A 57671-nucleotide genomic window follows, 5' to 3' on the forward strand; every position below is an offset into this window, starting at 1 on the left:
GTGCGGCCGCCTGGGCCCGGTACCGGCACGGCGAGAACTTCCTCGACGCCCTCACCGGCGGCCGCACCCCCCGCGCGGCCTGGCAGGCGCTGCCGGGGGAGGACTGGCCCCGCCGACTGGCCGAACTCGCCGCGTCGGTCGCCGCCACCGGGCACGCCGCGGTGCTCGTGGTACCCGATCAGCGCGACCTCGACCGGGTCGTGTCGGCCTGCACCGCCCTCGCCGGCGCCGACTGCGTCGTCGGGCTCGCCGCCGGGCTCGGCCCGGCCGTGCGCTACCGGCGCTGGCTCGCCGCGTTGCGCGGCACCGCGCGCATCGTCGTCGGGACCCGGGCCGCGGTGTTCGCCCCCACACCGGGTGTCGGGCTGATCGTGGTGTGGGACGACGGCGACGACCTGCACTCCGAGCCGCGCGCGCCGTACCCGCACGCGCGGGAGGTGGCGCTGCTGCGGGCCCACGCCGCCGGCGCCGCCGTCGTCCTGGCCGGGCACGCCCGCACCGCCGAGACCCAGGCCCTCGTCGACGCCGGGTGGGCTCACGACCTCTCCGCACCCCGCGACGTCGTCCGGGCCTGCGCTCCCAAGATCACCGCGCTCGCCGACAGCGACCAGGCGCTCGCGCGCGATCCCGCCGCCCGCGCGGCCCGCCTGCCGGCCATCGCGTTCGCCGCCGCCCGCGCCGCCCTGAAGGCCGACCGGGGGGTGTTGGTGCAGGTGCCCCGACGCGGCTACGTGCCCGCGCTGGCATGCGCCAAGTGCCGGACCCCGGCCCGCTGCCGGCACTGCAACGGCCCGCTCGCGTTGCCGCAGGCGGCCGGTCCGGACGGCGCTGCGACGCCCGCCTGCCGCTGGTGCGGCATCGCCGACGCCACCCATCGCTGCCATGCGTGCGGCGCCCGCGCCCTGCGCGCCGTCGTCGTCGGCGCCGGGCGCACCGCGGAGGAACTCGGCCGGGCCTTTCCCGGCGTCCCGGTGGTCACCTCCGGCGGGTCGGAGGTCAAGGCCACCGCCCCGGCGGGGGCGTCGCTCGTCGTCGCCACCGTGGGTGCCGAGCCCGTCACCGCCGGCGGGTACGGCGCGGCGCTGCTGCTCGACGGGTGGGCGCTGCTCGGCCGCGCGGACCTGCGGGCCGCCGAGGAGACGATGCGCCGCTGGCTCACCGCGTCGTCGCTGGTGCGGCCCTTCGCCGACGGCGGCCAGGTCGTCGTCGTCGCAGACTCCGGCATCCCGACCGTGCAGGCGCTGGTGCGGTGGGACCCGATCGGGCACGCGCAGTCCCAGCTCGCCGAGCGCGCCGAGGTCGGGTTCCCGCCGGCGGTGCACATGGCCGCCGTCGACGGCACCGCGGCCGCGGTCGCCGACCTGCTGGCCGCCGCGACGCTGCCGCCGGAGGCGGAGGTGCTCGGGCCGGTGCCGTTGCCGCCGGGGGAGCGGTTACCGTTCGGGGCCGACGATCCCGAGCCGGACGAGGTGCAGCGCATGGTGATCCGGGTGCCGCGCGGTCGGGGCCTCGCCCTCGGCCGGGCGTTGCGCGAGGCGCAGGCCGCCCGCAGTGCCCGCCGCGGTGAGGGCGCGCTGCGGGTGCAGATCGATCCGCTGCGCATCGGGTGACGGCCGTCGCCCCTCCCGGCCGGGACGGTGCGCGCCGACTGCGTCCCGCCGGGCCCGCACCGAGTCCGAGTGCCCCGAGAGGGCGATGTCCGCACCGTTCGACAGGACGGCAGAATCGCCCGCCACCTGCAGAAAGACGGCATGCCGCGCGAGGGCAACTGTGTCACGATAAGTCCAGGGGCAGGGGTCGACCCTGGTGACCGAACCGGTGGCGGGCGGTGCGGACCGGCACGGGCGGACCGGAAGGGAGGGGCCGTGAACGGCACACGCAGGATCGTCGCAGCGCTGGCCGGTGCGGCGGCCGCCGCTGCCGTGTCCGTCACCGGCGCGGGCGCCGCGCCCTCGGCGGGGTCGACGGCGTTCGTGCCCGTCACCCCGGGCCCCGTGGCCACCACGCATGCCCAGGCCGCCGGCTACGCCGAGGACCACCCCGGGGCGGCACCGGCGGGGTCGAACGACTTCGGATGCGTGCCCTCCCCGGACCATCCGCGGCCGGTGGTCCTCGCCCACGGCACCGACTCCAACTCCTACTCGGACTGGGCGGCGGTCGCCCCGCTGCTCGCCGACGCCGGCTGGTGCGTCTTCGCCCTCGACTACGGAAAGGCCGACGGCGCCGACGAATACGGCACCGGGGACATCCGGGTCAGCGCCGCGCAGCTCGGCGGGTTCGTCGAGCGTGTGCGCGCCGACACCGGCGCCGACACGGTCGATCTCGTCGGCTACTCGCAGGGCGCCACCGTCGCGCGGTACTACGTCAACCGCCTCGGCGGATCGGCCGTCGTGGACCGCTGGGTGGGGGTGGCCTCGCCGAGCTACGGCGGCACCTTCTACGGGCTCGGCGCCGCGGCCGCGGCCGCTCCCGGCGCCACCGACGCGGTCGAGGACTTCTTCTCGGTGGCCCTCGCGCAGCAACTGCAGGGCTCCGACCTGCTCACCGAACTCAACACCCCGGTCGACACCGTTCCCGGCGTCCGCTACACCACCATCGGATCCCGCGTCGACGAGGTCATCCAGCCGTCCACCAACGTGGCGCTGCGCGGACCCGGGGCGGTCAACCTGATGATCCAGGACCTGTGCCCACCGGATCAGACCGGGCACTTCAACATGGTGTACGACCCGTTCTCGCTCACCGTGATCCGGCACGCCCTCGACCCCGAGCGGTACGCCCCCGGCGAGTGCGTCCCGGTGCGGCTCGGCACGGGCATCCCCGAACTGATCATCGAGAGCAACTCCTGAGCCGTTCCGCCCCCGGGCCGTGTCCGGTGCCCCGATCATGGGTATGCGGGCGGCAGGAGCCCGTGCGGACGACGGTCACCGGCGCCCGGGACGGCGCGCCGAAGGGAGGTAGCGGTGAACGTCCCCTCGCTTCCGGCACGCGCTCTCGCGGTGATCCGGGCGCCGCAGCTCGTGCCGCCGCGGCAGTACCTCCGGGTGGCCGCGCGGTGCGTGTACCTCGCTGCGCTGGTCGGCACCGTCGTCACCATGGGCATCCCCGCCGACCGGGTGTACCAGGCGGCCTGGATCGTCGCCGGGCTGATCGCCTTCGCGATCGACCGGCCGTGGCGCGGGCACGTGCGCGTCGTCGTCGACTGGCTGCCCCTGGTCGCGGCGCTCGTGGTCTACGACCACACCCGTGGCATCGCCGACGAACTCGGCCTGCCCGTTCGGATACACGAACTGGTCGCCGTGGAGAGCTGGCTGTTCGGCGGCACGGTCCCGACGGTGTGGCTGCAGGAACGCCTGCTCGGCGCGGACGGGGAGCGGCCCGCCTGGACGATGATCACCGCCGTCGTCTACACCAGCCATTTCCTCGTGCCGTGGTTGCTCGCGGCCCTGCTGTACCTGTACTCGCGGTCGCGCTGGGCCGGATACATGCGACGGGTGCTGCTCCTGTCGTACTTCGGGCTGATCACCTACATCCTCGTGCCGGCGGCCCCACCGTGGTACGCCTCCGAGGCGGGCGTCCTGCCGGAAGGCGTCGGGCGGGTCACTGGCTTCGGTTTCGGGGCGGTGCCGATCGACGTCGGCACCCGATGGCTGGAGGCGCAGGGCAACCCGGTCGCCGCGCTGCCGTCGCTGCACTCGGCGTTCGCGCTGCTCGTGGCGGTCGCCCTGTGGCCGATCGCGCGGCGAACCTGGATGCGGGCGCTGTTGGTGGCGTTCCCGCTCGCCATGGCCTTCACGCTCGTCTACGGCGGCGAACACTACGTGGTCGACGTGCTGCTCGGCTGGGGCTACGTCGGATTCGCCGCCCTGGCCGCCCGGGCCTGGGAGGCGCGCCGCGGAGAGCGGCGTGCCCCGCAGATCAGTCCACCTGCTCCAGCGGCATCGCCAACGTCACCCAGTCGTGCAGGCCACCGCGGTAGTACGCCAGCGCGGATGCCGGATATCCCGCCTCGAGCAGCTCCCGGATCGCCATCGGGGACTGCGGACACTGCGGGCCGTTGCAGAACAGGATCGACACCCGGGACGGATCGAGCCGGTCCCGCAGCTCCGTGATCCGGCCGTGCGGCAGGTTGACCGCGCCCGGAATGGACCGGCCCTTGCGCGAGTCCGGGACACGGGTGTCGACGAGCACCGCTCCGTTCGCGACCAGCTCCGTCAGTTCCAGCTCGCCGACGGTCACCACCCCGGGCGCGCACTGCAGCGGCTGCAGCTCACCCCACGTGGTGTCCACCAGGACCACGTCCTGCTCCTGCGTCGCCGGCCAGGGCACGCCCGCGGGATCCGCCGAGCGCACCCGGGGGGACCGTTTCATCCGTTCTCGCGTCTCTGCCATCGGCTCAGCCTATCGACGCTGCGCGGCGGTTGCCGGGATTCGTCACGCCCGGCCCGACCCGTCGGGTTCGCGGACGGCTGTCACCGCCCGCAGGCCCGGTCCCTAGACTGAGGGCACCATTCGTCGTCGAGATCCGGGAGCAGCATTCGTGAACAGTTCGGTCGGCCCAGCGCAGTTCGCCTCCCGGGGCGGGGGCCTCGCTCCCCACGCGCGGACGGGTCGCTGACGTGCGGCTGGTGTTCGCCGGGACCCCCGAACCGGCCGTACCGTCGCTGCGCCGCCTGCTCGACTCGCCGCGCCACGAGGTGGTCGCGGTGGTGACCCGGCCCGACACCACCGCCGGCCGCGGGCGGCGTGTCGTCCGCTCGGCCGTGGGGCGGCTCGCCGACGAACACGGCATCGAGGTCCTCACCCCGGAGCGGCCCCGCGACCCCGACTTCGTGGCCCGGCTGACCGAACTCGCCCCCGACTGCTGCCCGGTCGTCGCCTACGGCGCGCTCATCCCGCAGCCGGTGCTCGACATCCCGAAATTCGGCTGGGTGAATCTGCACTTCTCGCTGCTGCCCGCATGGCGCGGCGCCGCGCCCGTGCAGGCCGCGCTCGCCGCGGGGGACGAGGTGACCGGCGCGAGCACGTTCCGGCTCGAGGAGGGCCTGGACACCGGCCCGGTGTACGGGGTGGTCACCGAGACGATCCGGCCCGCCGACACGGCGGGGGATCTGCTCGCCCGGCTCGCCTGTTCCGGTGCCGCGCTCCTCGAATCGACTCTCGACGGTCTCGAGGACGGGGTGCTCACGGCCGTGCCGCAGCCCACGGACGGCGTCTCGCACGCCCCCAAGGTCACGGTCGAGTCGGCCCGCGTGCTCTGGGACCGGCCCGCACACCTCGTGGACCGCCACATCCGTTCGGTCACGCCCGCACCCGGTGCCTGGACGATGATCGGCGACCTGCGCGTCAAGGTCGGGCCCGTGACCGGCACCGAGGAGACCCTCGCGCCCGGGCAGATCCTGGCCCGCAAGGACGGTGTCCTCGTCGGCACCGGCAGCACCGCTGTGCGGCTCGGGCAGGTCCAGCCGCCCGGCAAGAAGACGATGGCGGCCGCGGACTGGGTTCGCGGCGCCCGGCTCGACCCGGAGGTATGTGCCCAGTGACCGAGTCCCGACGCCCCGCCCGCCGCTCGGGCCGCGGACCCGGCGACCGCAACAACAAGCCCCGGCAGGCCCGCCGGCCGTCCCCCGCCGAGGCCGGCCTCGACCAGGCCCGTCTCGCCGCCCGGGACGTGCTGCGCGCGGTCCGGGAGCGCGACGCCTACGCCAACCTGGTGCTGCCGGCGCTGCTGCGCGAGCGGCGCCTCGACGGTCGCGACGCCGCCCTGGCCACCGAGCTGACGTACGGCGCCGCCCGCGCCCAGGGCCTGCTCGACGCCGTGATCGCCGCGTGCGCCAACCGGCCCGTCACCGAGATCGACGGAGCGCTGTTGGACACCCTGCGGCTGGGCACGTACCAGCTGCTGCGCACCCGCATCGCCCCGCACGCGGCCGTCGCGACGAGCGTCGACCTCGTCCGCAGCGAATTCGGCCACGGCAAGTCCGGTTTCGTCAATGCGGTGCTGCGGCGCGTCGCGGAGAAACCCGAGGAACAGTGGATCGTCGAGCTCGCCCCCGACCCGGCTCGTGACCCCGTGGGACACCTGGCATTCCGGTATGCGCATCCGGAGTGGATCGCGAAGGCCTTCGCCGTCGCGCTCGGCCCCGACGCCGGGGAACTCGAGGAGGTGCTCGCGGCGGACGACGCGCGGCCGGTGGTGCACCTGGTGGCTCGTCCTGGGGTGATCACCGCGGAGGAGCTCGCGCTGGCCACCGGCGGGGAGATCGGCCCCTGGTCGCCCTACGCCGTGCATCTGGACGGCGGCGGCGACCCCGGCAAGCTCGACCCCGTGCGCGAGGGCATGGCCGGCGTGCAGGACGAGGGCAGCCAGCTGGTGGCGCGGGCGCTCACGCTCGCCCCGCTCGACGGACCCGACCACGGCCGGTGGCTGGACCTGTGTGCCGGCCCCGGCGGCAAGGCCGCCCTGCTCGGCGCGCTCGCCGACATCGACGGCTTTACCGTCGACGCCGTCGAGCCGGTCGAGCACCGCGCCGAGCTGATCCGCAAGTCCACCCGCGGCCTCCCGGTCACGGTGCACGTCGCCGACGGTCGCGATCCCGGCCTCGGGTCCGGCTACGACCGCATCCTGGTCGACGCGCCGTGCACCGGGCTGGGCGCCCTGCGTCGCCGGCCCGAATCGCGGTGGCGGCGCAACCCCGGCGACGTCGCCGAGCTGGTGCGGCTGCAGAAACAGCTCCTCGCCTCGGCGATCGGCCTGCTGCGGCCCGGCGGCGTGGTGCTGTACGCGACGTGCTCCCCGCACACCTCCGAGACCCTCGCCGTCGTCGCCGACGCCGTCCGGCGGCACAGGGTCGAGCAGCTCGACACGCGCGAGCTCGTGCCCGGCGTGCCGCGTCTCGGCGACGGTCCGTCCGTGCAACTGTGGCCGCACCGGCACGGCACCGACGCGATGTTCATGGCCGCGCTGCGCACCCCGGCGGGCTGATCCGCGATCCTGCGGCGCGAACGCCGGAAGAATCGGTCCGCGCTCGGATACGGTCGGACCCAACCCGACCGCTCCCTGCAGGAGGCACGTCGTGCCCGACATCGTCACCCTGACCATGAACCCGGCGCTCGACGTGACCACCTACACCGCCGAGGTGCGGCCCACCAGCAAACTGCGCTGCGAGGCGCCGCGGCTCGAGGCCGGGGGAGGCGGGATCAACGTCGCGAAGGTCGCCGGGGTGCTCGGGGTCTCGGCCGGGGCGGTGTATCCGGCCGGCGGTCCGACCGGGGACACCCTCTCGGCGTTGCTGGCCGGCGGGGGTGTCGACAGCCGGCGCATCGACATCGACGGATTGACCCGCGAGTCGTTCACGGCGATCGAGCGCAGCACCGGCCACGAGTACCGGTTCGTGCTGCCCGGCCCGGAGCTGAGCGTGGAGGACCAGGAACGGTGCCTGGACCTGCTCGTCGAGACCGCCACCGGCGCACGGTACGTCGTCGCCAGCGGGAGCCTTCCGCCGGGCGTGCCGGGCGAGTTCGTCCAGCGCGTGGCCGACGTCGCCACCGACGCCGGTGCGCGCTTCGTCCTCGACTCGTCGGGGGACGCACTGCGCCGCATCAAGTCGGGCGTGCACCTGGTCAAGCCGAGCCTGCGGGAGCTGCGCGAATGGGTGGGCCGGGAACTGCGCACCCCGCACGAACAGGCCGCGGCCGCCCACGAGCTCGTCGACGCCGGCGTCGCCGAGGTCGTGGTGGTGTCCCTCGGGCCGGAGGGGGCGCTGCTCGTCTCCGCCGACACCACCGCCCGACTGAAGGCGCTGGACGTGCCCGTGCGCAGCGCCGTGGGCGCCGGCGACAGCATGGTCGCCGGGCTGGTCGTGGGCCTGCTGCGGGGCCGCTCGCTGCGCGACGCCCTGGCGCTCGGCATCGCGGCGGGCTCGGCGGCCCTGCTCACCCCGGGCAGCCAGGTCTGCCGGCGCGAGGACGTCGAACGGTTCGACGTCCTCGCCCGCGAGCGGTGACGCCGCGGCTCGCGCGCAGCGGTGGCGCCCGAGCGAACGGATCGTTCACCTCGTCAGGCCGACAGCATGGTCCATTCGCTCGAGGTGCACGGGGCCCTCAGTGCTCGTGCCGGGCGCGGTCCAGAACGATCCGTTGCTCGGCCTGCGCCACCGTGCGCCGGGTCTGCGCCGCCGCGTCCGGCGTCACCGACACCGACGTGATGCCCCGCCGCACGAGATGCTCGGCCAGCTCCGTGCTGGTGGAGACGGCCTGCCCGCACAGCGACGTGGTCAGGCCGGCCGCCGACGCCCGTTCGATGATGTGGTCGATCGCGTCCAGCACCGCCGGGTCGAGCGTGTCGAACAGGTCCTTGCACACCTCGGAGTCGCGGTCGACGCCGAGCACGAGCTGGGTCAGGTCGTTGCTGCCGATCGACACGCCGTGGATGCCGAGCTTCGCGTACTCGGGCAGCCAGTACACCACCGACGGTACCTCGGCCATGATCCAGCGCAGCATCCTGCGATCCGTGCCGAGCGGATGCGCGTCGAGCTGGGCCAGGCACTCCTTCAGCTCCCAGCGGGTGCGCACGAACGGGATCATCAGGTGCACGTTGGGGTGCTGCGCGCGCACGCGGTGCAGGACGTCGAGGTCGAGCGAGAACAGCTCGGGATCGCGCACGTAGCGGAAGCAGCCGCGGTACCCGATCATCGGGTTCTCCTCGTCCGGCTCCACCTCACCCCCCTTCAGGTTCGCGAACTCGTTGCTGCGCAAGTCGATTGCGCGGTACACCACCGGCCGCGGGGCGAAGGCCGCCGCGATCCGCGTGACGCCCTCGGCCATCTTCGACACGTACTCCTCGCGCCGGCCCTGCGCGATCATGTAGGCGGGATGCTCCCCGGCGAGCGCCTCGGTGATCATGAACTCCGCCCGCAGCAGCCCCACCCCGTCGACGTCGGTCTCGGCGACGGCCTGCGCGGCGTCGGGGGTGGCGAGATTGACGTACACGGCCGTCGCGGTGACGGTCGGGGCGGGGGCCGCGGCCGCCGGGGCGGCGGTCTGCGCCGCGGCCGGCCGGTCGGCGCGGACCTCCCCGTCGAACACGACGCCGGCATCGCCGTCCACGGTGATCACCTGGCCGTCCCGCAGGTCCTGCGTCGCGGTGCGGGCGCCGACGACGACGGGCTTGCCGAGTTCGCGGCCGACGATCGCGGCGTGGCAGGTGATGCCGCCACCGTCGGTGACGATGCCGCCGGCGCGGCGCAGGATCGGCAGCCAGTCGGGCCGCGTCATCGGGGCCACGAGGATCTCCCCGTCGGTCAGGCGCTTGCCGTCGACCAGTTCCTGCAGCACCCGGACCCGTCCGGTCGCCCGGCCGGGGCCGGCGCCGAGCCCGGTCAGCAGCGGCGTCGCCTGCCCGTCGCCGGACGCCGCGGCGGCCCCGGGCATGCCCAGGGTGGTGATCGGGCGGGTCTGCACGATCCACAGCTCGCCCTCGGCGAACGCGAACTCGAGGTCCTGCGGCCGGCCGTAGTGCTGCTCGACGCCCGCGGCGAGCCGCGCCACCTTCTCGAGCTGCTCCTCGTCGAGCACCCGCGTCTGCCGCGACGAATCGACCGCGACGCGGCTGTCGCCGGTGTCGGTGGAGGCGATCTGGAACTCCTGATGCCCGAGATGCACGTCGAGCACGGCGAAGCCGTCCTTGGCGACGACGTAGGTGTCGGGCTCGACCTGGCCGCCCACGACGACCTCGCCGAGGCCGAGGGCGGCCTCGACGACGATGCGGTCGAGCTCGCCGGTGCGCGGATCGGCCGTGAACGCCACCCCCGAGGCTTCCGAGCGCACCATCACCTGCACCACGACGGCGATGGACGGTTCGTCGGTCACCCCGCGCAGGCCGCGGTAGGTCCGGGCCCGCTCCGACCACAACGACGCCCAGCACGCCTGCACCGCGCGCACCACCGCGTCGGCGCCGGCGATGTTGGTGTACGACTCGTGGATCCCGGCGAACGAGGTGTCCGCGGCGTCCTCGGCGGGCGCGGAGGACCGCACCGCCACCGGCACGTCCACCCCCAGCTTCTCGTAGGCGGCGACGATGGCGGCGCGGATCTCGTCGGGCACCGCAGCCCCGGTCACCAGCGCGGCCAGTTCCGCGGAGGTGCGGATCAGCGTCGTGTCGTCGATGTCGGAGGCCGGGACGGCCTCCGCGCGCAGCTGTTCGCGCACCCCCGCGGCGGCCATCGAATCGAGATAGGCGGCGGTGGTGATCGCGAACGCGGGCGGCACGGGGAACCCGGCCCGGGTCATCTCCCCGAGGTTGGCGGACTTGCCGCCCACGGTCGGCGCATCCTCCGCGCCCACCTCGCCGATAGGTCGAACCCACACCGTGTGCGTGGCCATCGTCGCTCCCCACTGCCGCATCGGGCCCAGCGGATCCGGGCCGCCACCGTCCACTCAAGCATCGCCCAGAGGGTCGAACCAGGGGTCGAAAGTCATGAAAACCCACGCCGGGCGCGCGGACACCGCGACGCGCGACGGGGGCCCGCCGACGGGACCGTTAAACTCGGTGGACGTGGCCCACCCGATGATCGCCCCCTCCATCCTCTCCGCGGATTTCGCGCGGCTGGCCGACGAGGCCGCCGCGGTCGCCGACGCGCATTGGCTGCACGTCGACGTCATGGATGCGCACTTCGTGCCGAACCTGACCCTGGGGCTGCCGGTGGTGCAGTCGCTGCTGAAGGCGACCGACATCCCGCTCGACTGTCATCTGATGATCGAGGACCCGGGCCGCTGGGCGCCGCCCTACGCCGAGGCCGGCGCGCACAATGTCACCTTCCACGTCGAGGCCACCGAGAACCCCGTCGCCGTCGCCCGCGACATCCGGGCCGCCGGCGCCAAGGCCGGCCTGAGCGTCAAGCCCGGCACCCCGCTCGAGCCCTACCTCGAGATCCTGAAGGAGTTCGACACCCTGCTGGTGATGAGCGTCGAGCCCGGCTTCGGCGGCCAGTCGTTCATCCCGGACGTGCTCGACAAGGTCCGCGCGATCCGCCGTCTCGTCGACGCCGGTGAGCTGACCCTGCTCGTCGAGATCGACGGCGGCATCAACGCCGACACCATCGAGGCGGCCGCCGAGGCCGGGGTGGACTGTTTCGTCGCCGGGTCGGCCGTGTACGGGGCCGACGACCCGGGCGAGGCGGTGCGCAGGCTGCGCGAGCGGGCCGCCCATGCCTCCCCGCACCTGACCCTGGCCCCGTGACCGGTGTGCCGCTCGAGGCGGCCCTGAGCGGTGCACCGCTCGAGGCGGCACTGTGCCTCGCGCTCGACGCCGGGGAGTCGGTGCGCGGCACCACCAGCCCCAACCCGCCCGTCGGCGCGGTGATCCTCGACGCCGCGGGGCAGGTCGCCGGGGTCGGGGCGACCCGGCCGCCGGGCGGCGCGCACGCCGAGGTCGTCGCACTCGAGGCGGCCGGGGAGCGGGCCCGCGGCGGCACCGCCGTCGTGACCCTGGAGCCGTGCAATCACACCGGCCGTACCGGCCCGTGCGCGCAGGCGCTGCTGCGTGCCGGTGTCGCCGCCGTCTACTACGCGGTGGCCGATCCCCACCCGGCGGCGGCCGGGGGTGCGCGGACGCTGCGGGACGGCGGCGTGCGCGTCCACGGCGGGTTCGGCGCCGAGCCCGCCGAGGCGGGCGCGCTGCGTGCCTGGCTGCATCGGCAGCGCACGGGACGGCCCCACGTGACGTGGAAGTACGCCGCGAGCCTGGACGGGCGCAGCGCCGCCGCCGACGGCACCAGCCGCTGGATCTCCGGCCCGCAGTCACGGGCCCGCGTGCACGCCGAGCGCTCGCGGCTCGACGCGATCGTCGTCGGCACCGGCACCGTCCTGACCGACGACCCGTGGTTGACCGCCCGGCTGCCGGACGGCTCGCTGGCCCCGCGCCAGCCCCTGCGCGTGGTCGTCGGAAGGAGCGAGATCCCTAAGACCGCAAGGGTTCTCGACGATGCCGCGCCCACCCTGGTGCTGCGCACCCACGATCCCGACGAGGTGCTCGGCGCGCTCGCGGACCGGGTGGACGTGCTGCTCGAGGGCGGCCCGCGCCTGGCCGGTGCGTTCCTCGCCGCGGGCCGGGTCGACCGCATCCAGGCCTATCTCGCGCCGGTGCTGCTCGGGTCCGGACCGTCCGCAGTGCGGGACGCGGGCGTGCACACGATCGCCGAGGCGCTACGGTTTCGTCGGGAGCGCGTCGAAACCGTCGGCGCCGACGTGTTGCTGACCCTGGTCCCCGACCGGGAGTGAAGGAGCGGGCTGTGTTCACCGGGATCGTGGAGGAACTGGGCGAGATCGTCGCGCGGGAGGACCTGGCCGACGCGGCGCGGTTCACCGTCCGCGGACCCGTCGTGACCTCCGACGCCGGTCACGGCGACTCCATCGCCGTCAACGGCGTGTGCCTGACCGTCGTCGACGTCCCGGGCGGCGACTCCTTCACCGCCGATGTGATGAAGGAGACCCTCGACCGTTCGAGCCTGTCGCAGCTCGGTCCCGGCAGCCGCGTCAACCTCGAACGGGCCGCGGCGCTGAACAGCCGCCTCGGCGGGCACCTCGTTCAGGGCCACGTCGACGGCACCGGCACCGTGCTCTCGCGCACCCCGTCGGAGAACTGGACCGTGGTGCGGATCTCGTTGCCCGCCGACGTGTCCCGGTACGTGGTGCACAAGGGCTCGATCACGGTGGACGGGGTCTCGCTGACCGTCTCCGCGCTCGGCGGCGAGCCCGGCGACGAGTGGTTCGAGATCTCCCTGATCCCGACCACGCTGTCGCTGACCACCCTGGGCGGCGCCGCCCCCGGCACGCTCGTCAACCTCGAGGTGGACGTCATCGCCAAGTATGTAGAGCGGCTGCAGGCCGCCGGCCGCTGAGTCGTACTGTTGAACTCGGCAATCAGTCTGTCCGTACACGAGATTTTGGAGCCCACGCCAGTGACGAGGTTCGACACCATCGAGCGCGCGATCGCCGATATCGCAGCCGGCAAGGCGGTCGTCGTGGTCGACGACGAGGACCGCGAGAACGAGGGCGACCTCATCTTCGCAGCCGAGAAGGCCACTCCCGAACTGGTGGCGTTCATGGTGCGCTACACCTCCGGGTACCTGTGCGTGCCGCTGGCCGGGGAGGACTGCGACCGGCTGGGCCTGCCCCCCATGTACTCGACCAACCAGGACAAGCACGGCACCGCCTACACCGTGACCGTCGACGCGCGGGAAGGCATCGGCACCGGCATCTCCGCCTCGGACCGGGCCACCACGATGCGGCTGCTCGCCGATCCGAACAGCACCGCACAGGACTTCACCCGCCCCGGGCACGTGGTGCCGCTGCGCGCCAAGGAGGGCGGCGTGCTGCGCCGGCCCGGCCACACCGAGGCCGCCGTCGACCTCGCCCGCATGGCCGACCTGCGCCCGGCCGGCGTGATCTGCGAGATCGTCTCGCAGAAGGACGAGGGCCACATGGCCCAGACCGAGGAACTGCGGGTCTTCGCCGACGAGCACAAGCTCGCCCTGATCTCCATCGCCGACCTGATCGCCTGGCGCCGCAAGCACGAAAAGCACGTCGTGCGCATCGCCGAGGCCCGCATCCCCACCCGGCACGGCGACTTCACCGCCGTCGGCTACCAGAGCGTCTACGACGAGGTCGAGCACGTCGCGCTGGTGCTCGGCGACATCCCCGGCCCGGACGGCGAGGGGGCCGACGTGCTCGTGCGGGTGCACTCGGAGTGCCTGACCGGCGACGTGTTCGGCTCGCTGCGGTGCGACTGCGGCCCGCAACTCGACGCCGCACTCGAGATGGTGGCCATGGAGGGCCGCGGTGTGGTGCTGTACATGCGCGGGCACGAGGGCCGCGGCATCGGCCTGATGCACAAGCTGCAGGCCTACCAGCTGCAGGACTCCGGCTCGGACACCGTGGACGCGAACCTGCAGCTCGGTCTGCCCGCCGACGCCCGCGACTACGGCATCGGCGCGCAGATTCTCGTGGACCTGGGCATCTCGTCGATGCGGTTGCTGACCAACAACCCCGCCAAGCGGGTCGGCCTCGACGGCTACGGGCTGCAGATCACCGAGCGGGTGGCGATGCCGCTGCGCGCGAACTCCGAGAACATCACCTACCTGCGCACCAAGCGGGACCGCATGGGTCACGACCTGATCGGCCTGGACGACTACGAGGCGGGGGACGCGTAGATGAGCGGCGAAGGACTGCCCGAGCTGCAGCTGTCCGAGGCGGCCGGGCTGAAGCTGGCCATCGTCGCCGGCCGCTGGCACACCGAGATCTCCGAGGCGCTCGTCGCCGGGGCGCAGCGCGTCGCCGAGCGGGCCGGCGTCACCGATGTCACCCTCGAACGCGTCGCCGGCGCGATCGAGCTGCCGGTCGTCGCCCAGCAGCTGGCCCGCACCCACGACGCGGTCGTCGCCCTCGGCGTCGTGATCCGCGGCGGCACCCCCCATTTCGAGTACGTGTGCGACGCCGTCACCTACGGGCTGACCCGCATCGCGCTGGACGAGGGCACCCCCGTCGGCAACGGGGTCCTCACCACGAACGACGAGCAACAGGCGATCGACCGGGCCGGGCTGCCCGGCTCCGTCGAGGACAAGGGCGGGCAGGCGTGCGCTGCCGCCCTCGACACCGCCGTGACCCTGCGGCGGCTGCGCGGGGCCGCGCGGTGACCTCGGCCGCCGACACCCGCTGGGACCTCGACGTCCGCAGCCGCAAGATGTCCCGGTGGGCGATCGTCGCGGCGATCGTGCTCATGCTCGGCCACATCGGGGCCGCGCTCGTGCTGCGCGCCGGCGGCGACACCGGCGTGAACCTGCGCGTCGCCGACCAGATCGCCGTCGTCTGCGTCGGCGTCGTCGTCTCCGGCGGTGTGCTGCTGCTGACCCGGCCCCGGCTGCGGGCCGGGGCGTCCGGCGTGGCGGTGCGCAACGTCCTCGGTGAGAAGTCGTTCGGCTGGGATCAGGTGCGGGGCATGACCTTCCCCCAGGGCAAGCCGTGGCCCCGGCTCGAGCTGCCGCAGGACGAGTACGTGCCCGTCGTCGCCGTGCAGGCCCGCGACGGGGAGCGCGCCGTCGCGGCGCTGGCCGCGTTCCGCGAGCTCGAACAGCGGTACGGCGGGGGTGTCGGCGCGGCCGACTAGCCTGGACCCGTGCCCGACCCCTCGACCTACCGCCCTGCCCCCGGCACCGTCCCGGTGGAGCCGGGGGTGTACAAGTTCCGCGATCCGCACGGCCGCGTCGTCTACGTCGGCAAGGCCAAGAGCCTGCGATCGCGGCTGAACTCGTACTTCGCCGACGTCGCGTCGCTGCACCCGCGGACCCGGCAGATGGTGACCACCGCCGGGTCCGTCGAGTGGACGGTCGTCGGCACCGAGGTCGAGGCGCTGCAACTCGAGTACAACTGGATCAAGGAGTTCGATCCCCGGTTCAACGTCCGCTACCGCGACGACAAGACCTACCCCATGCTCGCGGTGACGTTGAACGAGGAGTACCCACGGCTGTTCGTCTACCGCGGGCCGCGCCGCAAGGGCGTGCGGTACTTCGGTCCGTACTCCCACGCCTGGGCCATCCGTGAGACCCTCGACCTGCTGCTGCGGGTGTTCCCGGCCCGCACCTGCTCGACCGGGGTGCTCAAGCGGCACGCCCAGATCGGCCGCCCGTGCCTGCTCGGCTACATCGACAAATGCTCGGCTCCGTGTGTGGGCCGTGTCGACGCGGCCGGACACCGGCGCATCGTCGAGGACTTCTGCGACTTCCTCGCCGGCCGCACCGACAAGCTGGTCCGCGACCTCGAGCAGCGCATGCAGGCCGCCGCCGGGGACCTCGACTTCGAGACCGCCGCGCGGCTGCGCGACGACCTCGGCGCGCTGCGCCGCGCCCTGGAGAAGCAGGCGGTGGTGCTCGGCGACGGCACCGACGCCGACCTCGTCGCCTTCGCCGGCGACGACCTCGAGGTGGCCGTGCAGGTGTTCCACGTGCGCGGCGGCCGCGTGCGCGGCCAGCGGGGCTGGGTGGTGGAGAAGTCCGGCGACGTGGTGGACCGGCCCGAGGACGGGGCAGGTGCCTCCGGCACCGCCGAGACGGAGCTGTCGCTGCTGGTCGAGCAGTTCCTCACCCAGTTCTACGGCGAGGAGGCCGCGCTGTCGGCGGCCGGCGCCGAACCGGCGGGCAGCGCCGTGCCCCGCGAGGTGCTCGTGCCCGCCCTGCCGCCCGAGCCGGAGGAGATGAGCCGCTGGCTCGGCACCCTGCGCGGCGGCCCGGTGCGGCTGCGGGTGCCGCAGCGCGGCGACAAGAAGGCCCTCGCCGAGACCGTCCAACGCAACGCGCACGAGGCGCTGACCCAGCACAAGCTGCGCCGCGCCGGCGACTTCACCGCCCGCTCGGCCGCCCTCCAGGGCATCCAGGAGGCCCTCGACCTGGACTCGGCGCCGCTGCGCATCGAGTGTGTCGACATCAGCCACGTGCAGGGCACCGACGTCGTCGCGTCGCTGGTGGTGTTCGAGGACGGCCTGCCCCGCAAGGCGGACTACCGGCACTACGCCATCCGCGAGGCCGCCGGCGACGGCCGCTCCGATGACGTCGCCTCCATCGCCGAGGTGACCCGGCGCCGGTTCCTGCGGCACAACCGGGACGTCGCCGCGGCCGGCGGTGACCCGGCCGCGGCCCGCCGCGGTGACCCGGCCGCGCCCGGCGGCGGTGACGGCGGCGACCTCGCCCCGGAGGCCGCGCTCGACCCGGCCACCGGGCGGCCGCGCCGCTTCGCGTACCCGCCGAATCTGTACGTCGTCGACGGTGGTGCCCCGCAGGTCGCCGCCGCGGCGGAGGTGCTCGACGAACTCGGCATCACCGACGTCGCGGTGATCGGACTGGCCAAGCGGCTCGAGGAGGTGTGGGTGCCGGGGGAGGAGGACCCGGTCATCCTGCCCCGCACCAGCGAATCGCTGTACCTGTTGCAGCGGGTCCGGGACGAGGCACACCGCTTCGCCATCACCTACCACCGCAGCAAGCGGTCCCGGCGCATGACCGCTTCCGCGCTCGACGGGGTTCGCGGGCTCGGGCAGGCGCGCCGCAACGCGCTCGTCGCGCACTTCGGGTCCGTGGCCCGGCTGCGCGAGGCGACCGTGGAGGAGATCACCGCGGTCCCCGGCATCGGCGTCGCCACCGCCCGCGCCGTGCTCGACGCCCTGCGCGGCGACGTCCCGGACGCCGAGCCGGCCCCGGCCGGTGAGGCTGCGCCGGACACGCCGGTGGGTGATGATGGCACCGTCGGCGTGTCGGGCGGACGAACGGAGTCGGAACTGTGACGCACGAGGCGGAGACGGCGCAGCCTCGGCCCCGGCCCCGGGACGACCACCGCCCGCGGGCGGAGGTCGCCCTGGTCACGGGCCTGTCCGGGGCCGGTCTGAGCACCGCCGCGACGGCCCTCGAGGATCTCGGCTGGTTCGTCGCGGAGAACCTGCCCCCGCAGCTGGTCACCTCGATGGTCGATCTCGCGGTGCGGGCCGACCCGCCGCTGCAGCGCCTCGCCGTGGTCATGGACGTACGCAGCCGCCTGTTCACCGGCGACCTCGGCTGGGTCGTCACCGAACTGGCCGCCCGGCCCGTGCGCACCCGCGTGCTGTTCCTCGAGGCCACCGACGAGGTCCTCGTGCGTCGTTTCGAGCAGGTCCGCCGCAGCCACCCGCTGCAGGCCGACGCCGCCGACCGCACCCTCACCGACGGCATCGCCACCGAACGCGGCCAGCTCGCCGCGGTCAAGGCCGCCGCCGATCTGGTGGTCGACACGTCGTCGCTGTCCGGCCCGGAACTGCGCCGCAAGATCGAGTCCGCGTTCGGCGACGGCGACGCCGACTCGATCCGGGTCACCGTGGAATCGTTCGGGTTCAAGTACGGTCTGCCGATGGACGCGGACGTGGTGTGCGACGTGCGGTTCCTGCCCAACCCGCACTGGGTGCCCGAGCTGCGCCCGCACACCGGCCAGGACGTCGACGTCCGCGACTACGTGCTGAGCCGGGACGGGGCGCAGGAATACCTGCAGACCTATCATCGGCTGCTCGAACTGACCACGGCCGGTTACCGCCGGGAGGGGAAGCGTTACATGACGATCGCGGTGGGATGTACCGGTGGCAAGCACCGCAGCGTGGCGATGAGCGAGGCGCTCGCCGCGCGGCTCGAGGCCGACCCGACGCTGTCGGTGCACGTCGCGCACCGGGATCTGGGGCGCGAATGACGGGGCCCGGTGCCGCGGCCCCGGCGCCCGGGACCGACGGCCCGGCGGGCGGGCAGGGCCCCGCGCCGGATCCGTCGATCGTGGCCCTGGGCGGCGGTCACGGCCTGTACGCCACGCTCAGCGCCGTCCGCCGGCTCAGCGACCGCGTCACCGCCGTCGTCACCGTCGCCGACGACGGCGGTTCCTCCGGCCGGCTGCGCGCCGAACTCGGCGTCATCCCGCCCGGCGACCTGCGCATGGCGCTGGCCGCGCTGGCCGCGGACACCCCCGAGATACACACCTGGACCGAGACGGTGCAGCACCGGTTCGGCGGCACCGGCGCGCTGGCGGGCCACTCGGTGGGCAATCTCATCCTGGCCGGGCTGACCGAGGTCCTCGGCGATCCCGTGGCCGCCCTCGACCGCGTCGCCGCACTGCTCGAGGTTCGCGGCCGGGTCCTGCCGATGTCGCCGATCGCCCTCGACATCGAGGCGGACGTGTCCGGCCTCGAATCGGATCCGCGGGCGAGCCGTATCATCCGCGGCCAGGTCGCCGTCGCCACCACCCCCGGCAAGGTCCGGCGCGTGCGGCTGATCCCGGCCGACCCCCCGGCGTGTCCCGACGCGCTCGACGCGGTGAGCGCCGCCGACCTCGTCGTGCTCGGGCCCGGCTCGTGGTTCTCGAGCGTCATCCCGCACGTGCTCGTCCCCGACCTGCTCGAGGCGCTGGTGACGGCGCCGGCCCGCAAGGTGCTGGTACTCAATCTGGCCGCCGAACCGGGGGAGACCGCCGGGTTCTCCTCCGAGCGGCACCTGCACGTGCTGGCCCAGCACGCCCCGGAGTTCCAGGTCGATCACGTGGTGGTCGACTCCGCATCGGTGCCCGAGGGCCGGGAACGCGAACACCTGTGCCGGGCCGCCGCCGGATTCGGCGCCCAGGTGGTCTACGCCGACGTGGCGGAGACCGGCACCCACCGCCACGACCCCGCCAAGCTGGCGGCGGTCCTGGCTCGACACCTGCCCGACGCGGCCCGCCCCCGGGACCTCGCGCAGCGGGACGGAAGGGAGATCCCCACGTGGCAATGACAGCGGAGGTCAAGGACGAGCTGAGCCGGCTGGCGATCACCCGCACCAGCAGCCGCAAGGCCGAGGTGTCCGCCCTCCTGCGCTTCGCCGGCGGGCTGCACATCGTCGGCGGCCGCGTCGTCGTGGAGGCCGAAGTGGACCTCGGGTCGATCGCACGCCGGTTGCGCCGCGAGATCTTCGAGCTCTACGGCTACTCCGCGGAGGTGCACGTCCTCGGCGCCGGCGGGCTGCGCAAGAGCTCGCGCTACGTGGTGCGCGTCGCCAAGGAAGGCGAGGCCCTGGCCCGGCAGACCGGTCTGCTCGACGTGCGCGGCCGCCCGGTGCGGGGCCTGCCCGCGCAGGTCGTCGGCGGCAGCATCGCCGACGCCGAGGCGGCGTGGCGCGGCGCATTCCTCGCCCACGGCTCGCTCACCGAGCCGGGCCGCTCGTCCGCCCTCGAGATCAGCTGCCCGGGCCCGGAGGCCGCGCTCGCGCTCGTCGGCGCCGCCCGCCGCCTCGGCATCGCCGCCAAGGCCCGCGAGGTGCGCGGCGCCGACCGGGTCGTCGTCCGCGACGGCGACGCCATCGGCGCGCTGCTCACCCACATGGGCGCCCAGGACACCCGGCTGACCTGGGAGGAGCGCCGGATGCGGCGGGAGGTCCGCGCCACCGCCAACCGGCTCGCCAACTTCGACGACGCCAACCTGCGCCGCTCCGCGCGCGCCGCGGTGGCCGCGGCCGCCCGCGTCGAACGGGCCCTGGCGATCCTCGGTGACGACGTGCCCGACCACCTCGCCGCGGCCGGTGCCCTGCGCGTGCAGCACCGGCAGGCGTCGCTCGAGGAACTGGGCCAGCTCGCCGACCCGCCGATGACGAAGGACGCCGTCGCCGGACGCATCCGCCGGCTGCTGTCCATGGCGGACCGCCGGGCCAAGGATCTCGGCATCCCCGACACCGAATCCGCGGTGACCCCGGAGTTGCTCGACGAGGCCTAGGCGGCCGGCCCCGGGCGGCGGCCGCGCCGCCCCGGGCCTCCTGCCGCGCCCCGCCGGCCCCGCAGATAGGGTAGGGGTCACATCGACCGATGAGTCCTGCCGAGCGGCGCCGATGTCTCCGGCACCGCGGTGGGCACCACTGGCACAACCAGCAGAAATGGGCAAAGGAGCGTAATTGTGACTGTCCGGGTAGGCGTGAACGGCTTCGGTCGTATCGGACGTAACTTCTTCCGGGCTGTCGAGGCGCAGAAGGCGCTCGGCACCACCGACATCGAGATCGTCGCGGTCAACGACCTCACCGACAACGCGACTCTGGCCCACCTGCTCAAGTACGACTCGATCCTCGGCCGCCTGCCGCAGGACGTCAGCCTCGACGGCGAGGACACCATCGTCGTCGGCGACCACCGCATCAAGGCGCTCGAGGTCAAGGAAGGCCCGGCCGCGCTGCCGTGGGGCGACCTGGGCGTGGACGTCGTCGTCGAGTCGACCGGCATCTTCACCGACGCGTCGAAGGCCAAGGGCCACCTCGACGCCGGCGCCAAGAAGGTGATCATCTCGGCGCCCGCCAAGGGCGAGGACCTCACCGTGGTGATGGGCGTCAACGACGACAAGTACGACGGCAGCCAGAACATCATCTCCAACGCCTCGTGCACCACCAACTGCCTCGGCCCGATCGCCAAGGTCCTCGACGACAGCTTCGGCATCGTCAAGGGCCTGATGACCACGGTCCACGCCTACACCCAGGACCAGAACCTGCAGGACGGCCCGCACAAGGACCTGCGCCGCGCCCGCGCCGCCGCCCTGAACGTCGTGCCCACCGGCACCGGCGCCGCCAAGGCCATCGGCCTCGTCCTGCCGCAGCTGGTCGGCAAGCTCGACGGCTACGCCCTGCGCGTGCCGATCCCGACCGGCTCGGTCACCGACCTGACCGCCAACCTCGCCACCCCGGCCTCCGTCGAGGAGATCAACGCGGCGATGAAGGCGGCCGCCGAGGGCCCGCTCAAGGGCATCCTCAAGTACACCGAGGACGAGATCGTCTCCTCCGACATCGTCACCGACCCGCACTCGTCGATCTACGACGCCGGCCTGACCAAGGTCATCGACGACCAGGTCAAGATCGTCTCCTGGTACGACAACGAGTGGGGCTACTCCAACCGCCTGGTCGACCTCATCGGCCTGGTCTCGAAGTCCCTCTGACCGAACAGGACAGTCGAACAGTGGCAGTTCAGACCCTGAAGGATCTGCTCGACGCCGGCGTCGAGGGTCGTGGCGTGCTGGTGCGCTCGGACCTCAACGTCCCGTTGGACGGCGCGACGATCACCGACCCCGGCCGCATCGTCGCGTCCGCCCCGACGATCGCCGCGCTCGCCGAGGCGGGCGCGAAGGTCGTCGTCACCGCTCACCTGGGCCGGCCCAAGGGCGAGCCCGATCCGAAGTTCTCCCTCGCCCCGGTCGCGGCGAAGCTCGGTGAGGTGCTCGGCCGCAACGTCCAGCTCGCCGGCGACGTCGTCGGACAGGACGCGCTGGCCCGCTCGGAGGGCCTGACCGACGGCGACATCCTCCTGCTCGAGAACATCCGCTTCGATCCGCGCGAGACCAGCAAGGACGAGGCGGAGCGGCAGGCGCTGGCGCGCGAGCTCGTCGAGCTCGTCGGCGAGGACGGTGCGTTCGTCTCCGACGGATTCGGTGTGGTGCACCGCAAGCAGGCGTCGGTGTACGACGTGGCGAACCTGCTGCCGCACTACGCGGGCACCCTCGTCGCCGCCGAGGTCGAGGTGCTGGCCAAGCTCACGGCCGATCCGGAGCGGCCCTACGCGGTGGTGCTCGGCGGCTCGAAGGTCTCCGACAAGCTCGCCGTGATCGAGGCCCTCGCCCCCAAGGTCGACACCCTCGTCATCGGCGGCGGTATGTGCTTCACCTTCCTTGCGGCGCAAGGTATCCCGGTGGGCAACTCGCTGCTCGAGGAATCGATGACCGAGACCTGCAAGGGCCTGCTCGAGCGGTTCGGCGACGTCATCCACATCCCGCAGGACGTGGTCGTCGCCGACGCGTTCTCCGCCGACGCCGAGGCGAAGACGGTGCCCGTCACCGAGATCCCCGACGGCTGGATGGGCCTGGACATCGGTCCCGAGTCGGTGGCCCGGTTCGCCCAGTACCTCACCGGTGCCAAGACCGTGTTCTGGAACGGCCCGATGGGCGTGTTCGAGTTCGAGAAGTTCGCGGCCGGCACCAAGGGGGTCGCCGAAGCGATCGTCGAGGCCACCCGCTCCGGCGCGTTCAGCGTCGTCGGCGGCGGCGACTCGGCCGCGGCGGTGCGCCTGCTCGGCCTGCCCGAGGACGGGTTCTCGCACATCTCCACCGGCGGCGGCGCCTCCCTCGAGTACCTCGAGGGCAAGGAACTGCCCGGCATCGCTGCACTGGAGGCCTGAGATGACCCGCAAGCCGCTCATCGCCGGCAACTGGAAGATGAACCTCAACCACCTCGAGGCCATCGCCCTGGTGCAGAAGATCGCCTTCGCGCTGCCGGAGAAGTACCTCGAGAAGGTGGACGTGACGGTGCTGCCGCCGTTCACGGACATCCGCAGCGTCCAGACGCTGATCGAGGGCGACAAGCTGCTGCTCACCTATGGTGCCCAGGACGTGTCCGCCCACGACTCCGGCGCCTACACCGGCGAGATCAGCGGTGCGATGCTGGCCAAGCTGGGCTGCGCCTACGTCGTCGTCGGCCACTCCGAGCGGCGCACGCTGCACGGCGAGACCGACGAGATCGTGCTCGGCAAGACCAAGGCGGCCCTGCGGCACGGGCTGACCCCGATCGTCTGCATCGGCGAGGGCCTCGACATCCGCGAGGCCGGCCGGCACGTGTCCCACAACGTCGCCCAGCTGCGCGGGTCCCTCGCCGGGCTCTCGGCCGACGAGATCGCGAAGATCGTCGTCGCGTACGAGCCGGTATGGGCCATCGGCACCGGCAAGGTGGCCTCGGCCGCCGACGCCCAGGAGGTGTGCGCCGCGGTGCGTGCCACCCTCGCCGAGCTCGCCTCCCCGGAGGTCGCCGACGCCGTGCGCGTGCTCTACGGTGGCTCGGTCAACGCCAAGAACGTCGGCGAGCTCGTCGCCCAGCCCGACATCGACGGCGGTCTCGTCGGCGGCGCCTCGCTCAAGGCCGACGAGTTCGCACAGCTCTCCGCGATCGCCGCGGGCGGGCCGCTGTAAGCACCCGCGGCGTCCTTCCGGATCCCCCGAGGTCCGGAAGGACGCCGCGGCGGCGCCCTGTAGTCTGACGCCATGGCACTGTTCCTCGACATCCTGCTGATCACCACCAGCCTGCTGCTGATCCTGCTCGTGCTGCTGCATCGCGGTAAGGGCGGCGGTCTGTCCACCCTGTTCGGTGGCGGTGTCCAGTCCAGCCTGTCCGGCTCGAGTGTCGCCGAGAAGAACCTCGACCGGCTGACCGTCTTCACCGGCATCGTCTGGCTGATCGCGATCCTCGGCATCGGTCTGCAGATCAAGTTCAGCTGATCTCTCCGCGCGACGGCGCGACCCGGAATCCCGGGTCGCGCCGTCGTGCGTCGGCCGCGATACTGACCGGATGACGGATACCGCCCGGCCGGCCGACCCCTCCGGGTCCCGCTCCGCCACCGAACCCCTGCGCCAGGACATCCGGCTGCTCGGCGGGATGCTGGGCCGCATCGTCCGCGAACAGGCCGGGGAGCACCTCTTCGCCCTCGTCGAACGCGCCCGCGTCGAGAGCTTCCGGGTGCGCCGCTCCGAGATCGACCGGGCCGAGGTCGCGGCGATGTTCGCCGACGTCCCCACCGACGACACCCTCCCCGTCATCCGCGCCTTCAGCCACTTCGCGCTGCTGGCGAACCTCGCCGAGGACCTGCACCGCGAACGCCGCCGCGCCGTGCACGTGCGCGCCGGGGAACCGTCCCAGGACAGCTCGCTGGCCGCCACCTACCGCAAACTCGACGCCGCCGAACTCGACCCCGCCGAGGTCGCCGCCGCGCTCGACGGCGCCCTCGTCTCCCCGGTGATCACCGCTCACCCCACCGAGACCCGCCGCCGCACCGTCTTCGACGTGCAGAGCCGCATCACCGACCTCATGCGCCGCCGCGAACGCGCCGAGCCCGACGAGCATTCCGACATCGACCTGCAGCTGTGGCGGCAGATCCTCACCCTGTGGCAGACCGCCCTCATCCGGCTCGCCCGCCTCCGCATCCAGGACGAGATCGAGGTGGGCCTGCGGTACTACGACGCCTCCCTGTTCCGCGTCGTCCCGGCCCTCAACGCCGAGGTCCGGCGCGCCCTGCGCGAACGCTGGCCCGGCGTCCCCCTGCTGCCGGACCCGTTGGTGCGCACCGGATCCTGGATCGGCGGCGACCGCGACGGCAATCCCAACGTCACCGCCGAGGTCGTCCACCGCGCCACCGACCGGGCCGCCGCGACCGCCCTCGGCCACCACCTCGCCGAGCTCGAACAGCTCGAGCGGGAACTGTCGATGTCCGCGCGCCTGGTCCGCATCACCGACGACCTCGGCCGGCTCGCCGACGCCTCCGGTGACGACGCCCCGTCGCGCGCCGACGAACCGTACCGCCGCGCGCTGCGCGGCATCCGCGGCCGCCTGACCGCCACCGCGGCACGACTGCTCGACGAACCACCGCCGCACGCGTTGCCGAGCCCGCTGACCGCCTACGACACGCCCGCCGAACTGCTCGCCGACCTCGACATCCTCGACGTCGCCCTGCGCGCCGGCGGGGGCGCCGCCCTCGCCGACGACCGGCTCGCGCACGTCCGCGGCGCAGTCGAGGCCTTCGGCTTCCACCTCGCCTCCCTCGACCTGCGGCAGAACTCCGACGTGCACGGCAGGGTGGTCGCCGAACTGCTCGCCTGGGCAGGCGTCACCGACGATTACCCGACCCTGTCCGAGGACGAGAAGGTCGCCCTGCTCGCCGCGGAGCTGCGCACCCGCCGTCCCCTCAGCGCGCCCGGCGCGCGGCTCGGCGCCGACACCATCCGCGAACTCGGCGTGCTGCGCGCCGCCGCCGACGCCGTCGCGCGCCTCGGACCCCAGGCGGTGCCGCACTACATCGTCAGCATGTGCGGGTCGGTGTCGGACCTGCTCGAGGCCGTGCTCCTGCTCGACGAGGTCGGTCTCGTGGAGCACGACGTCGCGGGACCGCGCTGCCCGGTCGCGGTGATCCCGCTGTTCGAGACCATCGACGACCTCAGGCACGGCGCCGAGATCCTCACCGCCGCCCTTGCCGTCCCCGAGTTCCGCAACCTCGTCGACGCCGCCGGCGGCGTCCAGGAGGTCATGCTGGGCTACTCGGACTCGAACAAGGACGGCGGGTACCTCGCCGCGAACTGGGCGCTGTACCGGGCCGAACTCGACCTGGTGGAGGCCGCGCGCGCCGCCGGGATCCGGCTGCGCCTGTTCCACGGCCGCGGCGGCACCGTCGGCCGCGGCGGTGGCCCGAGCTACGACGCGATCCTCGCGCAGCCGCCCGGGGCCGTCGCCGGTTCGCTGCGCCTGACCGAGCAGGGCGAGGTGATCGCGGCGAAGTACGCCGAGCCGAAGCTGGCGCGCCGCAATCTCGAATCCCTCGTCGCCGCGACCCTCGAATCCACCCTCCTCGACGTCGAGGGACTCGGCAGCGACGCCGCCCCGGCGTACGCGGTGCTCGACGAGGTCGCCGACCTCGCCCGCGCCGCCTACAGCGACCTGGTACACGAGACCCCCGGCTTCGTCGAGTACTTCCGGACCGCCACGCCGGTGGCGGAAATCGGGGCCCTGAACATCGGCAGCCGGCCCACCTCCCGCAAGCCGACGTCGTCGATCGCCGACCTGCGGGCGATCCCCTGGGTGCTGGCGTGGACCCAGTCGCGGGTCATGCTGCCCGGCTGGTACGGCACCGGCACCGCCGTCGAAACCTGGATCGGCGGCGACGACGAGCGACTCGCCACCCTCACCGGCCTGTACCGCCGCTGGCCGTTCTTCCGCACCGTGCTGTCCAACATGGCGATGGTGCTGGCCAAGTCCGACCTCGGTCTCGCGGCGCGCTACGCCGAGCTGGTGCCCGATCCCGATCTGCGGCACCGGGTGTTCGACAAGATCACCGCCGAACACGAACGCACCGTGCGCACCTACCTGGCGATCACCGGGCACCCCGATCTGACCGCGGACAACCCGGCGCTGGCCCGATCGGTGCACAACCGCTTCCCGTACCTCGAGCCGCTGAACCACCTGCAGGTCGAGCTGCTGCGCCGGTTCCGGGCGGGGGAGGACACCGACCGGGTCCGCCGCGGCATCCAGCTGACGATGAACGGGCTCGCGACCGCGTTGCGTAACAGCGGCTGAACGCTGCGTAACAGCGGCTGGCTCGCCGGGGTATCAGCGGCCGAATGCCGGTGCCGTGCCCGCTCAGCGGGAAGACGGCGCCCGAACGGCCGTGAGCCCGCTACAACGGGACAGGTGACACACGACCGCGAACAGATCGTCGAACGGCTCGCCGAGCTCGCCGCCGCCCTCGACCGCCGGGACTGGGACGCCCTCGGTGCCGCCTTCACCGACTCTGCCACCGGCTACGGTGCCTCGGGTCGCGACGGCATCGTCGCCGTGGTCCGCGCGCATCTCGGCGGCTGCGGACCGTCGCAGCACCTGCTGGGCAACCACCGCGTCGAGATCGACGGCGACCGGGCCCGGTCGCGGACGTACGCCCGCGTCCACCATCAGGGCGCGGGCCCGGCCGCCGGGGCGAGCTACGAATGTTTCGGCGAGTACGACGATCGGTGGATCCGCACCCGGGACGGCTGGCGTCTGACTGCACGTACCTTCACCGTCTCGCACGACCTCGGCGACGTCGGCGTCCTCCGGCCCGGCTGACCCGGGGCCGCTGGCACGGTCCCGGCAGCGGCGGACGTCAGGGCGTGACGATCGCGAAGTCCGGATCCACCGGTGCGAGCACCTCGAAGAGCCGGCCCGCCACGGTCGGGTCGCCCGTCACCGCGATCGTCCCGTCCGCGAGGGCCGTCGCCGGATCCAGCTGCCCGGTGAGGGCGCCGACCAGCGTGCGGCGGGTGAGGGTGAACACCGTGCCGTCCGGCAGCGGCTCGTCGACGGTCCGGTGGTTGAGCACGCCGTGCCGCAGCTCCGTGAGATACGTGATCCCGAGGTCGGTGAGGATCCACGAGATCACGAGGCGCACGTCCCATGCGCGCGGCCCGTCCACCCGCACGGCCAGGCTGTCGAAGAGCTGCGGGACGGTCAGCGCATCGAGGAAGTCTCCCGAGGACTGCACGGGCGAGCCGAAGATCCCGTCGCGGAGCTCCTTCGCGCCGGCCAGGTAGATGCAGCGCCAGGTGCCGTTCTCGGCGCCGTACGCGAGTTGCTCCATCGCGTCGGCCTGCAGGGCCCGGGCGGCCTGGTCGGTGTCGTCGGTGAACAGCAGATGCTTGCAGACCTCGAGCACCCAGCGGTGGTCGCCCTCGTCGAAGGCCCTCCGTGCGACGGCGAGGGCTGCGTCGGCGCCGCCCATGGCGTCGACGTACCGGCGGGCTGCCTCGACAGGGGGATGGGCCCACAGGTTGGCGGGGTTACCGTCGTACCACCCCATGTACCGCTGGTAGATCGCCTTGACGTTGTGGCTCACCGAGCCGTAGTAGCCGTGAGTGTGCCACGCGGCCGCCAGGGCCGGGGGCATCTCGAACCGCTCGGCGATCTCCGCGCCCACGAGTCCCTGGTTCATCATCCGCAGCGTCTGATCATGCAGGTACAGGTACATGTCACGTTGCACGGACAGGAACTCGAGCGCACGCTCGCGGCCCCACGTCGGCCAGTGGTGCGAGGCGAACACGACGTCGAGCGCGTCGCCCCACAGGCCGATCGTCTCGTTGAGGTAGTGGCCCCAGGCGTGCGCGTCGCGCACCACCGCGCCGCGCAGGGTGAGGATGTTGTGCATGGTGTGGGTGGCGTTCTCCGCCGCGCACAGCGCCCGCCGGTCGGGGAACCAGATGTTCATCTCGGCCGGGGCCTCGGTGCCGGGGGTGAGCTGGAAGACCATCCGCACCCCGTCGACGGTGAGCTCCTGCCCGGTCGCGGTGATGTCGACGGTCGGCGCGATGAGCGTGACGGTGCCGGCCGAGGTGGTCTGGCCCAACCCGGCCCCGATCTGACCGGCCGGACCCTTCTCGAGCGCCGCGCCGTACATGTAGCCCGAGCGGCGCGACATCGCCGTACCGGCGAAGAGGTTCTCCGACACCGCGTGTTCGAGGAATCCGGACGGCGCGACGACGGGGACCGTCCCGGCCTCGACGAGTTCCGGGTCGAGCACGCCCTTGACGCCGCCGAAGTGGTCGACGTGGGAGTGGGTGTAGATCATCCCGGAGACGGGCCGGTCGCCGCGGTACCCGCGGTACAGGGCCAGGGCGGCCGCAGCGGTCTCCGCGCTGATCAGGGGGTCGATCACGATCACCCCGGTATCACCCTCGACGACGGTCATCACCGACAGGTCGAAGCCGCGCAACTGGTAGATCCCCGGCACCACCTCGTACAGGCCGTCCTCGGCGAGCAGCCGCCCCTGCCGCCACAGGCTCGGATGGGCCGTCTCCGGCGCGGACCCGTCGAGGAACGCGTAGGCGTCGAGGTCCCACACCAGCCGCCCGTCCGCGCCGGTGATCCGCCGCTGCTCGCTGCGGCCGACGAACCCGCGCGTCACATCGTCGAAGTCCTGCCTGTCGTCCGCGGGTAGTGCAGCCGTCGTGGCCTGCAGGTTCTGCCGGGTCGTCTCGCTGGCACCGCCTGCGCTCATGATGCCACCCTCCCTCGGAATCTCGGCTGTGTCGAGGGTACGGTCGGCCCGTCGCGGCGGGTGCACGGAATGGGGGAATCCGTCGCCGGCGAGGCGGCCGAACCCGTGCAGGCGGAGCGTTCGGCTCCGGTGGTGCACGGGCGCGGTCACCGAGCCCGCCCGTCGGCCCGGTCCAGGTCGGCGCGGGCCGCGGTGATCGCCGCCTCGAGGTCGGATGCGCGTGAGCGGCCACGGCCTCGTCCCCGGCCGCGACGAGCAGGTCGCGGACCGCTCCGGTGTCAGCGGGCCAGGTACGGACGGATTCCGCGGTGGCCCAGGTCGTCGGCGAGCCGGCCCAGCACCCGCGCGGTGTTCAGCGGTACTCGTCGGCGAGGTCGAGGTAGCCGTCCCAGCGGGGCAGGGAGCGGCCGGCGAGCACGGCGTCGAGCCGGTCGAGATAGTACTGCCAGCCGGGACCGACCTCCGAGGTCTCCGACCGCGGTACGTGCCGGTGGGAGAACTCGAGCGTGGTGACGACACCCACCTGCGTCAAGGTGGCCTCGAGATGCCACCCGTCCTGGTCGACGCCGAGGTCATGGGGCGGGTCGCAGCGCAGGATCCGCACGTCCGTCGTCGCCGTGTCGTGCTCGTCGGTCATCGTCAGCCGCACCCGTCCGGAGGCGGGGTCGCCCGTCCACCGTCCGTACCAGCGTTCGAGCCGGTCGGACTCGGTCAACGCCGCCCACACCTCGCCCACCGGCAGTGCGAAGCTGCGCACGTAGTGCAGGGTCACGAGCGAGGACCCGTCCGGACAGCCGTGCTCCGGACGGATCTCGCCGAGGACGGTGGTCGGGGTGCTCATCGAACGCTCCTCTCACGCAGTGCTGTCCCCATTGTGATCTGCCGGGCGTCACCCTGCCGGGTTTGCGTCGGACCGACTCGGCGGGAACCGCCGGGGTGGCCGCGGCGTCGAACGAGGCAGGGAACACCACAGGGGAGGAGCCCACAATGGACCGTAGGACGGTGCGATGCAGCCGTGCCCGCCTCACCGGGCTGCGCGCGACCCGCAACCCGAGCTGGGCCGCGCGCCTGCGCTGCGGCGTGACCGACGGCTGCCTGCCCCCGGATCCACGGGCGGGCGAGCCCGACCGCGACGGACCGCGGCGGTGACGGTCAGTCGGCGGGCAGTGCCGCGGCGGCCTCCGCGTCGAGGAACCACACGGTCTGCTCGCGGCCCCGCGCCCCGGCCGCCGGGACGTCCACCGCGGCCGCGCCGCCCACCGCGGCCGCGACGGCCTCGGCCTTGGCAGCACCGGTGACGAGCAGCCACACCTGCCGGGCGCGACGGACCGCCGGGAGGGTGAGCGTGACCCGCGCGGCCGGCGGCTTGGGGGAGTCCGCGACGCCGACGACGAAGCGGTCCTGCTCGCGCACCGCGTCGGTGTGCGGGAACAGGGAGTTGACATGGCCCTCGCCGCCCATGCCCAGCAGGTGCACGTCGAACGCGGGGGTGGTGCCGTCGGGGGAGTTCGCGGCGAGCACCTCCGCGTACGTGCGCGCCGCCGAGTCGGGGGAACCGGCCCCCGCCTCGTCGAGGGTGGGCATCGCGTGCACCCGCGCCGGATCGAGGGGCACGTGATCGAGCAGCGCCGCGCGGGCCTGGACCTCGTTGCGCTCCGGGTCGCCCGGCGGCAGATATCGCTCGTCGCCGAAGTACACGTCGAGCGCGGACCAGTCGATCCCTCCGGGGGCGCGCAGGACCGCATCGAGCACGGCGATCCCGGTGCCGCCGCCGGTGAGCACCACCGAGGCGCGGCCGCGGGCGTGCTGCGCGGCGACGACGGCCTCGACGAAGGCTGCGGCAGCCGCTCGCGCGACGTCGTCGCCCGTCTCGAAGCGCCGCACGTGGACGTTCTGGGAAGTGTCGTGCACGTCAGACATACTCCACCTTGGACAGTGCGGTCAGGGCCGAGTGGTACACCTCGTCGGGGTCGAGCCGCCGCAGTTCCTCGGCGAGGCATTCCGAGGAGTCGCGGCGTGCGAGCGTGATCAGCGAATCGGGTTTGCCGGTGCGCCGCAACGTCGCGACACGCCCGTCCTGGGGTCGCTCGAGCGAGATCGTCTGGGTGCGGGTGCGCAATTCGACCCGCAGATCGCCCACCGCGCGCTGGACCGGGCCGTCGATCCGGCTCGCGAGCCAGCCCGCGAGCAGATCCACGGCCGGTTCGCTGCCGAGCCCGGATACCAGCGCCGACTCGATCGGCTCGAACGGCGGCTGGTCGAGCGCGGAGACGAGCAACGCCCGCCAGTACGTGATCCGGCCCCATGCGAGGTCGGTGTCGCCGGGGGTGTAGCCGGGCAGCCGGGAGACGATCTCGGGCATGGGGCGCGACGAGTTCGTCGCGTCCGTCAGGCGACGCACGGCGAGCCGGCCCACCGGATCCGCCGCGGGCACCGCCGGGGGTGTGTTCGGCCACCACACCACCACCGGGGTGTCCGGCAGCAGGAACGGCACGATCACCGATTCCTGGTGGTCGGCGAGCGGGCCGTGCAACGCGAGGATCAGCACCTCCGAGGCCCCGGCGTCGCCGCCGATTCGGATCTCCGCATCCATGCGCGGTTCGTCGCCCGCGCGGCCGCGGCCGACGACGATCACGCGGCACGGATGCTCCCGGGACGCCCCGATGGCCGCGGTGATCGCGGCCTCGAGGCCACGCGGACCGTCGGTGCACACCACCAGCGTGAGCACGCGCCCCTGCGTGACGATGCCACCGGTCTGCCGCAGCTGGACCAGCTGCTTGCTGATGTCGATCGCGGTCGCGTTGCGCAACTGCATTCTCACGGGCGTCTCCATTCGCGGCCCGAGCGACGGAGCATCTCGTCGGCCGCCGACGGTCCCCAGGTGCCGGCCTCGTACGGTTCGGGCTTGCCGTGTGCCGCCCAGTGCTCGAGCACCGGGTCGAGGATCTTCCACGACAGCTCGACCTCGTCGTCGACGGGGAAGAGGGACGGCACGCCGAGCAGCACATCGAGGATGAGCCGCTCGTACGCCTCGGGGGAGGACTCGGTGAACGCCTGGCCGTAGCTGAAGTCCATGTTGACGTCGCGGACCTCCATGCTCGACCCGGGCACCTTGGAGCCGAAGCGGAGGGTGACACCCTCGTCCGGCTGCACGCGGATCACGAGGGCGTTCTGGCCGAGCTCGGTGGTCATCGTCTGATCGAACGGCAGGTGCGGGGCACGCTTGAACACGATCGCGATCTCGGTGACGCGCCGGCCCAGGCGCTTGCCGGTGCGCAGGTAGAACGGCACTCCAGCCCAGCGGCGGGTGTCGATCTCGCACGTGATCGCCGCGTACGTCTCGGTGGTCGAGTCGGCCGCAAAGCCCTGCTCCTCGTGCAGACCGACGACCTGGCCGCCGTTCTGCCAGCCCGCGATGTACTGGCCACGGGCGGTGGTCTCGTCGAGAGGCTCGGCGAGCCTGGTCGCGGAGAGCACCTTGATCTTCTCCGCCCGCAACTCCGCCGGGTCGAAGCTGATCGGTTCCTCCATGGCGATGAACGCGAGCAGCTGCAGCAGGTGGTTCTGGATCACGTCCCGGGCGGCGCCGATGCCGTCGTAGTAGCCGGCGCGGCCGCCGAGACCGATGTCCTCGGCCATCGTGATCTGCACGTGGTCGACGTAATGCGCGTTCCACAGCGGGTCGAACAGCTGGTTCGCGAACCGCAACGCCAGGATGTTCTGCACCGTCTCCTTGCCGAGGTAGTGATCGATGCGGAACACCGCCTCCTCGGGGAACACCTCGGCGACCAACCGGTTCAGCTCGCGGGCGCTCGTCAGATCGTGGCCGAACGGCTTCTCGATGATCACGCGGCTCCACGTCCCCTCCCGCGCGATCGCGAGCCCGGACTGCTTCAGCTGCGCCGAGACCACCGGGAACGCATTCGGCGGGATGGACAGGTAGAAGGCGTGGTTGCCGCCCGTGCCGCGGGCCTTGTCCAGTTCGGCGAGCGTCGACGCGAGCTCGGCGAACGCGGCGTCGTCGTCGAAGCTGCCCTGCACGAAGCGAATGCCCTCGGCCAGGCGGTTCCACACCTCCTCACGAAACTTGGTGCGCGAGTTGGCCTTCACCGCGTCGTGGACGACCCGGCCGAAGTCCTCGTCGACCCAGTCCCGCCGGGCGAAGCCGACGAGCGCGAACCCGGGCGGCAGCAGACCGCGGTTGGCCAGGTCGTACACCGCCGGCATCAGCTTGCGGCGGGCCAGGTCGCCGGTGACCCCGAAGATCACCAGGGCGCACGGCCCGGCGATACGGGGCAGCCGCCGATCTCGCTCGTCCCGGAGTGGGTTGACCCACGCCGCCGTCTCGGGTTCGCGCACCGCGTCAGCTCTTCGCGCCGTGCGCGATCAGCTGCTCGGAGGTGGCGGCGAGCAGCTCGTTCCAGGACACCTCGAACTTCTCGACGCCCTCGTCCTCGAGCTTGCGGAACACCTCGGGCAGGTTCACCCCGATCGTCGACAGCGCGGAGAACACGTTCTCGGCGCCCTTCTCGGTGCCGGTGACCGTGTCGCCGGTGACCTCGCCGTGGTCGGCGACGGCCTCGAGGGTCTTCTCCGGCATGGTGTTGACCGTGTGCGGGGCGACCAGCTCGGTGACGTACAGGGTGTCCGAGTAGTCCGGGTTCTTCACCCCGGTCGACGCCCACAGAGCGCGCTGCGGCCGCGCCCCGGCGGCGGCGAGCTGCTCGAACCGGGCACCCGACTCGAACGCCCGGCGGTACGCCGCGTACGCCAGGCGAGCGTTGGCGACGCCGGCCTTGCCGCGCAGCGCAAGGGCCTCGGGGGTGCCGATGGCCTCGAGCCGCGCGTCGATCTCGGTGTCGACGCGGGAGACGAAGAACGAGGCCACCGAGTGGATCGTCGACAGGTCGTGTCCGGCCGACTTGGCGGCGGTCAGGCCGTCGAGGTAGGCCTCGATGACCCGCTCGTAGCGCTCGACCGAGAAGATCAGCGTCACGTTCACGCTGATGCCCTCGCCGATCACGCGGGCGATGGCGGGCAGGCCGGCCACCGTCGCGGGGATCTTGATGAGCAGGTTGGGGCGGTCCACGATGCGCCACAGCTCGATCGCCTGCTGCACGGTCGCGTCGGTGGAGTGCGCCAGCCGCGGGTCGACCTCGATGGAGACGCGGCCGTCGACGCCGCCGCTGGCCTCGAACACCGGGGCCAGGACGTCGCACGCGGCGCGCACGTCGTCGGTGGTGACGGTGCGGATGGTGGTGTCCACGTCGGCACCGGCCAAAGCGAGCTCACGGACCTGGGCGTCGTAGACGTGACCCTTGCTGAGCGCGGCCTGGAAGATCGACGGGTTGGTGGTCACGCCCACGACGCTGCGGGTGGCGATCAGCTCGGCAAGGTTGCCGGACTCGATGCGGTCCCGGGAGAGGTCGTCGAGCCACACGGACACACCGGCGGCCGAGAGCTGGGCGAGGTTCGCGTTCTGGGTTACCTGCTGGGTCATCGGGATCATCCCTTCACTCGGGTCAGCGAGCGGCGGGCGGCGTCGACGACGGCCTCGGCGGTGATGCCGAACTCGCGGAACAGGGTCTTGTGGTCGGCGGAGGCGCCGAAGTGCTCGAGCGAAACGGCCTCGCCGGCGTCGCCGAGCAGGCGGTACCACGGCATCGCCAGGCCGGCCTCGACGGAGACGCGGGCACGCACCGCCGGCGGCAGCACCTCGTCGCGGTACGCCTGGTCCTGCTCGAGGAACCAGTCGAGGATCGGCACCGACACCACACGGGTGGGGACGCCGTCGGCCTCGAGGACGTCGCGGGCCGCGACGGCGAGCTGCAGCTCCGAGCCGGTGCCGAGCAGCACCACCTCCGGGGTGCCGGTGGACGCCTCGGCCAGCACGTACGCGCCGCGGGCCAGGCCCTCGGCGGCCTTCTCGCGGGTGCCCTCGAGCACCGGCACGTCCTGGCGGGTCAGGGCCAGGGCGGTCGGGCCGGTCTTGTTCTCCAGCGCGGCGGCCCACGCGAACGAGGTCTCGTTCGCGTCGCCGGGGCGGATCACGGCCAGGTTGGGAATGGCGCGCAGCGCCGTGAGGTGCTCGACCGGCTGGTGGGTCGGGCCGTCCTCGCCGAGGCCGATCGAGTCGTGGGTCCACACGTAGATCGCCGGGGTCTGCATGAGCGCGGCGAGCCGCACCGCGGGACGCATGTAGTCGCTGAACACCAGGAAGGTGCCACCGTAGGGGCGGGTCGGGCCGTGCAGGGCGATGCCGTTGAGGATCGAGCCCATCGCGTGCTCGCGCACGCCGAAGTGCAGCGTCCGGCCGTAGGGCTGGGCGTTCCAGTCCTTCGTGGAGATCGACACCGGGCCGAACGAATCCGAGCCGGGGATCGTGGTGTTGTTCGAGCCCGCCAGGTCCGCCGAACCTCCCCACAGCTCGGGCAGCACCGGGCCGAGCGCGGCGAGGGCGCTGCCGGACGCCTTGCGGGTGGCCGGGCCCTTGGCGGCCGGCTCGTAGGTGGGCAGCACCTCGGTCCAGCCGGCGGGGAACTCCCCGGACTGCAACCGGTCGAACAGCTCCTTGCGCTGCGGCTCCCGGCCGGCCCACGCGTCGAACTCGGCCTGCCATGCGGTGCGGGCCGCCGCGCCGCGCTCGACGACGCCGCGGGTGTGCTCGATCACGGCCGGGTCGACGTCGAAGTGCCGGGCGGGGTCGAAGCCGAGGGCGGTCTTGACCGCGGCGACCTCGTCGGCGCCGAGGGCGGCGCCGTGCACGTCGCCGGTGTTCATCTTGGTCGGCGCCGGGTAGCCGATGATGGTGCGCAGCACCACGAGCGACGGCTTGTCGGTGACGGCCTTGGCGGCCTCGACGGCCTCGAGGATCGCGGTGACGTTCTCGCCGCCCTCGACGGTCTGCACGTGCCAGCCGTACGCCTCGTAGCGCTTGGCGACGTCCTCACCGAGGGCGATCGCCGTGTCGTGCTCGATGGAGATCTTGTTGTCGTCGTAGAAGACGATCAGGTTGCCGAGCTGCTGCACGCCCGCGAGGGACGAGGCCTCCGACGTCACGCCCTCCTCGATGTCGCCGTCGGAGGCGAGGACGTAGACGTGGTGGTCGAACGGGCTCGCGCCGGTCGCCGTGTCCGGATCGAACAGGCCGCGCTCACGGCGCGCCGCCATCGCCATGCCCACGGCGGAGGCCAGGCCCTGCCCGAGCGGGCCGGTGGTCATCTCCACCCCCGCGGTGTGCCCGAACTCGGGGTGGCCGGGGGTCTTCGAACCCCACGTGCGCAGCGCCTCGAGGTCGGCGAGCTCGAGACCGTAGCCCGACAGGTACAGCTGGATGTAGAGGGTCAGGCTCGAGTGCCCGCACGAGAGCACGAACCGGTCCCGCCCCACCCAGTGCGGGTCGGTCGGGTCGTGCCGCATCACCTTCTGGAACAGCGTGTAGGCCACCGGGGCGAGGCTCATCGCCGTGCCGGGATGACCGTTACCCACCTTCTGGACCGCGTCGGCGGCGAGCACGCGGGCGGTGTCGACGGCCTTGGTGTCGAGGTCGGTCCAGTCGGCGGGGTGCACTGCCTGGGTGAGGGAGCGGATCTCGTCTGTGATCGACACGAGCAGAAGTCTCCTGACATGGGTATACGGGGAGCGTGCGGGCGCGAAAGCCTCGAGCGCCCCTCCAGAGTAATGTGCTGCGCTTTGCGGGTCGATTCGGTCCGGGCCTGCGCGACGTCTACCATCGTTCGTAGTAGGGCGACGGCGAGCGAAGGTGCGTAATCGCGTGGTGCAAGGAGACAGGGTGCGGGCAGGGCAACGGCCGGGCGGTCACGGCTTCGGCGCCCCCGAGGCACCCCGGGCGCCTCGCCCCGACACGGTGTGGGGACGCGTTTCGGGCACGGTGCTCGCCTATATCGCGCTGACCAAGCCGCGCGTGATCGAGCTGCTGCTGGTGGCGACCATCCCGGCGATGCTCTTCGCCGACCGCGGCGAGGTCGACCTGGTGCTCATCCTGAGCACCCTGTTCGGCGGGTGGATGGGCGCGGCCAGCGCGAACGCGCTGAACTGTGTCGTCGACGCCGACATCGACAAGGTGATGAAACGGACGGCGCTGCGACCGCTGGCCCGGCAGGCCGTCCCGACCCGGCACGCGTTCGTGTTCGGCATGGTGCTCGGCGTCGTGTCGTTCCTGTGGCTGTGGTGGCGGGCGAACCTGCTCGCCGGCCTGCTCGTCGTCGCCACGATCGCCTTCTACGTCCTGGTGTACACGATGGTTCTCAAGCGCAGGACCTGGCAGAACGTGGTGTGGGGCGGGGCCGCCGGGTGCATGCCGGTGATGGTCGGCTGGGCCGCGGTCACCGGCTCGCTGAGTTGGGAACCGATCGTGCTGTTCCTGGTGATCTTCTTCTGGACGCCGCCGCACACGTGGGCCCTGGCGATGCGCTACAAGGAGGACTACAAGGCCGCCGGCGTGCCCATGCTGCCCGTGATCGCGAGCGAGCAGCACGTCACCAAGCAGATCCTGTTCTACACGTGGGCGACCGTCCTGGCGACGCTGGTGCTCGTGCCGGCCGCCGGCCTGGTGTACGCGGTGGTGACCGTCGCCGCGGGCGCGTGGTTCCTGCTCGTCGCGCACCAGCTGTACCGCAGCGTCCGGGGCGGGGCGGCGGTCAAGCCGCTCAAGCTGTTCCTGCAGTCCAACAACTACCTCGCCCTGGTGTGCCTGGGCCTGGCCGTGGACTCGGTGCTCGACCTGCGCACCATCGCCTCGTTCTTCTGATCCGCTTCCGCGCGGCGCCGGGGCCGAGCGAATGTATCGTCCGCTGCCGCTGAGAGACGGAACGATACATTCGCTCGGGGCGGACCTCAGGGGATCAGGACGATCGAGCCGGTCGTGCGGCGGGCCTCGAGGTCCCGGTGTGCCTGCTCCGCCTGCGCCAGCGGGTATCGGGCGCCGACCCGGAGGGTCAGGGCGCCGTCGACGACGGCGGCGAACACGTCGCCGGCCCGCCACATCAGCTCCTCGCGCGTCCGCACGTGGTGCGCGAGCGTGGGGCGGGTGACATACAGCGAGCCGGCCGGGTTGAGCCGCTGCAGGTCGAACGGCGGCACCGGGCCGCTGGCGGCGCCGAACAGCGCCAGCGTGCCGCGGATGCGCAGCGATGCGAGCGACGACTCGAACGTGGCGGCGCCGACCCCGTCGTAGACGGCCGCGACGCCCTCCCCGCCGGTGAGGTCACGGACCCGCTCGGCGAGGTCGTCGGTGTAGCGGAGCACTTCGGCGGCGCCCGCCTCCCGCGACAGGGCCTCCTTCTCGTCGGTGGAGACGGTCGTGATCACCCGCACCTCCTTCGCGGCGGCGAGCTGGGTGAGCAGCAGGCCTACGCCGCCGGCACCCGCGTGCACCAGCACCGTCTCGCCGGGCTGCGCCGGATACGTCGAATTCAGCAGGTAGTGCGCGGTCATGCCCTGGAGCAGCGCCGACGCGGCCTGCTCGGCGGGGACGGGGTCGGGCACCGGCACGGCCACCGCCGCCGGCACGAGCACCTGCTCGGCGTAGGAACCGTCGGCCGACGCCCAGCTCACCCGGTCGCCGACCCCGACGTCGGCCACGCCCTCGCCGACCGCGACGACGCGGCCGGTGCCCTCGGTCCCGGGGATGTACGGCAGCTCCCGCGGGTAGAGCCCGGTGCGGAAGTAGGTGTCGATGAAGTTGATGCCCACGGCGTCGGTCCGTACCAGCAGCTGACCCGGGCCGGGCTCGGGAGCCGGGACGTCGACGAGGGTGAGGACCTCGGGGCCGCCGAACCGTGCCACTTCGATTGCGCGCATGCGTTCACAGTATTCTGCAGGCATGAGCGCCGATACCCAGGTCGTGGCCGCACCGGCCGACATCGTGAAGTCCTTCCGCAGCTTCGTCGCCGCGCACGGCGGCTCCGCCAAGGCGGTGCTGCAGCCGGTCGCGCGGGGCGCGGTGCGCATCACCCTCGTCGCCGAGGACGGGGTGCTCGGCGACCGGGTGGTGCGGGATCTCGCCACCGCGCACGCCGTGGTCGAGGCGTTGCCGGACGTCACCGTCTCGGAGTGGGACCGGGAGGTGACAAGCGTCGCGACCCCGCAGCAGGGCCACTGGAAGAAGATGGCCGGCTGGGTGGCCCACCAGACCCGGTTCCCGCGGGCGCGCAACGAGCGCTGACCGGTCCTCGAACGGCTCCGGGGGCCGCCCACCACGGGCGGCCCCCGGAGCTGTTTCTCCGTATCGCGTGCGCCGGCGTCAGACGGTGACCGGTTCGCGGGCCGGTTCGGTGGTGCGGACCCGCCCGGCCGCCCACACCGCCGCCGTGGCGGCCGTGCACAGCCCGGCACCGGCGACGTGCACGGCGACGAGTGCGGCGGGCACGTCGGTGAAGTACTGCACGACCCCGACGAGGGCCTGGGCGACGACGAGGGCGAGCAGCACGTGCAGGCGCTTCTTTACCGGGTGGGGGGCGGCGACGGCGTACAACGCGAAGGCCAGGCCGACGAGCAGACCGAGATATCCGACGAGCAGCTCGGCATGCAGGTGCACCAGCGACTCGATGTCCATCTCGAGGCGCGGCACCGGCCTGTCGGCGCTCTTGTCACCGGCGTGCGGGCCGGCGCCGGTGACCATCGTGCCGGCGACGAGCACCCCGGCGAGCAGCGCGGCGGACAGGGCGGTGAGGGTCCGCAGCGGGCCGGGGATCGTCTCCACGACCACCCCGTCGTCGGGCTCGCCGACCTTCGCGTACAGCAGCACCGCGAGCCACACCATCAGCATCGAGGCCAGCAGGTGCACCGCCACGGTCCACCAGGCCAGACCGGCGAGCACGGTGATGCCGCCGATGACGGCCTGCAGGACGGTGCCGGCGGGCATCAGCCAGGCATAGGCGAGGACCTCGCGGCGGCGCCGGGCGCGGGTCACGGCCAGCACGACCGCCGCGGCCGAGGCGACAACGACGAAGGTCAGCAGCCGGTTGCCGAACTCGACGACCTGGTGCAGGGTGGCGACCTCCTCGGAGACGCCGACGGGCACGAAGCTGCCCGGGAAGCACTGCGGCCAGGTGGGGCACCCCAGGCCGGACGCGGTCACGCGGACGATCGACCCGGTCACGGCGATGCCGCCCTGGGTGAGGATCGCGATCAGCGCGAGCAGCCGCTGGGTCCGCAGGGACGGCAGGGGCAGACGGTCGACAAGGCTCAGAAAGCCGCGATACAGCACATGACGATGGTACGGGCCGATCCACTACAGGCTGTAGTGGGGTGGTGTGACGGGTCAGACGAAGCGGAACAGCCGGCTCGCCAGGAAACCGCCGACGGCCGCCCACGCGCCGAGGATCGCCACGGCCAGCCAGTCGATGCCGCCGCGCAGCGCGTCGTCGAGGGCGAGGGCGAGCGCCCCCGACGGGACCAGGCGGGCCACGTGCACCACCGCATCGGGCAGGCCGTCGCCGGCGAGGACGACGCTGCCGATGCCGAGCAGCACGAACCAGATGATGTTGGCCAGGGCCAGCACGATCTCGGCGCGCAGCGTGCCACCGAGCAGCAGGCCCAGGGTCGCGAACGTCACGGTGCCCAGCGCGATGACCACGGCCCCGAGGAGCAGCCCGACCGGCTCGGGGCGCCAGCCGAGGGCGAGGCCGATGCCGCCCAGCAGAATCGATTGCAGCGCGACGACGAGCGCGACCGCGCCGCTCTTGCCTGCGATGATGCCCCACTTCGGCAGGGCGGTGGCGCCGAGTCTTTTCAATGCACCGTATCTGCGGTCGAATCCGACCGCGATGGCCTGTCCGGTGAATGCCGTGGACATCACCGCGACCGTCATGACGGCCGGCAGGACCCGGTCGACCCGGGTGGCGCCCAGGTCGCCGATCGGAAGCAGGGTGAGCCCGATGAGCAGGGTGATCGGGATGAACATCGTCAGCAGCAGCTGCTCGCCGTTGCGCAGCAGCAGCAGCAGTTCCATGCGGGTCTGCGCGGCGAGCATCGCCGCCGGGGCGTTCGGCCGGGGCCGCGGGCTGAACGTGCCGGGGGCGAACCGGTTGGCCGCCAGCCGCTCGTGCGACATGCTCATCCTCGGATCTCCCGTCCGGTCAGGTCCAGGAACACGTCCTCGAGGCTGCGCTGGTCCACCCGGATCTCGCTGGCCAGGACGCCCTGGTCCGCGCACCACGACGCGGCCACCGCGACGACCTGCGGATCGATGGGGCCCTCCACCAGGTACCGGCCGGGACCGGCCTCGCGCACCCGGAACGTGTCCGGCAGGGCGGCGCGCAGGGCAGCGAGATCCAGACCCGCGGCGGCGGTGAGCCACAACTGACCCTCCGCACCGGTGCGGGCGACCTCGGCGGGGGTGCCGGCGGCCACGATCCGGCCGTGATCGATGATGACGACCTCGTCGGCGAGCTCCTCCGCCTCGTCCATCAGGTGCGTGGTGAGCAGCACCGCGACCCCGTCGCGCCGCAGAGCGTCGATCAGCTCCCAGACCAGCAACCGCGCCTGCGCGTCCAGACCCGCGGTGGGCTCGTCGAGGAAGACGAGTTCCGGCCGGCCGACGAGCGCGCACGCCAGCGCGAGCCGCTGCTGCTGCCCGCCGGACAGCCGCCGGTACGGGGTGCGGCGGGCCTCCTCGAGCCCGAGGCTGCGCAGCAACCAGGCCGGATCCAGCGGATCCGCGGAATAGGCAGCCACCAGATCGAGCATCTCCCCGGCCTTGGACCCCGGGTAGGCGCCGCCGCCCTGCAGCATGACCCCGATCCGGGGGCGCAGGGCCTCGGAGTCGGCGATCGGGTCGAGCCCGAGGACGCGCACCGTGCCGGACTGGGGTGCGACGAAGCCCTCGCACATCTCCACGGTGGTGGTCTTGCCGGCACCGTTGGGGCCGAGCAGCGCGAGTACCTGGGCGCGTTCGACGGTCAGGTCGAGGCCGTCGACCGCGGTGAGGTCGCCGAATCGCTTGACGACGCCCTCCAGGCGTACGGCGGGTGGCGCAGCGCCGGGGGATCTCGAGGTCACGAGGTTCCAGCGTAGGCGCCGGGCGAATCCGCGGGACGCGGTGGTGCGTCCTCCTCGTCGCGCCAGGGCAGTCGGTTGCGGGTGGCGAAGATGGCCAGGCCCACGACGACGACCGTCGCGATGGCCGCCTGGACGATGATGAACGGCTGGTACTCGCCGCCGTTGGGCATCAGGATCACGCTCACCAGCGACGAGAACGCCACCGTGGGGAGCCGGAAGATCGGCCGGGTGGCCCACGCCGCGAGGGGGATCACCGCCCACAGCAGGTACCACGGCTGCACCACCGGGAACAGCAGCACGATCGCGCCGAGGGACACCCCGAGCGCGCCGACGGGATGCAGCCGGCCGGTGAGCACCGCCAACATCATCCGCACCGTCACCAGCGCCGCGATCAGCGCGGCGACGGGCCGGGTGAGCGACAGGATCGCGGTCGTGTGGTCGCCGAGCCCGAGCAGCACCCCGGCCAGGCCGGTGCCCAGGCCGAGCAGCGTCGGGATGGACATCCAGCTGCGCACCTCGGTCGCGGTGCCGAGCGTCTGGGTCCAGCCGAAGCCGAGGCCGCTGCCCCAGCTGACCGCGCCCACGACGACGGCGGCGACCACGGCGAGCAGCGCGGCGGCGGCGGCCACGGCGCGCAGGGTGCCGCCCCAGCGGTGCGCGAGCGCCATTCCGACGAAGCCGAGGGCGAGCAGCGACGGAACCTTCACCATCGACGACAACGCGATCACGGCGGAACCGGCCAGCAGCCAGGCGAGCGCCCGGCCGCGCAGCGGCCCCGCCGGATCGGGGGTGTGGATGCCGCGCAGCGCCAGCTCGAGGCCGGCGAGCATGAGACCGAGCATCAGGGCCTCGTTGTGGATGCCGGCGACGAGGTGGAACAGCAGCAGCGGGTTGGCCGCGCCGAGCCACAGGGCGCTGACGGAGGCGACACCGCAGCGGCGCGCGAGCCGCGGCAGCGCCCACACGATCAGCGCCACCCCGGCGAGCGCGGAGACACGGTGCAGGAAGACCCCGGCGACGATGTTCTCGCCGGTCAGGTCGGTGATGCGCTGCCCCAGCCACAGGATCGCCGGCCCGTACGGCGCGGGGGTGTCACGCCAGATGTTGGGCACGGTACGGGTCAGGACGTGGTCGACGCCCAGGGCGCCGGCCGGGCCGATCCCGTACGGGTCGAGTCCGCGGGCGGCGATCTCGCTCTGCGCGAGATACGAGTACACATCCTTGCTGAACATCGGGGGTGCCACGATCAACGGCAGGATCCACAGCAGCAGCGTGCGGTCGAGCTGGGAGCGGGTGAGCCGGCGGGGCACCCCGTCCGGGTCGCGGCGGCCGATCGCGAAGCGGCCGAGCAGCAGCCACGCGAGGACCACCAGCACGGTGCCGGTCATGGTGAGGGTCAGTGCGGCGCTCGGCATGCGTGCGGGCAGCCCGAGCAGGCGCAGGCCCTGGACGGGATTCTGCAGCACCGGCTGCGCACCGGCGCCGAGCGCGCCGACCGCCATGAGCACGGTGCCCGTCGCGCCGAACAACCGTATCCGGTGCAGCTGGGTGGTCTCGGTGGCGTCGAGGCCGCGGCCCTCGAGTTCGTCGCCGTGCAGGATCGCGGCCACGGCCGGGTCGCCGCCGCGACCGTCGAGTCCGAGGGCGCGGCGGCCGAGTTCCACGGCACGGGCTCCGAGGTCCGCGGCGCGGCGGCTCGGCGCCGGGCCGGTGGGGTCGGGTTCCACGGTGGACGACGGCACCCGAGCAGCGTAGCGGGGCCGGGAACCGGCGCCCCGCCGCCAGTTAGATAGGGCACCCTTTGTAGACCGGCCCGGGGAATTCCGTCACACTGGTGTTGTGAAAACGACGTCCGCTGCCCCGGTGCATGAGGAACGCGCAGGTCACACGCCTGTCGCCGCGTTCCCGGTCACCCAGGCGCCGGGCACGCACGAGGGTCAGACCCGGGCGGCGGTGGTGCAGCTGCTGCTCGAGGAGGGGCCGATCACGGCCACCGAGATCGGTGCCCGGCTCGGCCTGAGCGCCGCCGGGGTGCGCCGCCACCTCGACGCCCTCATCGACACCGGCGAGGCCCAGGCTGCTCCGCCGCCGCGGCGGGAACGCCGGGGACGGGGACGGCCGGCGCGCCGATTCCAGCTCACCGCGGTGGGCCGGGCCCGGCTGGGACACTCCTACGACGACCTCGCCAGCGCTGCGATGCGGCACCTGCGGGAGGTCGGCGGCGAGGCCGCCGTCGAGGACTTCGCCCGGCGGCGCGTGCAGTCCATCCTCGGCGGGGTCACGCCCGCGGAGTCCGGGAGCGCCACCGAGATCGAAGCCACCGCCGAGGACATCGCGGCGGCGTTCACCGACGCGGGGTTCGCGGCGTCGACCCGGCGGGTGGGCACCGGCGTGCAGATCTGCCAGCACCACTGCCCCGTCTCGCACGTGGCCGAGCAGTTCCCGGAGCTGTGCGAGGCCGAACGGGAGGCGTTCACCGAGCTCCTGGGCACCCACGTGCAGCGGCTGGCGACCATCGCCAACGGTGACAGCTTCTGCACCACGCACGTCCCGGTGCTGCCGCCGGACATCGGAAAAACCTGAGCACGACCCGCTTCCCCCGACAGAGCAACACGTTGTCCGCCGGCGATCAGCCCTCGCCGGCACCGAACAAGACTCCGGAAGGAGCTCACATGACCGTCACATCGGATCAGGCGTCGGCCGGCGCGCCGCTGACACAGGAGGAGACCATCGCGTCCCTCGGTCACTACGGCTACGGCTGGTCGGATTCCGACGCCGCTGGCGCCACGGCCCAGCGAGGGCTGTCCGAGGCGGTCGTGCGCGACATCTCCGCGAAGAAGGACGAACCCGAGTGGATGCTCGACATCCGCCTCAAGGCGCTGCGCACCTTCGAGAAGAAGCCGATGCCGGTGTGGGGCTCGAACCTGGAGGGCATCGACTTCGACAACATCAAGTACTTCGTGCGCTCCACCGAGAAGCAGGCCGCGAGCTGGGAAGAGCTGCCCGAGGACATCAAGAACACCTACGACCGGCTCGGCATCCCCGAGGCGGAGAAGCAGCGCCTCGTCGCCGGTGTCGCCGCGCAGTACGAGTCGGAGGTGGTCTACCACCAGATCCGTGAGGATCTCGAGTCCCAGGGCGTGATCTTCCTCGACACCGACACCGGCCTGCGCGAGCACCCGGAGATCTTCAAGGAGTACTTCGGGTCGGTCATCCCGGCCGGCGACAACAAGTTCTCCGCGCTGAACACCGCCGTGTGGTCGGGCGGCTCGTTCATCTACGTCCCGCCCGGCGTGCACGTCGACATCCCGCTCCAGGCCTACTTCCGGATCAACACCGAGAACATGGGCCAGTTCGAGCGGACCCTGATCATCGTCGACGAGGGCGCCTCCGTGCACTACGTCGAGGGCTGCACCGCACCGATCTACAAGTCGGACTCGCTGCACTCGGCGGTGGTGGAGATCATCGTCAAGAAGGGCGGGCACTGCCGCTACACGACCATCCAGAACTGGTCGAACAACGTCTACAACCTCGTCACCAAGCGCACCAAGGTCGAGGCCGGCGGCTCGATGGAGTGGATCGACGGCAACATCGGCTCCAAGGTCACCATGAAATACCCGGCCGTGTGGATGATGGGTGAGCACGCCCGTGGCGAGGTGCTGTCCGTGGCGTTCGCCGGCGAGGGCCAGCACCAGGACACCGGCGCGAAGATGCTGCACCTGGCGCCGCACACCTCCTCGACCATCGTGTCGAAGTCGGTGGCCCGCGGCGGCGGTCGCGCCTCCTACCGCGGCCTGGTCCAGGTCAACAAGGGCGCCCACGGGTCGAAGTCGACCGTCAAGTGTGATGCGCTGCTCGTCGACCAGATCTCCCGCTCGGACACCTACCCGTACGTCGACATCCGTGAGGACGACGTGACGATGGGCCACGAGGCGACCGTCTCCAAGGTCTCCGACGACCAGCTGTTCTACCTGATGAGCCGCGGACTGACCGAGGACGAGGCGATGGCGATGGTGGTGCGCGGCTTCGTCGAGCCCATCGCCAAGGAACTGCCGATGGAGTACGCGCTCGAGCTCAACCGCCTGATCGAACTGCAGATGGAAGGGGCAGTCGGCTAAATGACTGCGGAAGCGAAGAACACCCCCACCGCCACCGGGGTGCAGGGAGCCGCGCGCTCGGAGAACGCCGCCGGGCCCGCGATCAAGACCGCCCGCGGGCCGGCCGTCAACAAGGGGGAGGTCTTCACGTCGTTCGACGTGAACGCCTTCGAGATCCCCTCCGGTCGCGACGAGGCCTGGCGGTTCACCCCGCTGCGCCGGCTGCGGGGCCTGCACGACGGCACCGCGGTCGCCGACGGCGCCACCACCGTCGAGGTCACCCCCGTCGAGGGGGTGCAGGTCGAGACCGTGGGCCGCGACGACGCCCGCCTCGGCCGGGGCGGCGTGCCGGCCGACCGTGTCGCCGCCCAGGCCTACTCGGGCTTCACCACCGCCACCGTCGTCACCGTCGGCCGCGAGGTCGAGGTCACCGAGCCGGTCACGATCACCGTCACCGGCCCCGGGGAGGGCAAGGTCGCGTTCGGGCACCTGCAGGTGCGGCTCGAGCCGTTCGCGTCGGTCACCGTCGTCCTCGACCAGCGCGGATCCGGCACCTACGCCGAGAACGTCGAGTTCGTCCTCGGCGACAGCTCGCGCCTGAATATCGTCGCCATCCAGGACTGGGCCGACGACGCGGTACATGTGACGGCCCACCACGCCCGCCTCGGCCGCGACGCCGTGCTGCGGCACTTCACCGTCGGCCTCGGCGGTGACCTCGTGCGCGTGTCGCCGACCGTCCGGTACGACGCGCCCGGTGGCGACGCCGAAATGCTCGGTCTGTACTTCGCCGACGCCGGGCAGCACCTCGAGCAGCGCCTGCTCGTGGACCACGCGCAGCCGCACTGCAAGTCCAATGTGGTGTACAAGGGTGCGCTGCAGGGCGACCCGGGCTCCGGCAAGCCGGACGCGCACACCGTGTGGATCGGGGACGTGCTCATCCGCGCCGAGGCCGAGGGCACCGACACCTTCGAGCTGAACCGCAACCTGGTGCTCACCGACGGTGCCCGCGCCGACTCGGTGCCCAACCTCGAGATCGAGACCGGCGAGATCGTCGGCGCCGGTCACGCCAGCGCCACCGGCCGGTTCGACGACGAGCAGCTGTTCTACCTGCGGGCCCGCGGCATCTCCGAGGAGCAGGCGCGCCGCCTGGTGGTCCGCGGGTTCTTCCACGAACTCGTCGAGAAGATCACCGTGCCCGCCGTCCGAGAGCGGCTCGAGGCCGCCATCGAGGCCGAGCTCGCCGCCGTCGGCGCCTGACCCCCACCCGTTCTCCCATATTCGCGAAGGAACCGTTACCGACATGTCCCCCGAGCAGAACGTCCTCGAGATCAAGGACCTGCACGTCCGCGTCGCCCAGACCGACGACAACGCCGAGCCGATCAACATCCTCAAGGGCGTGAACCTCACCGTCCGGTCCGGGGAGACGCACGCCATCATGGGCCCCAACGGGTCGGGCAAGTCCACCCTGTCGTACGCCATCGCCGGCCACCCCAAGTACGAGGTGACCTCCGGGTCGATCACCCTCAACGGCGAGGACGTGCTCGCGATGAGCGTGGACGAGCGGGCCCGTGCCGGCCTGTTCCTGGCCATGCAGTACCCCGTCGAGGTTCCGGGCGTGTCCATGTCGAACTTCCTGCGCACCGCCGCGACCGCGGTCCGCGGCGAGGCGCCGAAGCTGCGGCACTGGGTCAAGGAGGTCAAGTCGGCGATGACCGAACTCGACATCGACCCGGCGTTCGGCGACCGCTCCGTCAACGAGGGCTTCTCCGGCGGCGAGAAGAAGCGCCACGAGATCCTGCAGCTGGGCCTGCTCGCGCCGAAGATCGCCATCCTCGACGAGACCGACTCCGGCCTCGACGTCGATGCCCTGCGCGTGGTGTCCGAGGGCGTCAACCGCTACCAGGAACGCGAGCACGGCGGCGTGCTGCTGATCACCCACTACACCCGCATCCTGCGCTACATCAAGCCGCAGTTCGTGCACGTGTTCGTCGGCGGCCGCGTCGTCGAGTCCGGTGGCCCGGAGCTGGCCGAGGAACTCGAGACCCACGGTTACGTGCGCTTCACCCAGGCCGCCGCCGCGGCCGCGGGTGCCGACAAGTAAGGAGCAGTGAGCCGATGACGGTGCAGGTGCCCACGGTGGACGTCGCCCGGATCCGGGCCGACTTCCCGATCCTCGGGCGCACGGTGCGCGACGGAAAGCCCCTGGTCTACCTCGACTCCGGGGCCACCTCGCAGCGCCCGACGCAGGTCCTCGACGCCGAACGCGCGTTCCTGACCACCTGCAACGCGGCCGTGCACCGGGGAGCGCACGAGCTGTCCGAGGAGGCCACCGACGCCTACGAGGGCGCCCGCGCCGTGATCGCCGACTTCGTCGGCGCGGACTCCGACGAGCTGGTGTTCACCAAGAACGCCACCGAATCGCTCAACCTCGTCGCCTACGCCTTCGCCGACGCCCGGTTCCCGCGGCGCCTCGGGCCCGGCGACGAGATCGTCGTCACCGAACTCGAGCACCACGCCAACCTGGTGCCCTGGCAGGAACTCGCCCGCCGCACCGGCGCGACGCTGCGCTGGTTCGGCGTGACCGACGAGGGCCGCATCGACGTCGACTCCCTCGAACTCACCGACCGGGTCAAGGTCGTCGCCTTCACCCACCAGTCCAACGTCACCGGGGCCGTGGCGCCGGTCGAGGAGCTGGTACGGCGCGCGAAGGCCGTCGACGCGATCGTCGTGCTCGACGCCTGCCAGTCCGTGCCGCACATGAGCGTGGACTTCCACGCGCTCGGTGTCGACTTCGCCGCGTTCTCCGGCCACAAGATGCTCGGCCCCTCCGGCGTCGGCGTCCTCTACGGCCGCCGTGAGCTGCTCGCCGACGTGCCGCCGTTCATCACCGGCGGCTCGATGATCGAGACCGTCACCATGGAGGCATCGACGTTCGCGCCGCCGCCGCAGCGCTTCGAGGCCGGCTCGCCGATGTCGTCGCAGGCCGTCGGTCTCGGGGCCGCGGTGCGGTACCTGCAGCAGATCGGGATGGACGCCGTCGCCGCGCACGAGCACGAGCTCACCGCGGCGGCCCTCGCCGAACTCGCCGGCATCGACGGTGTGCGGATCGTCGGCCCCACCACGGCCGAGCAGCGCGGCGGGGCCGTGTCGTTCGTCGTCGACGGCATCCATGCGCACGATCTCGGACAGATCCTCGACGACGAGGGCGTCGAGATCCGCGTCGGCCACCACTGCGCGTGGCCGCTGCACCGCCGCTTCGGGGTCGCGGCGACCGCCCGCGCCTCCTTCGCCGTGTACAACACGCTCGACGAGGTGGCCGCGCTCGGCGCGGCGATCCGCCGGGCCCAGGACTTCTTCGGAGCGCGCTGATGCGGATGGAGCAGATGTACCAGGAGGTCATCCTGGACCACTACAAGCACCCGCACCACCGGGGTCTGCGCGAGCCCTACGGCGCGGAGGTGCACCACGTGAACCCCACGTGCGGCGACGAGGTGACGCTGCGGGTGCATCTCGCCGACGACGGCACCGTCGCGGACGTCTCCTACGACGGGCAGGGCTGCTCGATCAGCCAGGCGTCCACCTCGGTGCTCACCGACCAGGTGATCGGGGAGCCGCTGGACCGCGCCCTGGCCACCGTCGACGCGTTCGCGGAGATGGTCGGCAGCCGCGGAGCCGTCGAGGGCGACGAGGACGTACTCGGGGACGGCATCGCCTTCGTCGGCGTCTCGAAGTACCCGGCGCGCGTGAAGTGCGCGCTGCTGGGCTGGATGGCCTTCAAGGACGCCGTCGTGCAGATCGCCGACGGCACCGCCGTCGGAGACGGCACCCTTAGCACCGCTGTCGGAGACGGCACTCCCAGCACCCCCAGCACCGCTGTCGGAGACAGCATCCCCAGGACCGCACCCGTAGCCAGCGGAGGACAGAACTGATGACCGAACCCGTGACCCCGGCGGACGAGACCACCGCCGCAGCCCCGGACGCGGCCCCCGCCCTCGACCCCGAGCGGTTCGAGGAGCTCGAGGAGGCGATGCGTGACGTCGTCGATCCCGAGCTCGGAATCAACGTCGTCGACCTGGGCCTGGTCTACGGCATCACCGAGGACGACGAGGCCGTCACCATCGACATGACGCTCACGTCGGCGGCCTGCCCGCTCACCGATGTGATCGAGGACCAGTCCCGCAACGCTCTCGTCCGCAGCGGCCTGTGCGACGAGCTGCGCATCAACTGGGTGTGGATGCCGCCGTGGGGACCGGACAAGATCACCGAGGACGGTCGCGAGCAGCTGCGCGCGCTCGGCTTCACCGTCTGACCCGGCAAGTGCCCCGGCACGGCTCCCCGGCGCCTCCGGATCCGGAGGCCGGCAGCTCCCCGGATCCGATCACCGCCCTCGAACACGAGTTCATGGCGCTGATGCGCCGCGGCCGGGAACAGATGGGGGAGCGGGCCCGCGCCGTCCACCCCCGGCTGGATCCGGCGTGCTACCCGCTGCTGGTGCTGCTCGGTCGCGCCGACGCGGTGGCGATGTCGGAGCTGCTCGCCGATCTCGCCATCGAGAAGTCGACGTTGACGCGGCGTATCGACGCCGCCGCTCGGCTCGGCCTGGTCGAGCGGACGACGGACCCGCAGGACGCGCGGGCGCGGCTCGTCGCGCTCACCCCGGAAGGCCGGGAGCGGTTGACCGCGCTGCAGCGCGAGCAGACGGCGCGGTGGCGTAGCCGGCTGTCCGCATGGGACCCGGCCGACGTCGAGCAGCTCACGGCGCTCCTGCGCCGCCTCGGCGACGGACTGGACTGAGATGCGGTGCCGGCCGCGGCCGGCACCCACCCGACACCTGAGGCCCCGGCCGGTGCCGAGGCCTCAGGCCCGCTTGCGCGCGGTAGACTTCTTCGCGGGGGCCTTCTCGGTGGTCTTCTTCGCCGCCGACTTCTTCGCGGCGGACTTCTCGGCCGCGCCCTTCCTCGCCGGCGCCTTCTTCGCGGCACTCTTCCTGGCGGGCGTCTTCTTCGCCGCCGAGCCCCGGGGGGGCGCGGCGGCGCCCGACTCGTCGCCGCCCGCGGCGGCGTCCACGCTGCGCTGCAGCGCAGCAACCAGGTCCAGCACCTCGGCGTCCTCGGCGGCGGGTTCCCCCGCCGGGGTCACCGGCAGCACCTTCTCGCCACCCCGGGCGATGATGTCGTCGATCAGCGACCGCAGCTCGACCTGATACTCGTCGGTGAACTCGTCCGGGCGGAAGTCGTCGGCCATCGACTCGACGAGCATCTCCGCCATCGCCAGTTCCTTCTGCTTCGGCGGCTCCGCGTCGTCGAGCACCGGGAACGACACCGCCCGCACCTCGTCCGGCCACAGCAGGGTCTGCAGCACGAGCACGCCGTCGCGGTTGCGCAGCGCCGCCAGCCGGGTGCGCTGCCGCAGCGTGAAGTGCACCAGTGCGGTGCGATCGGTCTGCGTGAGCGTCTCGGCCAGCAGCGTGTACGCCTTCGGCGACGACGAGTCCGGTTCGAGGTAGTACGACTTCTCGAACAGGATCGGGTCGATCTGCTCGGTCGGGACGAACTGCAGCACCGGGATCTCGTGTTTCTCCGCGACGGGCAGCTTGTCGAAGTCCTCTTCGGTGAGGACGACGCGCACGCCCTCGTCGGAGTCGTAGGCCTTGTCGATCTCGGCGTAGGGCACCGACTCGCCGCACTCGGTGCAGATCCGGTCGTACTTGATCCGCCCGCCGTCCTTCGCATGCACCTGGTGGAACCGGATGTCGTGGCTCTCCGTGGCCGAATACACCTTCACCGGCACGTTCACCAGCCCGAACGCGATGGAACCCTTCCAGATCGAACGCATGGTTCCATCATGATCGAGATCGGCGCCCGCCGCGCGGAACCGGGCGAACTCGTCACCACAGGGCGCGCAGCATCGCCCCGCGCAGGGCCGGCGAACCCGTCGCGAACATCCGGGTCATCGCCGCCACCGTCCCGCCGAGGTCGGTGCGGCCCGACAGGTAGGAACGCTGGCGTTCCGGTGGCAGCGTGAAGAACCCCGCGAAGAACGCCGGGGTCTGATCCGGGCGTAGTCCCAGCAGCACCCGCAGCCCCGAGGCACGCAACTGCGCGACCGCCCGCGCGGACGGGGACCACAATGCCGCCGTGGGGCTGCGGCCCCCGGCGAGCGCGTGCGCCACCGGATCGGCTGCCGCCAGCGACGCCGCCACCGCGTAGCCGGTGCCCGGGTGCATCAGCCCGCCGCGGGCGCCGAACCGGGCCACCCCGCGCGCCGACCCCGGCGGGGGTTGCACGGCGAACCGCACCCGCTCCACCGGCTCCGTCCCGGTCAGCGTGACCCCGCGTGCGGCGAGCCGTGCCTCGAGGCGGCGCCGCAGCTCGGCGAGCGGGATGGCGGGCCGCCCCACCAGGCAGGTCTCCTCCAGCAGCACCCGGCCGCCGCCGAGCGGCACCGCGTACAGGAACGACGGCGCATCCCCGGAACGGGTGCGGTTGTCGCGCCGCCAGTCCATGAACCATGCGGCGCGGCCCTCCAGCACGGGTGCGGCGGTAGCGGTGTCGACCGTCACGCCGAAGGCGGTCTGCTGGGCGCGGGAGCGGTCGGCGGGCACGCCGCGCGCGTCGATCACACTCCGGGTCCGCAGCACCGTGCCGTCCGCGAGGGTGACGCGATCCGGGGCCACGGCGTCCACGCGGGCGGCGCGTACCCGCGCCGGCTCCAGCCCCAGGCTTCGCTGCAGCGCAGATGCATCGAACACGCCGTAGGGGCGCTCGATCCGGTGTGGCCGCACCGTCCACGCCGCCGGCTCGTCCACCCGCGTCGCGAGCACCGAGGCGGGCAGCCACGCCGGCAGCTCGTCGAGCCACGCCGCATACGTCGCAGTCCACGGCCGATCCGGCTGCGGATCCACGGCCAGCACGTCGAGACCCGCGGCGGCCGCCCGGTGCGCCACCGCACGCCCCGCCGGCCCGAGCCCGACGACCACCACCTCCGCGTCGATCACTCGCTACATCGCTCCCGTCGCCAGCAGTCCACCGTCCACCCGCACAGTCTCCCCGGTGATCCACCCGGCCGCATCGGAGACCAGGAACGCGACCAGCGCGGCGACGTCCTCGGGTGTGCCGAGGCGGCCCATCGGGTATCGGGCGGCGGCGGTGTCCTCACCGCCGGCGACGAGCGCGGCCGCGAACCTCGTCTTCACCACCCCGGGCGCGACGGCGTTGACGCGCACGCCCGGCCCCAGCTGCCAGGCCAGTTCCTCGGTCAGCCGGATCAGCGCCGCCTTCGACGCCCCGTACGCGGCGATCACGCCGGTCGAGCGCAGGCCCGCCACGCTCGCGACGTTGACCACGGAGCCGCCGTGCTCGGCCATCCATGCGCGGTAGGCCTGCTGCACGAATCCCAGCGCGGCGACGACGTTGACGTCGAAGATCTTGCGGACGGCGTCCAGGTCGGCGTCCATCAGCGCCCCGTAGACGGGGTTGATGCCGGTGTTGTTGATCAGGATGTCGAGCCCGCCGAGTTCGGCGACGGTGCGGCGCACCGCCGCGGCGCGGGCGTCGGCGTCCCCGGCGTTCCCGGGCAGCTCGAGCACCTGCCCGCCGTGCCCGAGGGCACGCAGCTCGCCGGCGGCCTCGGCGAGCGGCTCGGCCTTGCGGGCCGTGAGGGCCACGTGCGCGCCGCGGGCGAGCAACGCCGCGGCGATCGCCTTGCCGATTCCGCGGCTCGCTCCGGTGACCAGCGCCGCGCGGCCCGTGAGGTCGGAACCGGGGGCGGTGTCGGGGGAAGTCGTCATGCCGGCGAACGTAGCGCATCTCACCCCGGCATTCCCGGGTGAACACGGTAAAATGAATGGTTCGTGCGCCTGCCCCTGCGGCATCATGGGCAGCCAATCCGAGTCGTCCCCGAGGAGCCTCACGCGTGATCACCGCCACCGATCTGGAAGTCCGCGCCGGCGTGCGGACGCTGCTCTCGGCGCCGGGGCCGGCGCTGCGGGTGCAGCCCGGCGACCGGATCGGGCTGGTCGGGCGCAACGGTGCCGGCAAGACCACCACCCTGCGCATCCTCGCGGGGGAGGGCGAGCCGTACGCGGGCGCGGTCGTCCGCTCCGGTGACCTCGGCTACCTGCCGCAGGATCCGCGCGAGGGCAACCTGGACGTCCTGGCCAAGGACCGCGTGCTCTCCGCCCGCGGCCTCGACGAGATCCTGCGCGCGATGGAGAAGCAGCAGGCCGTCATGGCCGAGGCCGTGGACGAGAACGTGCGGGACCGGGCGGTGCGCAAGTACGGGTCGCTCGAGGAACGCTTCTCGGCCCTCGGCGGGTACGAGGCCGAGTCCGAGGCCGCCCGGATCTGCACCAGTCTCGGACTGCCGGACCGGGTGCTGGGCCAGCCCCTGCGCACCCTGTCCGGTGGGCAGCGCCGCCGCGTCGAACTCGCCCGCATCCTGTTCGCCGCCTCCGACGGCTCCGGCAAGTCCACCACCACCCTGCTGCTCGACGAGCCCACCAACCACCTCGACGCCGACTCGATCACCTGGCTGCGCGGATTCCTGCAGAACCACGACGGCGGCCTGGTCGTCATCAGCCACGACGTGGACCTGCTCGCCGACGTCGTGAACAAGGTGTGGTTCCTCGACGCGGTGCGCGGCGAGGCCGACATCTACAACATGGGCTGGAAGAAGTACCTCGACGCGCGGGCCACCGACGAGGCGCGCCGTCGCCGCGAACGCGCCAATGCGGAGAAGAAGGCGTCCGCGCTGCGGCAGCAGGCGGCCAAGCTCGGCGCGAAGGCCACCAAGGCCGTCGCGGCGCAGAACATGGCCAAGCGCGCCGACAAGCTGCTCGCCGAGCTCGACGAGGTGCGGGTGGCCGACAAGGTGGCCAAGATCCGGTTCCCGGAGCCGGCCCCGTGTGGCAAGACCCCCCTCATGGCCGAGAGCCTGACGAAGGTGTACGGCTCGCTGGAGATCTTCACCGGCGTGGACCTGGCGATCGACCGGGGCAGCCGCGTCGTCGTGCTCGGTCTCAACGGTGCCGGCAAGACCACGCTGCTGCGCCTGCTCGCGGGGGTGGAGACCCCGGACGCGGGCCGGCTGGCGCCCGGACACGGCCTGAAGATCGGCTACTTCGCCCAGGAGCACGACACCCTCGACGACGACGCGACGGTGTGGGAGAACATCCGGCACGCGGCGCCGGACGCGGGGGAGCAGGACCTGCGGGGACTGCTCGGCGCGTTCATGTTCACCGGCCCGCAGCTCGACCAGCCGGCCGGGACGCTGTCCGGCGGCGAGAAGACCCGGCTGGCGCTGGCCGGACTGGTGTCCTCCGCGGCGAACGTGCTGCTGCTCGACGAGCCGACCAACAACCTGGATCCGGTCTCGCGGGAGCAGGTGCTCGACGCGTTGCGCAGCTACGCCGGTGCGGTCGTGCTGGTCACCCACGATCCCGGCGCGGCCGAGGCGCTCGACCCGGAGCGGGTGATCCTGCTGCCGGACGGCTCCGAGGACCACTGGTCGCAGGAGTACCTGGAGCTGATCCAGCTGGCGTGAGGACCGGCCCCGCGTGACCGTTCGCGGGAGTACCCGGGGCCGCTCTTGCCGGCCCGGGGTGCGGCCGCGGCCCGGACCTGCGCGATTCCTCCCGGCACCCCGCCCTGTCCACTAGCCTGGAAGCGGGGCCTTGCCGAGCCGACGGGAGGATCCGATGGCACGCAAATCCGAGCACGCCGGGAATGTACTGACCAAGGGCACACGGGTCACGGGGGAATCGCGTGACCGTCTCCAGGCGGAACTGAAACGCCGATACGAGGCCGGGGCGAGCATCCGGACGCTGGCGCAGGAGACGGGCCGTTCCTACGGTTTCGTGCACAACGTGCTCGTGGAGTCCCATGTGGCGCTGCGGGGCCGGGGCGGACCGAACCGGCGGAGCGCGGCGCGCGCCTCGACCTGAGCGGGTCAGCCGGCGGCGGTCCGTCGCACGGACTCCTCGACCAGGTCCAGTACCGCCGACAGTTCGCTGTCGGCGGTGCCCGAGGCGAGCCGCGCGATGAGGCCGTCGAGGACCAGGTCCAGGTAGCCGAGCACCACCTCGGTCGGCACGTCGTCGCGCAGCCGGCCGGCCTCGCGTTGCCGCTCGAGCCGGCCCACCGTCGCCTCGGTCAGCTCGGCGGAGTGCTGCGTCCACTTCTTCGCGAAGTCCGGGTCGGTGCGCAGGCGCCGGGTGATCTCCAGCCGGGTGCCCAGCCAGTCGAACTGCTCCGGTGAGGCGAGCATGTCCCGCATCACCTGCACGAGACCCTGCTCGGCGGCGACGTCGGCCATCCGCGCCGCATCCTCCTGGGCCAGCGCCAGGAACAGCCCGTCCTTGTCCTTGAAGTGATGGAAGATCGCGCCGCGGGACAGTCCCGTGGCGTCCTCGAGGCGGCGCACCGTGGCGCCGTCGTAGCCGAACTCGGCGAAGCACCGTCGCGCGCCGGCGAGGATCTGACTCCGGCGCGCGGCGAGGTGGTCCTCACTGACCTTGGGCACCGCGAACGTCCTTTCGGGGAAGAGACGGCGGGCCCGAGACGAGACGCCCCGAGCCCGCCGCCGGTGCACTGCGTGTGCGGTGAACCGATCTCGGACGTCAGCCCTTGATCATGTTGCGCAGCACGTACTGCAGGATGCCGCCGTTGCGGTAGTAGTCCGCCTCACCGGGGGTGTCGATCCGCACGACCGCGTCGAAGACGACCTTCTCGCCGTTCTCCCGGGTCGCGGTGACCTTGACGGTCTTCGGGGTGACGCCCTCGTTGAGCTTCTCGATGCCCTCGATGTCGTAGACCTCGGTGCCGTTCAGCTTCAGCGAGGCGGCCGACTCGCCGGCGGGGAACTGCAGCGGGACGACACCCATGCCGATGAGGTTGGAGCGGTGGATCCGCTCGAACGACTCGGTGATGACGGCCTTGACGCCGAGCAGGCTGGTGCCCTTGGCGGCCCAGTCCCGCGAGGAACCGGAGCCGTACTCCTTGCCGCCCAGCACGACCAGCGGGATGCCGGCGTTCTGGTAGTTCTGCGACGCGTCGTAGATGAACGCCTGCGGGCCGCCGTCCTGCGTGAAGTCGCGGGTGTAGCCGCCCGAGACGTCGTCGAGGAGCTGGTTGCGCAGCCGGATGTTCGCGAACGTGCCGCGGATCATCACCTCGTGGTTGCCGCGCCGCGAGCCGTAGGAGTTGAAGTCCTTGCGCTCGACACCGTTGGCCTCGAGGTACTGCGCGGCCGGGGTGCCCGCCTTGATGTTGCCGGCGGGGGAGATGTGATCGGTGGTGACCGAATCGCCGAGCAGCGCGAGCACCCGCGCCCCCTTGATGTCCGTGACCGGAGCCGGGGTCTTGGGCATGCCCTCGAAGTACGGGGGCTTGCGCACGTAGGTGGACTTGGGATCCCACTCGAAGGTCTTGCCCTCCGGGGTGGGCAGGCCACGCC

At 72.5% G+C, this 57671-nt stretch carries 53 protein-coding genes and 1 pseudogene (1 of these 54 running past the window's edge); 35 read left to right on the forward strand and 19 right to left on the reverse strand.

Features of this window, described 5'->3' with window-relative positions; all coding sequences use genetic code 11:
• The 3 genes from G6038_RS06600 to G6038_RS31185 form a co-directional block, all read left to right on the forward strand.
• The coding region (locus G6038_RS06600; protein WP_165036775.1) for a primosome assembly protein PriA at positions 1-1610 on the forward strand (1610 nt) is incomplete at its 5' end.
• A gap of 255 nt (positions 1611-1865) precedes the next feature.
• A complete protein-coding gene (locus G6038_RS06605; RefSeq protein ID WP_165036777.1) occupies positions 1866-2846 on the forward strand; it encodes an alpha/beta fold hydrolase in 981 nt (326 codons plus the stop codon).
• Positions 2847-2960: 114 nt separating this feature from the next.
• The gene (locus G6038_RS31185) at positions 2961-4109 is read left to right on the forward strand and encodes a phosphatase PAP2 family protein (RefSeq protein WP_165036779.1); all 1149 of its coding nucleotides are present in this window, start codon (positions 2961-2963) and stop codon (positions 4107-4109) included.
• On the opposite strand, the pseudogene G6038_RS31190 reads toward G6038_RS31185, so the two are convergent.
• Positions 4009-4389 (reverse strand): annotated as a pseudogene (locus G6038_RS31190) (rhodanese-like domain-containing protein); the annotation flags it as partial. The gene G6038_RS31185 and the pseudogene G6038_RS31190 sit on opposite strands and share 101 nt — an antisense overlap.
• A gap of 227 nt (positions 4390-4616) precedes the next feature.
• On the opposite strand from G6038_RS31190, the gene fmt reads away from it, so the two are divergent.
• The 3 genes from fmt (at position 4617) to G6038_RS06625 (ending at position 8003) form a co-directional block, all read left to right on the forward strand.
• The gene (gene fmt, locus G6038_RS06615) at positions 4617-5540 is read left to right on the forward strand and encodes a methionyl-tRNA formyltransferase (protein WP_165036781.1); all 924 of its coding nucleotides are present in this window, start codon (positions 4617-4619) and stop codon (positions 5538-5540) included.
• A complete protein-coding gene (locus G6038_RS06620) occupies positions 5537-6982 on the forward strand; it encodes a transcription antitermination factor NusB (RefSeq protein ID WP_165036783.1) in 1446 nt (481 codons plus the stop codon). The genes fmt and G6038_RS06620 overlap by 4 nt, the downstream gene beginning before the upstream one ends.
• A 91-nt stretch (positions 6983-7073) precedes the next feature.
• Entirely contained in the window at positions 7074-8003 is a 930-nt protein-coding gene (locus G6038_RS06625; protein ID WP_165036785.1) for a 1-phosphofructokinase family hexose kinase, read from the forward strand.
• Positions 8004-8100: 97 nt separating this feature from the next.
• Here the strand turns inward: G6038_RS06625 and ppsA are convergent, their stop codons facing one another.
• Positions 8101-10380, reverse strand: coding sequence for a phosphoenolpyruvate synthase (ppsA, locus tag G6038_RS06630; protein WP_165036787.1), 2280 nt, complete (start codon positions 10378-10380; stop codon positions 8101-8103).
• A gap of 172 nt (positions 10381-10552) precedes the next feature.
• On the opposite strand from ppsA, the gene rpe reads away from it, so the two are divergent.
• The 16 genes from rpe to G6038_RS06710 all read left to right on the forward strand — a co-directional run bounded on the left by rpe (position 10553) and on the right by G6038_RS06710 (position 27173).
• Positions 10553-11236: a ribulose-phosphate 3-epimerase gene (rpe, locus tag G6038_RS06635; protein ID WP_165036789.1), complete on the forward strand. Its 684-nt coding sequence runs from the start codon at positions 10553-10555 to the stop codon at positions 11234-11236.
• The gene (gene ribD / locus G6038_RS06640) at positions 11233-12276 is read left to right on the forward strand and encodes a bifunctional diaminohydroxyphosphoribosylaminopyrimidine deaminase/5-amino-6-(5-phosphoribosylamino)uracil reductase RibD (RefSeq protein WP_346772756.1); all 1044 of its coding nucleotides are present in this window, start codon (positions 11233-11235) and stop codon (positions 12274-12276) included. Before rpe ends, ribD begins: the two co-directional genes overlap by 4 nt.
• Before the next feature lie 11 nt (positions 12277-12287).
• Positions 12288-12896 (forward strand): riboflavin synthase, encoded by a 609-nt coding sequence (locus G6038_RS06645; protein ID WP_165036791.1) that lies wholly within the window; start codon positions 12288-12290, stop codon positions 12894-12896.
• Between the two features lie 60 nt (positions 12897-12956).
• On the forward strand, positions 12957-14207 hold the full coding sequence (locus G6038_RS06650) for a bifunctional 3,4-dihydroxy-2-butanone-4-phosphate synthase/GTP cyclohydrolase II (protein ID WP_006937680.1): 1251 nt from the start codon (positions 12957-12959) through the stop codon (positions 14205-14207).
• Entirely contained in the window at positions 14208-14690 is a 483-nt protein-coding gene (ribH, locus tag G6038_RS06655) for a 6,7-dimethyl-8-ribityllumazine synthase (RefSeq protein ID WP_165036793.1), read from the forward strand. It abuts the gene before it with no gap.
• Entirely contained in the window at positions 14687-15160 is a 474-nt protein-coding gene (locus G6038_RS06660; protein ID WP_165036795.1) for a PH domain-containing protein, read from the forward strand. The genes ribH and G6038_RS06660 overlap by 4 nt, the downstream gene beginning before the upstream one ends.
• Positions 15161-15169: 9 nt before the next feature.
• Positions 15170-17323 (forward strand): excinuclease ABC subunit UvrC, encoded by a 2154-nt coding sequence (gene uvrC / locus G6038_RS06665; protein ID WP_165036798.1) that lies wholly within the window; start codon positions 15170-15172, stop codon positions 17321-17323.
• Positions 17324-17394: 71 nt separating this feature from the next.
• Positions 17395-18249, forward strand: coding sequence for an RNase adapter RapZ (rapZ, locus tag G6038_RS06670; RefSeq protein ID WP_206024370.1), 855 nt, complete (start codon positions 17395-17397; stop codon positions 18247-18249).
• A complete protein-coding gene (gene yvcK / locus G6038_RS06675; protein WP_240918330.1) occupies positions 18246-19313 on the forward strand; it encodes a uridine diphosphate-N-acetylglucosamine-binding protein YvcK in 1068 nt (355 codons plus the stop codon). Before rapZ ends, yvcK begins: the two co-directional genes overlap by 4 nt.
• Positions 19310-20287 (forward strand): DNA-binding protein WhiA, encoded by a 978-nt coding sequence (gene whiA / locus G6038_RS06680; RefSeq protein ID WP_206024371.1) that lies wholly within the window; start codon positions 19310-19312, stop codon positions 20285-20287. Before yvcK ends, whiA begins: the two co-directional genes overlap by 4 nt.
• Before the next feature lie 177 nt (positions 20288-20464).
• Positions 20465-21484, forward strand: coding sequence for a type I glyceraldehyde-3-phosphate dehydrogenase (gene gap / locus G6038_RS06685; RefSeq protein WP_010595104.1), 1020 nt, complete (start codon positions 20465-20467; stop codon positions 21482-21484).
• A 20-nt stretch (positions 21485-21504) separates the two neighbouring features.
• Positions 21505-22716 (forward strand): phosphoglycerate kinase, encoded by a 1212-nt coding sequence (locus G6038_RS06690; protein WP_165036803.1) that lies wholly within the window; start codon positions 21505-21507, stop codon positions 22714-22716.
• A 1-nt stretch (position 22717) separates the two neighbouring features.
• Positions 22718-23500, forward strand: coding sequence for a triose-phosphate isomerase (gene tpiA, locus G6038_RS06695; protein ID WP_165036805.1), 783 nt, complete (start codon positions 22718-22720; stop codon positions 23498-23500).
• 72 nt (positions 23501-23572) lie between these two features.
• The gene (secG, locus tag G6038_RS06700) at positions 23573-23806 is read left to right on the forward strand and encodes a preprotein translocase subunit SecG (protein WP_003939471.1); all 234 of its coding nucleotides are present in this window, start codon (positions 23573-23575) and stop codon (positions 23804-23806) included.
• A gap of 70 nt (positions 23807-23876) precedes the next feature.
• Complete coding sequence (gene ppc, locus G6038_RS06705) at positions 23877-26648, forward strand: phosphoenolpyruvate carboxylase (protein WP_165036807.1); 2772 nt, start codon at positions 23877-23879, stop codon at positions 26646-26648.
• A gap of 114 nt (positions 26649-26762) precedes the next feature.
• On the forward strand, positions 26763-27173 hold the full coding sequence (locus tag G6038_RS06710) for a nuclear transport factor 2 family protein (RefSeq protein ID WP_165036809.1): 411 nt from the start codon (positions 26763-26765) through the stop codon (positions 27171-27173).
• A 37-nt stretch (positions 27174-27210) separates the two neighbouring features.
• Here G6038_RS06710 and G6038_RS06715 read toward each other — a convergent pair whose 3' ends face one another.
• Together G6038_RS06715 and G6038_RS06720 are read right to left on the reverse strand one after the other, a co-directional pair.
• Positions 27211-29097, reverse strand: coding sequence for an alkyl sulfatase dimerization domain-containing protein (locus tag G6038_RS06715; RefSeq protein WP_165036811.1), 1887 nt, complete (start codon positions 29095-29097; stop codon positions 27211-27213).
• Positions 29098-29449: 352 nt separating this feature from the next.
• A complete protein-coding gene (locus G6038_RS06720; protein ID WP_165036813.1) occupies positions 29450-29938 on the reverse strand; it encodes an SRPBCC domain-containing protein in 489 nt (162 codons plus the stop codon).
• A 146-nt stretch (positions 29939-30084) separates the two neighbouring features.
• Between G6038_RS06720 and G6038_RS06725 the strand changes: the two genes are divergently transcribed.
• Entirely contained in the window at positions 30085-30246 is a 162-nt protein-coding gene (locus G6038_RS06725) for a hypothetical protein (protein ID WP_165036815.1), read from the forward strand.
• 3 nt (positions 30247-30249) lie between these two features.
• Here the strand turns inward: G6038_RS06725 and pgl are convergent, their stop codons facing one another.
• From pgl to tkt, 5 genes are read right to left on the reverse strand one after another with little or no spacing between them, the layout of a single operon-like run.
• Positions 30250-31017, reverse strand: coding sequence for a 6-phosphogluconolactonase (gene pgl, locus G6038_RS06730; RefSeq protein WP_165036817.1), 768 nt, complete (start codon positions 31015-31017; stop codon positions 30250-30252).
• Positions 31010-31912 carry a glucose-6-phosphate dehydrogenase assembly protein OpcA gene (opcA, locus tag G6038_RS06735; RefSeq protein WP_346772762.1) on the reverse strand — a complete coding sequence of 301 codons (903 nt, stop codon included), beginning with the start codon at positions 31910-31912 and terminating at the stop codon, positions 31010-31012. The genes pgl and opcA overlap by 8 nt, the downstream gene beginning before the upstream one ends.
• A gap of 2 nt (positions 31913-31914) precedes the next feature.
• Entirely contained in the window at positions 31915-33456 is a 1542-nt protein-coding gene (gene zwf / locus G6038_RS06740; RefSeq protein WP_165036821.1) for a glucose-6-phosphate dehydrogenase, read from the reverse strand.
• A 4-nt stretch (positions 33457-33460) separates the two neighbouring features.
• Positions 33461-34597: a transaldolase gene (tal, locus tag G6038_RS06745; RefSeq protein ID WP_165036823.1), complete on the reverse strand. Its 1137-nt coding sequence runs from the start codon at positions 34595-34597 to the stop codon at positions 33461-33463.
• Positions 34598-34602: 5 nt separating this feature from the next.
• On the reverse strand, positions 34603-36705 hold the full coding sequence (tkt, locus tag G6038_RS06750) for a transketolase (protein WP_165036825.1): 2103 nt from the start codon (positions 36703-36705) through the stop codon (positions 34603-34605).
• A 184-nt stretch (positions 36706-36889) separates the two neighbouring features.
• Between tkt and G6038_RS06755 the strand changes: the two genes are divergently transcribed.
• Positions 36890-37867 (forward strand): heme o synthase, encoded by a 978-nt coding sequence (locus G6038_RS06755; RefSeq protein ID WP_165036827.1) that lies wholly within the window; start codon positions 36890-36892, stop codon positions 37865-37867.
• 86 nt (positions 37868-37953) lie between these two features.
• Here G6038_RS06755 and G6038_RS06760 read toward each other — a convergent pair whose 3' ends face one another.
• On the reverse strand, positions 37954-38919 hold the full coding sequence (locus tag G6038_RS06760) for a quinone oxidoreductase (RefSeq protein WP_165036829.1): 966 nt from the start codon (positions 38917-38919) through the stop codon (positions 37954-37956).
• Between the two features lie 22 nt (positions 38920-38941).
• Between G6038_RS06760 and G6038_RS06765 the strand changes: the two genes are divergently transcribed.
• Positions 38942-39283, forward strand: coding sequence for a hypothetical protein (locus G6038_RS06765; RefSeq protein WP_165036831.1), 342 nt, complete (start codon positions 38942-38944; stop codon positions 39281-39283).
• A gap of 78 nt (positions 39284-39361) precedes the next feature.
• Here G6038_RS06765 and G6038_RS06770 read toward each other — a convergent pair whose 3' ends face one another.
• From G6038_RS06770 to mptB, 4 genes are read right to left on the reverse strand one after another with little or no spacing between them, the layout of a single operon-like run.
• Positions 39362-40327 (reverse strand): heme A synthase, encoded by a 966-nt coding sequence (locus tag G6038_RS06770; protein ID WP_165036833.1) that lies wholly within the window; start codon positions 40325-40327, stop codon positions 39362-39364.
• A 54-nt stretch (positions 40328-40381) separates the two neighbouring features.
• Entirely contained in the window at positions 40382-41179 is a 798-nt protein-coding gene (locus G6038_RS06775) for an ABC transporter permease (protein WP_165036835.1), read from the reverse strand.
• Positions 41176-42120, reverse strand: a complete 945-nt coding sequence (locus G6038_RS06780; RefSeq protein ID WP_165036837.1) for an ABC transporter ATP-binding protein — start codon at positions 42118-42120, stop codon at positions 41176-41178. The genes G6038_RS06775 and G6038_RS06780 overlap by 4 nt, the downstream gene beginning before the upstream one ends.
• Positions 42117-43784 carry a polyprenol phosphomannose-dependent alpha 1,6 mannosyltransferase MptB gene (gene mptB / locus G6038_RS06785; protein ID WP_230304555.1) on the reverse strand — a complete coding sequence of 556 codons (1668 nt, stop codon included), beginning with the start codon at positions 43782-43784 and terminating at the stop codon, positions 42117-42119. The genes G6038_RS06780 and mptB overlap by 4 nt, the downstream gene beginning before the upstream one ends.
• A gap of 175 nt (positions 43785-43959) precedes the next feature.
• Here mptB and G6038_RS06790 point away from each other — a divergent pair, with 175 nt between their 5' ends.
• From G6038_RS06790 to G6038_RS06825, 8 genes are all read left to right on the forward strand, one after another.
• Entirely contained in the window at positions 43960-44703 is a 744-nt protein-coding gene (locus G6038_RS06790; RefSeq protein ID WP_346772757.1) for a metalloregulator ArsR/SmtB family transcription factor, read from the forward strand.
• Between the two features lie 89 nt (positions 44704-44792).
• Positions 44793-46238, forward strand: coding sequence for a Fe-S cluster assembly protein SufB (gene sufB, locus G6038_RS06795; RefSeq protein WP_006939262.1), 1446 nt, complete (start codon positions 44793-44795; stop codon positions 46236-46238).
• Complete coding sequence (gene sufD, locus G6038_RS06800; protein WP_165036843.1) at positions 46239-47474, forward strand: Fe-S cluster assembly protein SufD; 1236 nt, start codon at positions 46239-46241, stop codon at positions 47472-47474.
• Positions 47475-47517: 43 nt separating this feature from the next.
• Complete coding sequence (sufC, locus tag G6038_RS06805) at positions 47518-48318, forward strand: Fe-S cluster assembly ATPase SufC (protein ID WP_165036845.1); 801 nt, start codon at positions 47518-47520, stop codon at positions 48316-48318.
• Between the two features lie 14 nt (positions 48319-48332).
• Positions 48333-49586 (forward strand): cysteine desulfurase, encoded by a 1254-nt coding sequence (locus G6038_RS06810; protein ID WP_165036847.1) that lies wholly within the window; start codon positions 48333-48335, stop codon positions 49584-49586.
• Positions 49586-50146 (forward strand): Fe-S cluster assembly sulfur transfer protein SufU, encoded by a 561-nt coding sequence (gene sufU, locus G6038_RS06815; protein WP_165036849.1) that lies wholly within the window; start codon positions 49586-49588, stop codon positions 50144-50146. Before G6038_RS06810 ends, sufU begins: the two co-directional genes overlap by 1 nt.
• Positions 50146-50526 carry a metal-sulfur cluster assembly factor gene (locus G6038_RS06820; protein WP_165036851.1) on the forward strand — a complete coding sequence of 127 codons (381 nt, stop codon included), beginning with the start codon at positions 50146-50148 and terminating at the stop codon, positions 50524-50526. Before sufU ends, G6038_RS06820 begins: the two co-directional genes overlap by 1 nt.
• 92 nt (positions 50527-50618) lie before the next feature.
• Complete coding sequence (locus G6038_RS06825; RefSeq protein ID WP_165036951.1) at positions 50619-51011, forward strand: MarR family transcriptional regulator; 393 nt, start codon at positions 50619-50621, stop codon at positions 51009-51011.
• Between the two features lie 63 nt (positions 51012-51074).
• Here the strand turns inward: G6038_RS06825 and G6038_RS06830 are convergent, their stop codons facing one another.
• The 3 genes from G6038_RS06830 to G6038_RS06840 are packed head-to-tail and all read right to left on the reverse strand — an operon-like array spanning position 51075 to position 54006.
• Positions 51075-52052, reverse strand: a complete 978-nt coding sequence (locus G6038_RS06830; RefSeq protein WP_165036853.1) for a Ku protein — start codon at positions 52050-52052, stop codon at positions 51075-51077.
• A 52-nt stretch (positions 52053-52104) separates the two neighbouring features.
• The gene (locus tag G6038_RS06835) at positions 52105-53214 is read right to left on the reverse strand and encodes a lycopene cyclase family protein (RefSeq protein WP_165036855.1); all 1110 of its coding nucleotides are present in this window, start codon (positions 53212-53214) and stop codon (positions 52105-52107) included.
• Positions 53215-53217: 3 nt separating this feature from the next.
• The gene (locus tag G6038_RS06840; RefSeq protein ID WP_165036857.1) at positions 53218-54006 is read right to left on the reverse strand and encodes an SDR family oxidoreductase; all 789 of its coding nucleotides are present in this window, start codon (positions 54004-54006) and stop codon (positions 53218-53220) included.
• A gap of 125 nt (positions 54007-54131) precedes the next feature.
• On the opposite strand from G6038_RS06840, the gene G6038_RS06845 reads away from it, so the two are divergent.
• Complete coding sequence (locus G6038_RS06845; RefSeq protein ID WP_006939277.1) at positions 54132-55760, forward strand: ABC-F family ATP-binding cassette domain-containing protein; 1629 nt, start codon at positions 54132-54134, stop codon at positions 55758-55760.
• A 154-nt stretch (positions 55761-55914) separates the two neighbouring features.
• Positions 55915-56160: a helix-turn-helix domain-containing protein gene (locus G6038_RS06850; RefSeq protein ID WP_165036859.1), complete on the forward strand. Its 246-nt coding sequence runs from the start codon at positions 55915-55917 to the stop codon at positions 56158-56160.
• 5 nt (positions 56161-56165) lie between these two features.
• Here the strand turns inward: G6038_RS06850 and G6038_RS06855 are convergent, their stop codons facing one another.
• Together G6038_RS06855 and acnA are read right to left on the reverse strand one after the other, a co-directional pair.
• Positions 56166-56738: a TetR/AcrR family transcriptional regulator gene (locus G6038_RS06855; RefSeq protein ID WP_165036861.1), complete on the reverse strand. Its 573-nt coding sequence runs from the start codon at positions 56736-56738 to the stop codon at positions 56166-56168.
• Between the two features lie 97 nt (positions 56739-56835).
• Positions 56836-57671, reverse strand: the 3' portion of a protein-coding gene (gene acnA, locus G6038_RS06860) for an aconitate hydratase AcnA (RefSeq protein ID WP_165036863.1). It continues 1969 nt past the right edge of the window; 836 of the gene's 2805 nt are visible here — the last part of the coding sequence; its start codon lies off the right edge, out of view; it ends in the stop codon at positions 56836-56838.

The sequence above is a fragment of the Rhodococcus sp. 14C212 genome (assembly GCF_011058195.1).
Lineage (GTDB): Bacteria > Actinomycetota > Actinomycetes > Mycobacteriales > Mycobacteriaceae > Rhodococcus > Rhodococcus aetherivorans.

Coding starts and splice junctions, on each gene's coding strand:
- G6038_RS06830 (WP_165036853.1), bottom strand. CDS start 52,052: ATGCGTTCGATCTGGAAGGGTTCCATCGCGTTCGGGCTGGTGAACGTG.
- sufC (WP_165036845.1), top strand. CDS start 47,518: ATGTCCCCCGAGCAGAACGTCCTCGAGATCAAGGACCTGCACGTCCGC.
- pgl (WP_165036817.1), bottom strand. CDS start 31,017: ATGTCTGACGTGCACGACACTTCCCAGAACGTCCACGTGCGGCGCTTC.
- ppc (WP_165036807.1), top strand. CDS start 23,877: ATGACGGATACCGCCCGGCCGGCCGACCCCTCCGGGTCCCGCTCCGCC.
- G6038_RS06820 (WP_165036851.1), top strand. CDS start 50,146: ATGACCGAACCCGTGACCCCGGCGGACGAGACCACCGCCGCAGCCCCG.
- tpiA (WP_165036805.1), top strand. CDS start 22,718: ATGACCCGCAAGCCGCTCATCGCCGGCAACTGGAAGATGAACCTCAAC.
- G6038_RS06715 (WP_165036811.1), bottom strand. CDS start 29,097: ATGAGCGCAGGCGGTGCCAGCGAGACGACCCGGCAGAACCTGCAGGCC.
- sufU (WP_165036849.1), top strand. CDS start 49,586: ATGCGGATGGAGCAGATGTACCAGGAGGTCATCCTGGACCACTACAAG.
- G6038_RS06720 (WP_165036813.1), bottom strand. CDS start 29,938: ATGAGCACCCCGACCACCGTCCTCGGCGAGATCCGTCCGGAGCACGGC.
- yvcK (WP_240918330.1), top strand. CDS start 18,246: ATGACGGGGCCCGGTGCCGCGGCCCCGGCGCCCGGGACCGACGGCCCG.
- tal (WP_165036823.1), bottom strand. CDS start 34,597: ATGACCCAGCAGGTAACCCAGAACGCGAACCTCGCCCAGCTCTCGGCC.
- G6038_RS06810 (WP_165036847.1), top strand. CDS start 48,333: ATGACGGTGCAGGTGCCCACGGTGGACGTCGCCCGGATCCGGGCCGAC.
- sufD (WP_165036843.1), top strand. CDS start 46,239: ATGACTGCGGAAGCGAAGAACACCCCCACCGCCACCGGGGTGCAGGGA.
- opcA (WP_346772762.1), bottom strand. CDS start 31,912: ATGCAGTTGCGCAACGCGACCGCGATCGACATCAGCAAGCAGCTGGTC.
- G6038_RS06775 (WP_165036835.1), bottom strand. CDS start 41,179: ATGAGCATGTCGCACGAGCGGCTGGCGGCCAACCGGTTCGCCCCCGGC.
- G6038_RS06760 (WP_165036829.1), bottom strand. CDS start 38,919: ATGCGCGCAATCGAAGTGGCACGGTTCGGCGGCCCCGAGGTCCTCACC.
- ribH (WP_165036793.1), top strand. CDS start 14,208: ATGAGCGGCGAAGGACTGCCCGAGCTGCAGCTGTCCGAGGCGGCCGGG.
- G6038_RS06840 (WP_165036857.1), bottom strand. CDS start 54,006: ATGACGACTTCCCCCGACACCGCCCCCGGTTCCGACCTCACGGGCCGC.
- G6038_RS06765 (WP_165036831.1), top strand. CDS start 38,942: ATGAGCGCCGATACCCAGGTCGTGGCCGCACCGGCCGACATCGTGAAG.
- ppsA (WP_165036787.1), bottom strand. CDS start 10,380: ATGGCCACGCACACGGTGTGGGTTCGACCTATCGGCGAGGTGGGCGCG.
- G6038_RS06825 (WP_165036951.1), top strand. CDS start 50,619: ATGGCGCTGATGCGCCGCGGCCGGGAACAGATGGGGGAGCGGGCCCGC.
- sufB (WP_006939262.1), top strand. CDS start 44,793: ATGACCGTCACATCGGATCAGGCGTCGGCCGGCGCGCCGCTGACACAG.
- G6038_RS06725 (WP_165036815.1), top strand. CDS start 30,085: ATGGACCGTAGGACGGTGCGATGCAGCCGTGCCCGCCTCACCGGGCTG.
- secG (WP_003939471.1), top strand. CDS start 23,573: ATGGCACTGTTCCTCGACATCCTGCTGATCACCACCAGCCTGCTGCTG.
- whiA (WP_206024371.1), top strand. CDS start 19,310: ATGACAGCGGAGGTCAAGGACGAGCTGAGCCGGCTGGCGATCACCCGC.
- G6038_RS06850 (WP_165036859.1), top strand. CDS start 55,915: ATGGCACGCAAATCCGAGCACGCCGGGAATGTACTGACCAAGGGCACA.